Here is a 57,671-nt window from a genome sequence, read left to right on the forward strand (position 1 = left end):
CCCCCCTTTCCTCCACAGAGCGTATGCGGTATTAATCCGGCTTTCGCCGGGCTATCCCCCACTCCAGGACACGTTCCGATGTATTACTCACCCGTTCGCCACTCGCCACCAGGATTGCTCCCGTGCTGCCGTTCGACTTGCATGTGTAAGGCATGCCGCCAGCGTTCAATCTGAGCCAGGATCAAACTCTTCAGTTCAATTCCTGTTACTGTTTTCGGTCTCTTCCGAGACCGGTCGCTCACTCAACGTACTGACGATTGATTAACCTGTCCATAAGAACAGGAAAACCTTCCTTTCATTACTGTGTGAGACTTGATACTTTCGCTTGTACGCCAGACCCCGAAGGACCCGGCTCGCGTCGCCATCAAGCGCCCACACTTATCGGCTGTTAATTTTTAAAGATCTTTCGCTCAGAAGCTCTGCTTTCTTCGCGTCCGTCATCAAACGGGAGGCGAATTATGCGATGCCCCCAGGGGGACGTCAAGCGTATTTGTGAAATTATTTTTTGCGGCGCTTTAGCCACTGTTTAGGTCGTCTCGACGGGCACTTGTCAAGAGCTTAAGCAGAAATTTTCTTAAGTCAAGAAAATCAATTTGCAGTCCTACTAATAAATTCTTCAGGCGGATACGAATCTTTGCCATACCGCACAAGCAAAAACGGCCGATCTTGCGATCGGCCGTCTTCTTTCAACGCTAGACCTCTAAGACCGGACCTCCAAGGTCAAGCAAGGTCGTAGCGATCGAGGTTCATCACCTTGCTCCATGCCGCCACAAAGTCATGGACAAACTTCTTCTGCGCATCCGAGCTCCCATAGACCTCCGAGAAAGCTCGCAGCTGCGAGTGCGAGCCGAAGATCAGGTCGACACGCGTACCGGTCCACTTGACTTGACCGGTTGCACGATCGCGGCCCTCAAACACGTCATTGGCATCCGAGACCGGTTTCCACTCCGTGTCCATATCGAGCAGATTGACGAAGAAATCGTTGGTCAGCGCTTCCGGACGCTTGGTAAACACACCGTGCTGAGCCTGTCCGACGTTGGCGTTCAGGACACGCAGGCCGCCCACCAGCGCCGTCATCTCCGGCGCGGTCAGATTCAGCAATTGCGCCTTATCCACCAGCAACGATTCGGCCGATACCGTGTACTTGCCCTTAAGGTAGTTGCGGAAGCCGTCTGCGATCGGTTCGAGCACCGCGAATGCTTCCACATCGGTTTGCGCCTGTGAAGCATCCATACGACCCGGCGCGAACGGCACCGTCACCTCATGACCGGCATTCTTCGCCGCTTTCTCGACACCCGCATCACCCGCCAGTACGATCAGGTCGGCGAGCGAGACCTGCTTGCCGCCGGACTGCGCACCGTTGAACTCACGCTGGATTCCTTCGAGCGTCTCCAGCACCTTCGCCAGTTGAGCCGGTTGATTCGCTTCCCAATCCTTCTGCGGCGCGAGGCGAATGCGAGCACCGTTTGCTCCGCCACGCTTGTCGGAGCCGCGGAACGTGGACGCCGAAGCCCACGCGGTCGAAACCAGTTGCGATACCGACAAACCGGAAGCCAGGATCTTGGCTTTGAGTGCGGCAATGTCCTGCTGATCGATCAATTTATGATTGACCGCCGGAATCGGATCTTGCCAAAGCAGTTCTTCGGCCGGAACTTCCGGGCCGAGATAGCGGGCGCGCGGCCCCATGTCGCGGTGCGTCAGCTTGTACCAGGCCCGAGCAAACGCGTCCGCGAGCTGATCCGGATTTTCGTAGAAACGCCGCGAAATCTTTTCATAGGCAGGATCGAAGCGCAGCGAGAGGTCCGTGGTCAGCATGGAGGGCGCGCGGGACTTTGACCCGTCCTCCGGATCGGGCACCGTGCCCGCACCCGCGTCGCCCTTCGGCTTCCATTGATGCGCACCGGCCGGGCTCTTGGTCAATTCCCATTCGTAGCTGAACAGGTGTTTGAAGAAGTCGTTGCTCCACTTCGTCGGCGTGGTGGTCCAGGTCACTTCCAGACCGCTCGAGATGGCGTCACGGCCTTTGCCGCTGCCATAGCCGCTCTTCCAGCCAAGGCCTTGCTGCTCGATCGGTGCGCCTTCCGGCTCGGCGCCAACCAGAGTTGCATCGCCCGCACCGTGAGTCTTGCCAAACGAGTGGCCGCCGGCGATCAGCGCAACCGTCTCTTCGTCGTTCATTGCCATGCGGGCAAACGTCTCGCGAATATCCCGGGCCGCCTTGAGCGGATCCGGATTACCGTTCGGCCCTTCCGGATTGACGTAAATCAGGCCCATCTGCACGGCACCCAGCGGATTTTCGAGGTTCCGGTCACCGGCGTAGCGCTTGTCGTCGAGCCACTTGGTCTCGGCCCCCCAGTAGACGTCTTCGTCCGGCTCCCAGGAATCCTCACGGCCACCAGCGAAGCCGAAGGTCTTGAACCCCATCGACTCCAGAGCGACGTTGCCGGTCAGGATGATGAGGTCGGCCCAGGAAATCTTGTTGCCGTATTTCTGCTTGACAGGCCAGATCAACCTGCGTGCCTTGTCGAGGCTAACATTGTCGGGCCAACTATTCAGCGGCGCGAAGCGCTGCTGACCGGACCCGGCGCCGCCGCGGCCATCGCCCGTACGGTACGTGCCGGCGCTGTGCCATGCCATGCGAATAAAGAAAGGACCGTAGTGGCCGAAGTCCGCCGGCCACCAGTCCTTTGAGTCGGTCATTACCGCCAGGAGATCCTTCTTTACGGCCGCGAGGTCGAGACTCTTGAATGCTTCAGCGTAGTTGAAGCCCTTGTCCATGGGGTCGGACAAGGACGAATGCTGATGCAGGATTTTCAGGCTTAGTTGATTCGGCCACCAGTCTCGGTTCGACGTGCCGCCACCCGCGGTATGGTTGAACGGGCACTTCGTTTCAGTCGACATGCGTTCTCTCCTTGAGATCGTTTTCACTCAACTACTTGGCTGAGCTTCAACTACTCAAATAAGTTTAGCGTCCGCGAAGCGTCCTTGAGCATTAATTCTTCTAAACGAACTGATAGCAAAGACAGGTGGCAATTCAAGGTGCAGTGCAACAAAAAATACAAGGCCAGCGTGCTGCCGGCCCGTCCGTTCATGAGCCCGCCGGCTTGTAGCCGTCGGTCAGCGTATTCAGGAACGCAACCACATCCTTGATTTCAGCCTCGTCGAGCGCTGGCTTGTCGCCGGGCTTACGATCGAAAGGCGGATCGGTATTCAGGTTGCTCCAGTAACGCTGCGGCAAATCATCGAACTTCTGCACCTTTCCTTTCACGACCGGGTAGAACTTCTCCGGATTCGTATCACGCTCGGCATAAAAGCGCAGCACCTCATCAAGCGAGTGATAGATGCCATTGTGGAAGAAGCTCTTCTTCAACGCGACGTTGCGCAGTGTCGGCGTGCGGAAGATGCCGCAGAATTCGTCGCGTCCTTTCAGATCGGTACGCTCGGGCCCGCAAGCGCCGAGGTCGTAAAAGTGCGGATCGCGATTCACCGGCAGCGCACGGTTGCGCGGCACGCCAATCGCAATCAGGCCGAAATCGCTGAATTGCGGCGGTGCACCGCTCATCGTGCGCTGGCTGATGTGGCAGCTTGCGCAATTGCCCTTCTTTTCGTCATTGAAGACCTGCAGGCCGTGAAGTTCGGCTGCGCTCAGTTGCGCCTTACCCGCCAGATACGCATCGTACTTACTGGTGTACGGATAGAAGATTTCAGGCGTCTGCTCGAAAGTCTCGAGCGCTTGCAGCACGGCCTTGAAGGTGGCGTCGTCACTATCGAAAATGTGCGCACCGAAAGCCGCGCGGAACGCATCAGCGTATGGCGCGGCCTTCACTGCCGCCGTGATCTTCGCCGGCGTGCTGCCCATTTCAAACGACGACAGAAGCGGAATGCGCGCCTGGTCCGAGCCACGGTCGACCCGCCCGTCCCACGTCAAACCGCCGGTCGGCCCGGCATCAATGCTTTCGTCGCCGTCGTCATCCGACTCGTGATAGTGCTCGCTAAACGCCGGCACCGATTGCAGATACTTGAGCGTCGGCGCAGCACGGTGGCCACTGCGGCGCATGTCGCTGCCACCCAACTGCACAGAGAGCGAATTAGCGGGCGAAAACCCGTGCTCCGGACTGTGACACGACACACAGGCCAGCTTGCCCGAACCGGACAGCGACGCATCGAAGAACATCTGCTTGCCGAGCGCGCCCATCTGACGAACCGACTCGTAAACCTGCGCGCGAGTCTGTCCGCCGTCATGTGCAGCCGTCTGCACGACGAAGCCCTCTGTAGGTGCCGCCGCGACCGGCGGCACTGCGGCAGACGAAGCGCCCACGGCGCTGGATACTGCCGGCGCCCCGGCATCGCAAGCCGCCAACGTCATTGCCGCGGCGATTGCCAGTGCCGCTTGAAGCCCGCCTGCCCGGACGCAAAGCCGCACCGCCGGCCAAACCAAGGCTCTTTGAATCCACGTAAGACGAGGCCGCATAGAAATGGTGTGAGGTAGCCATGTTGAAGCCCGCGATAGTATTTCTTATGCGTTACTTATATATGACAATTTCCATACGCGTAGATCTTCGTAGAATGTAATTTGTAATAAATTACATTTTCCTGTCAAATTTGCTCCCCAGAATCTCGCACGCGGCCATTCGAGCAGGTACTGCGCACGGCCCGTCCCCAACGCGAGAGAGAGTGAACACACACAATGGATAAAAGAATGATCTGCGCGATACCTATCGCGATCGCCACGCTAGCGAGCCTTTACGCGTGCGGAGGCAGCGGCGTGACCCAACCGGACATCACGGCCATCAAAACGGTGGTGGTGATTTACGCGGAGAACCGCAGCTTCGACAATCTGTACGGCAACTTTCCTGGCGCCAACGGCCTTTCGAACGTCACGGCCGCCAGCGCGAAACAGGTGGACCGCGACGGCTCCACCCTCGCGACGCTGCCAACCATATGGAACGGTCTGACGCAAACCGGCGTCACGCCCGTCGTAACGCAGGCAATGACCGCCAACTTGCCGAATAGCCCGTTCGCCATCGACGACCCAAACGGTTTCAACACACCGATCAGCGCCACGACGCGCGACCTGTATCACCGGTTCTACGAGAATCAGATGCAAATCGACGGCGGCAAGAACGACAAGTTTGCAGCGTGGGCCGACTCGGGCGGTCTCGTCATGGGCCACTACACGCTCAACGCCAACAAGCTGCCGCTGTGGAAGATCGCCCAGCAATACACGCTGGCCGACAACTTCTTCATGGGTGCGTTTGGCGGCTCGTTCCTGAACCACCAGTGGCTGATCTGTGCGTGCACGCCGACTTACCCGAACGCGAACACGAGTCCGGCATCGGGCTTGATCTCGGCAGTAGAGAGCGACGGCGTGACGCTCAAGGTCGCCACCAATTCGCCGGCCTCCGCGCTGAGTGGACCGCCTAAATATGTCCTCTCAGGCAATCTGACGCCGGATTTCTACGCGATCAACACGATGCAGCCGCCGTATCAGCCGAGCGGCAACAAGGCGGCGACCGGCGGCGACGCGAACCTGGCCGATCCTGGCGCAGCCACCACGCTGCCGCCGCAAACCCAGCAACACATTGGCGATCTGCTGAACAACGCTAATGTTTCCTGGGCGTGGTACGGCGGGGCCTGGGGCGCGGCGGTGTCCGCCGCGCAAAGCGGCACATCGGGTGTGATCTACGGAGCAAACCTGACGGCTCCGAATTTCCAGCCGCACCACCAGCCGTTCAACTACTTCGCCGATCTCGCGCCGGGCACCGCAAACCGGACGCAACACCTGCTCGACGGCGGTCTGGCCGGTTCGGAGTTCATCAAGGCAATCGATGCCGGGACGCTGCCGCAAGTATCGTTCTATAAGCCGCAGGGCAATCTAAATGAGCATGCGGGTTACACCGATGTCGCCTCGGGCGACCAGCATATTGCGGATCTGATCTCGCATCTGCAGAAGAGCCCGCAGTGGAACAACATGCTTGTGGTTGTCACATACGATGAAAATGGCGGCTTCTGGGATCACGTCGCGCCTCCAAAGGGTGACCGTTGGGGCCCCGGCACGCGAATCCCGGCGCTGATCATTTCGCCGTATGCGAAGAAAGGTTACGTCGATCACACGCAGTACGACACGACGTCGATCCTGCGCTTCATCACGCACCGCTTCTCTCTGCCGACGCTGCCGGGTCTCGCGGCACGTGACGCTGCGCTGGCGAGCAATGGCGCTGCGCCGATGGGCGATCTGACGGCTGCGCTGGAGATCAGGCAGTAAGCGGTTCCTGATAGGAACCCAAAAACAGCGGGGGACGCGATGGCTGAAAAGCCATCGCGATCGCTCGACGCAACACCGCTGACTCCTGGGCCCCCTTCCGTCTCAGGATTGCGACGTATTTTTCGGCGCTATACGTCTTACTGATTGTCACTTCCCCGTGCCGGGGATTTTCGCAACCTCCCGCCTAACCCTTGCGCGTCGCACGTGCCGTGACGTTATGGCGTCACTCGGGTCTTCGATCAACACGTATTTTCAGCCAGACCAGGCTTCCGGCGTGTATCGATTGCGAAACGTTGGCGGCAACCCGGCACTCGTCGATCCAACCGCGCATCGAGCATCCTCGCAAATCAAGCGCTCTCACGCACATGGCACGGCCATTGCAATATGGTCCGCACGATCTCACTTTACGCGGCCGCGTGAAGATCTGTGCAAGCCATAGCAGCAGAACCAAAGTTCGCACGCGTGATCACGACAAGGAAATATGTGTGAGAACAGAGGGACACGAAATCTTTCTCTCGACGAACTCTCACATATTTCGCATTCCATATTAATTGCCGAATTTAAGGGAGAGTAACTCTCCATGGCCTTCCTATTCTTCGTCCGCCCGGACAATCTGCTGCGTCATACGGGCATTGCCTGCCTGGTGTTCGTGGCAAGTCATCTGCTTTCGATGCCAGCACATGCAACGTTAGGGCAAAACATCAACACCACCGCCGGCGATCCGTTATGGACGCATGCCGTTACGCACACCGTCAGCCAGCGAGCAGGCTACGTCATGCACCTCATTACGTTCCCGTCAGGCACGGTGGTACGTGAGTATGTGTCACTCAGCGGCATGGTGTTCGGCGTGGCGTGGGAAGGGCCCACCCTCCCGGATTTGAGGACGGCTCTTGGCGCTGCTTTCGATCAATACATTGCGGCCACTGCCACGCGCCGTGCCACGCCACTCGCGGTATCCCAAAGCGATCTGGTGATTGTCTCGACTGGCCATTTACGCGCGTTCGCCGGCCATGCTTATCTTCCTCTGGCTGCGCCCGCCGGCATCGATATCAGCGTTGTCCAATAGCGAGGCGATCATGTGTGACGAACGTTCGTTTCTCACGACCGTGCTTGGGATCTTCGTCGCCCTGCTCCTAACGGCATGCGGCGGCGGGAACAGCTCAGGCGAGGGTTCGTCCAGCGCTTCGACCCCGGCACAGTCGGCCACGAGCAGTTCTCCCTCGCCGTCGCTGTTAGCCTCTAATGCCACAGCGGTCGCGGTCGATTTCGGCGTGGTCGGCGTGCCGAATATGCCTTTCGTTAGTGTCACCGTCTGTGCGCCGGGTACGGCACAGTGCCAAACCATCGATCACGTGCTGGTCGATACCGGCTCGTGGGGGTTGCGCGTGTTCGCGTCGCAACTGCCGTCTTCAGTGACGCTTCCGCAGGAGCAGGATGCCTCGGCTAATCCACTCGCCGAGTGCATGCAGTTCTTCGATGGTTATACGTGGGGTTCGGTGCGGCTCGCGGACGTGCAGATCGGCGACGAAAAAGCGGCCTCGCTGCCGGTCCAGGTGATCGATCCGAACTACAGCGCCGTGCCGTCGGATTGCAGCAGCGTGGGCGCGTCGCGCAATACTCCCGCCGCGCTGGCTGCCAACGGCGTGCTCGGCATTGGCGTGTTCAAGCACGACTGCGGACCAGCCTGCGCGCAGCAGGCGGTGCCGGCAACGTACTACGGTTGTGCAGGAACGACCTGCACGTCGCTCGCGTTGGCCGAGGATCTGCAGGTTGCAAATCCGATCCCCTACTTCGCCACCGATAACAACGGCTCGGTCCTCATGCTGCCGGCGGTAACGGCGAGCGGTGAGCCTTCGCTGACGGGGCAACTGGTATTCGGCATCGGCACGCAGAGCAATAACGGCCTGGGGAGCGCCCAGGTGATCGGCGTCAATTCGACCAACGGGACTTTCTCGACGGTGCAAAACGGCGCAACCTATACAAAAAGCATCATGGACAGCGGCTCGACTGGCCTGTTCTTCCAGACCAGTACACTGCCAACCTGTGCGAGTCCGAACAACGCTTACTACTGTCCGGCATCGCCTGAGCAGTTAAGCGCGTTAATTGAAGGGGTGAACGGCGCCAACGTTGTGGTGTCGTTCGACGTGGGCAATGCGACGACGCTGTCGCAGACCTATGGCGGTGACTCCGTGATGCCGTTGCTCGCCGGACCGGCGTACGTCACCTCGGCCATCTTCGACTGGGGCTTGCCGTTCTTCTACGGCCGCAATATCTACACGGCCGTCGAACAGTGTCCCACACCCGGTGGTACGGGTCCCTATGTCGCGTACTGACACTGTGCTCATCAGCGAAACAAGGCGGCAAAAAGCAAAATGGCGCCGGCCGGAAGCACAATGACAGCCCCCCAACCCATTAGCTTCGCCGCACCTTCCAAGGCAACACCGAGTGTGCTGCTCGCATGTCGGGGGGTGTACTCCGGACCAAACATCCTGTTGAAATGTTCGGTCACGGTCCACACCGCGCAGACGAACTTCAAGAAGACGTAGACAGCAACCCACGCAATACAAAAGGTAAAAAGCGTTGAAGAAGCGATAGTCATACCGGCCCCATGCCGTTCCATTGCTCGTCAGATTCAACCGAGTCGGCGCATTGCCCTGTCGGCACCTGGAATCGATTGCGCCCAGCGCGGAATATCTCATGTTTCATCTTTGGGCGTTTGCCAAAACCGTGAAAGATTCCGCCATCGCGTGAAGAGAGAAACCAGAAAAGAATCCCCTCCCGGCGAACTGTAGTCGCCAACTTCAGGTCGCATTCCGACACTCGATGGCGGAATACTTAATCGTTCTATAGGATCGATTTCATCGACTAGAAGTCCTCAATAAGAACCCGCATATTGCAACAGCCTATCGAGGTAGTGCGGCATCAAAAGATAGTAAAGCAGCGACGAGTGACACGCGCCGCCTGAGCCCTTTCTATAGGAAGTGCCGGGTACCCGACGCGCGGCAGGCATGGGATGCACCGGCCCAATCAGTGAGGCGCAGCGTTTCAACTTCCGGACCGCGTAGCCGCCGGACGAGCGGGAACCGTCGTGGCCGCTCCCTCTTCCATAGCGTCAATCAGGTCATCGCGACAACGCTCACATGCGTCCCGTTGAGGTGCGGCAAAGCGCATTCAACGGAGCGCTGGAACGAACCAGCTCATCACCAAAAGGGATCCAGCACATTGGACGTCAATCGACCGCGATTCGCCCCACAAGCGCTGACACTGGGCGCTGCATTGGCATTTTCCACTTCGGCGCATGCAGTGGATCCCGCGCTAAACTCGCTGGGTCAGGCAGGCGGGTTGGTTATTCCTTATGCATTCGCACTACCCGAGGGAGTGGGCGAAGCCCAATACAACAACTACATCGACCCGCGATACGGTAATCAGGCGACAGGCTCCCAGATCTACTGGGGGGCGTTCGGGCTCTTGCCGTACGTGGAGCTATCCGGCGGGCTGGCAAACTATCCGGGCAACGTACCGGCGCCATACGCGGGCGCGGACCACACCATTCTTCGTCACTTGATGGCCGACGTTAAGGTGGAGGTACCGCAGTTCTTCAAATATCAGCCGGCCATTGCATTCGGCATGACCGATATCGGCGGCCAGACACATTTCTTTCGCTCGAAATACGGTGAGGTGTCACAGCCCGTCGGGCCACTCAACCTGACAATCGGCTATGGCCAGGGCGATCGGCTTGACGGCGTGTTTGGCGGGGTTCAGCTATCCCTTTGGCATACGGGACTATCGCTCCTGGCAGAAGACGACTCGAAGACGCCCTATGCAGGTCTGCGTTATCAGTCACCCCGCATTAGCTGGTTAGCCGACGCCAACATAATCGGCACCGTGACGCGCGCGCTTAAATCCACAGACGGTGTATCGCCGCGTACATCGATCTCGGTGGGAATCCAGATACCGTTCGGCAAGCGGTTTAGCCCACAACGCTGCGCTGGTGGCCTGTGCGACAACGCCAACGTTCAGGCGCAACCGACTTCAACCGGCACAGGCACGGTTGAAACGATCCCACTGCGTAGCCTGCCGCCACTACACCCGGCGGTAACGGCAGCGCAACCGGGTGACATGGCCGAACAACGGGTTTCATTCGTGTCGCCGCTGCAATCTGATGCGTCAATCGTCGTAGCTGATGATGCATCCGCGGTACCCGTTGAGCGTGCGCCGGCCGCCTCCGGCTCGCTGGATGCAGCGGCACTCGATCTGATCGCCGCGCAACTGTTTGCAGCAGGCCTCGAACGTGTACGCGTCGGTGTCACCGGACACGACCTGGTGGTCGAATACGAGAACCACCGGTACAACCAGAACGAAGCTGACGCACTTGGCATCGTACTGGGCGTGGCGAGCGTCAATGCGCCGCATGGCATCGAGCGAATCCATGCGGTCATGAAGAAGAACAATCAGGCGCTTGCCGATATTGCTGTCGATCGCACAGCGTATGCGCAATTCCTCACTGGAGGATCACCCGCAGCGGCAAGCGCATCGATGACGATGCGAACGCAACCGCGCTATGACGCGAACTCGATTGCATGGCACGGCAACGAGGGGTACCACGGTCTCGTGCGCCTCCAGATCTCTCCGATTACCAACTATCTATACGGCACGGAGTACGGCAACTTCGACATTTCTGTAGGCGCGATCGTAGCGGGATTCGTTCCGCTATGGCGCGGCGCCGAACTATACGCAAGCTATATTGCGCCGCTGTACAACACGAAAAACATGGACGAAGGCCAGGTGTTCAGTCAGTACCGTCTGCGCGGCGGGCTGTACGCCGCGGCCCTGACGCAAAGTTTCTGGGTCATGCCGCAGGTCCTGAACGTGGCAGCGGTGGGCAAATTCGAATACGACTACGTTGGCATCGAAAACGAAACCACCGTATTCGTCCCCGGCCGTCCCGACATGGTTCGCCTGCGTCTCGCGTATCTGCATCATGAGCCGGGGCAGGATGCGTTGCCGCACGAAACCAACGCGATGCTCACTTACAGATGGGTACAGCCGGCGTGGAAGCTGTGGATAGAGGCCGGCGTGGCCCGTTATGTCGGCGGCGACAAGGGGCCGCTCATCACCTTTACGCGCTGGTTCGACGATGTATCGATCAGCGTGTCGGGCGAGCATAGCGGCCGGGGCAGCTTTGCGGGCGCCGCCATCAGCTTCCCGCTCACACCGCGTCAAGGCATGAAGCCAGGTATCGCTCAGGTTTACGGGGCCGAACAGTTTGCGTTGGACTTCCGTACGCGCGTGGGTTCGATCAACTACCTGACGCCTGGTGCAGCCCAAAACCTCACCTTCCCGTACAGCACCGACCAGGATCTCCTGAACCAGGGACGCTTCAGCGCCGCCTATTTTTCGACGCAGCTATACCGGATGCGCGACGCGTACGACCGCTATGCCAAGCCTGGCGGCGACCCGTCGAAGCCGGATCTTCATGCCGGGCCGCCCGATCCTGCTGCCGCAATCGGCGTGGTCCCATCAGCTATCTACAAAGCCAGTTTGCTGGACCTGAAAAAAACGCAGGCACAACCGCTTGCCAATTGTGAGTGACTTTCTTTCGGAGAGAACTATGAAGCTACTTGACACGCGCGTGTGGCGCACGCTGCAATTTGGATCGATCGCACTTGCAAGCGGCGCGTTGGTCGCATGCGGGGGAGGCGGCAGTTCCCCCAATGGGACCATCCAGGGGACAGTGGCAATCGGCGCCGCAGTAGCGAATGCGACCATCCAGATGAGCTGCAAGAACGGCTCCGGCAGCGCGACTACCAATTCAAACGGAGCCTATTCGGATTCGTTCAAATTCGACGGGCCGTGCCTCCTGACTGCAACCAGCGGCTCGACCGTGCTCAATTCGTTTGCCTCCGGTCCCGGAACCTACAACATCACGTCCCTCACGCAGTTGCTGTTGAGCTACCTCGCCGGACAGCTCGGCACGACACTAAGTGGTTTGCTGGCCGGCATCACGACCAACACGACCTACCAGAATGCGCTGACGAATAGCACGGTGATCGCCAACGCGGAAAACGCAGTCGCACAGCTAATAAAGAGTACGTACGGTGTGACGCTGTCTACCAACGCGTTCTTGACCGTGTCGTTCACACCGGGTCAGCCAGGCGCCGATGCGGATCTCGACGCCCTGCTTGCCGCAGGAGCCATTACGAGTGATGGCCAGCCCGCCGCATCGCTGGCAAGCGCAGCCGTCACCGCGGGAGCCGCAGCGCCGATTTCAGCTGGCGGCTCAGGGACCTCGACCGGCGGAACAGGCGGAAGCGGGACCTAGCCCCACCTCTCGGATGTCTGCCTGCCGTCCCAGGGACGCGCAGGCGGGCATCCGATGCGGCCTCGATGCGCAGCGGTGAACCCATCGGTCAGACGGGCTGCCGCACGGCAAGGTGCTCTTCGAGGTAGGTCCGGAAACCAGCGCTAACTTCCGGGTGACGCAGCGCAAACTCCACGGTCGCTTTCAGGTAACCGAGCTTGCTGCCGCAGTCGAAACGCGTGCCGTGATACTTGTACGCCAGCACCTGCTCGTCGGCGAGCAGCGACTGGATTGCGTCGGTCAACTGCAGTTCGCCGCCGGCGCCCGGCTTCAGCGCGCGCAGATGTTCGAAAATGCGCGGCTTGAGCACATAGCGGCCCACCACGCCCAGGTTCGACGGCGCCACTTCCGGCGCAGGCTTCTCGACGATGCCCGACAATTTGACGATCGACTCTTCCCATTCCCTGCCGTCGACGATGCCGTAGGACTTCGTTTCCGACGGTGGGATCTCTTCGACGCCGATCACCGAGCTGTGATAGTGGTCGAACACCTCGACCATCTGTGCCAGCACGGGCGGCGTGCCGTACAGCAGGTCGTCCGCGAGGATCACGGCAAACGGGTTGTCGCCCACCAGCTTTTCGGCGCACATCACCGCGTGACCGAGGCCGAGCGCCTCGGGCTGGCGCACGTAGAAACAATCCACATGGCTCGGCTTGATGCTGCGCACGAGTTCCAGCAGCTTGTCCTTGCCGCGCGCTTCGAGCTCAGCCTCGATCTCGTACGACTTGTCGAAGTGATCCTCGATGGCGCGCTTGCTGCGGCCCGTGACGAAGATCATTTCGGTGATGCCGGCCGCCATCGCCTCTTCCACCGCGTACTGGATCAGCGGCTTGTCCACGACAGGCAGCATTTCCTTCGGGCTCGCCTTGGTGGCGGGGAGGAACCGGGTGCCAAGACCTGCTACCGGAAAAACTGCCTTGGTGACTTTTAGCATGAGAGCTCTCAGGGGTTGATGAATTCAGTGCGGACGTCCAGTGCCGAGCTAACGTCGCCGGGCGCTTAGGGCTCGTCCGTCTCGATCACAGCCATGCCCTGGCACAGGGGCATTAAAAAAAATGCCCGCTCTCCCGAAGGGGAACAGGCTCAAATTCCGAGGTACTTCTTCTGCTCGCCGTTCGGACCACGAACATTTGCCAATCCGTCAGACGACCAGTCAACAGGATAAGACAGCCCAAAGCACCCCAAAAGCGAGTGGCGGAAACGTTCGCTATTTTGGCAGTGCCGCGGACTGCAGGATTGCATCCGCCTCACTATTGTTGAAATTTCCTGCCTTCTTTCCGATATACACGCATGCCGGCATGTTCGAATTTCACGATTTTTTGAAGCCGCAATCGTTTGCGCATCGCGATCCATGCAGCATTTATTTGCTTCATTAATTTAAAATTTAACGGCGCACCACGAAAATATTGTCGCACCCTATATATGACAATCTTATTTTTTAATCATGTTTAAAGAAAAGGCAGGACACCTTGCGCAAGAAGATGATGGACTCGAATAGAGCTCATTTCATTTACAGCGGATTTACAATTCCCGGTCTTGGGATGACCGAATTTCACCATTGACGGAGCAATCCGTTATGACGGTGCATGTGCAAGGCGTTTGCTGGCGCGGTACTCAGTCGGCGTTGTCGAAAGATGTTTACGGAAGAGCTTCGACAGCCAGCCACCTCCGCCGAGGCCGCAACGGCGCGCGATCTTGTCGACCGGCAGATCGGTCTCTACGAGCAGGCGGCAGCACATGTCAAGCCGCACATAAGACAGATACTCGGAGGGCGTGACGCCCATTTCAATCTTGAAGCGGCGCAGGAAGTTTCGCTCACTCATGGCCGCAACCTGCGCGGCCTCATCAATGGCAATCGACCGGTCCCCGTTTGCCTCCAGCCAGCGGGCCGATGCCTGGATCTTTTCGCTCACGTAAGCGGACGCGTTCTCACGAATCGTCGCGGTAAATCGCGCCCGTTGAGGCCGGGGCAAAACGTACTCCGCGATCTGGCGGGCAATTTCGGGGCCGAGATCCTCCTCCACCAGCGCCAATGCGCTTTGCAACGGACTCGGGAAAGCCGTGGAGACGCCCATATCGGGGGCACAGTATTGGTGAATTTCCGCAGCGCGACCGCCTGGGCGCTGGGTAGTCCCGGCACGCCCGAATCCGGCGGCTTCCAGCAGCAGACGCCCTTCGCCGATCGGCACCAGCAACTCGCTGCGCGGACATTCACGACGCAGCCAGGTCGTCAGGCGCTCGTCGCGCACCGCACTGCGCACCCCACCGCCGCCGCTGATAAATAGTGCATGGAAGCCGCTCAGATGGCGCCGCTCCTCGACTCCATCGGTCCAGACAAACACAGAGGACGAACTGTCGACCCGTCCGCCGGCCGCAAACAGGAGACAAACCTTGTAACGTGCCTGACCACCCAGAGACGGGTCTACGCTAGTAAGCGCATTTGCCGATTGGAAAATTTCCAGGACTGCGGCTGCTTCTGGCAACGCAAAGCCGCTGAACAAAACTATTCCAATGTTTTTCACGGTCCGCGCGGCTTGCAAAACACCCAGCAGCTCCGCGCCTTTCCTCTGAACCGCCTCAAAGCACCCCATCATTTGAATCCCCGGAAATTTAGTTGGCCCTCCAGCCTCTTTAGAGCCAGATTTATTGATGAAGTCATCGTACAAAACAATCCTTCTCACCATTATCTGGTGGCGGAATCCGCCAACATGTTGGCGGATTCTATCAACGCCACAAGCTTAAGAAACTGAACATACTGCTCAATCCGTATTTCTGAAATTTTTACAACGTTGGAATAATTTGAAAGTTACACAGGGGAATTACAACCGGATTGAACGGCCAATGTGGGCGAACGAGCGCCTGTCGTATGCAGAAGTTACCTTGTCGGGATTCGCCATACTTGCCCCAGATCGATTCTTTTCCGCGAAGATGCACTATCTCTGCCCCCAGCCACAGTCACACCCAGCGGGACTCCACCCCAGGTCACCATGCTTCCGATCGAACAATTCCTGCAAGCCATCGACGCAACCCCTTTGGTCGCTATCGACCTGATCGTTCCAGACGAGAGTGGTAAATATCTGCTTGGACACCGCGTCAACAAACCCGCACAGGGATTCTGGTTCGTGCCGGGTGGCCGCATCCGCAAGAACGAACGCCTCGACGACGCGTTTCGCCGGATCGCACGCGATGAGCTCGGCCATGTGGACATCGAACGAGCCGACGCCGATCTCGTCGGCGTATACGAACACATGTATGAAGACAACGTTAGCGGGCGACCCGGCATCTCCACTCACTATGTGGTGCTGGGCTACCGGCTGAATCGTCCAGTCAAGCTGGAAAATTTACCCGACTCCCAGCACGCCGCCTACCGCTGGGCAACCGGGGTGGAGATTCTCGCTGACCCGGCCGTACACCTGAATACAAGGGTCTACTTTTCCGGGCCCTTACCCCGCTAACCTTCGACCTCGCACGCAGCCGCAGTTGTGATCGCAAGACGGGTCTCCTCGTACACAGCGTAGAGGCGTGCCATGTCCCGCTGGCTGACCGGCAATGCCTCGCAGGCGCTTTTGACGAGTGCGGCATAAAGCTGCGCCTGACCTGCCGCGACCTTCCCGTCGATCACGTCATTCCGATGCGCCCATAGCAGTTCCACGGTTGCATCGACCAGATGGGTTACGCGATCATCCACGCGGGAGCGATTGTCTGACATCAATCGCCCCGCTTAGCCCTGCGCGACGCGCAAGGCCCGCGCCGCATGCTCGACGCCCGGAACATAAGGACGGCCCACGCTGTAGTACTCAATCCCTAACTCCGCCATGGCCTCAGGCTCATAAAGGTTGCGCCCGTCAAAAATCAGCGGCTCGATCAGCGCTTGAGTTAACTCACTAAAGTCAGGGCTCTTGAATACCTTCCACTCGGTCACGATCACGAGGGCGTCGGCACCGTCCACACTCTCCGTCTGCGTCTTCGCAAACGACAGCCGCGAGTGCGCCTCCGGAGTATCGCGCAAGTCGTGTGCAAAAACACGCCGTGCTTCGTTAATTGCCACGGGATCGTAGGCGCAAACGGTTGCGCCCCGTTCCAGCAGCCCGGTTACCAGCTTGCGGCTCGGCGCCTCCCGCATGTCGTCGGTGTTGGGCTTGAATGCCAGCCCCCATACCGCAAAGCGGCGCCCAGTCAGGTCAGCACCGAGCCGGGCAGTGATCTTGTTGATCAGCACGTCCTTTTGTTGCTGGTTCACCGCCTCGACTGCCTCCAGAATGCGTAAGGCCTGACCATGCTCGGCTGCTGTCTGCACGAGCGCGCGCACGTCCTTGGGAAAGCATGAGCCGCCGTAACCTGCACCTGCGTATAGAAAGTCGTAACCAATCCGCGGATCCGAGCCGACGCCACGCCGCACCGCTTCGATATCGGCCCCGACGAGATCGGCGAGATTCGCGAGCTCGTTCATAAAGGAGATGCGGGTAGCCAGCATTGCGTTCGCAGCGTATTTGGTGAACTCGGCAGAGCGAACATCCATGTGGCGGGTGCGCTCATGGTTGCGGTTAAACGGCGCGTAGAGCCGCTTCATCTGCTCGCGGGCGCGTTCGCCGAGTTCGTCTGCATCGCTGCCAATCACGATGCGATCCGGTCGCATGAAATCGTCTACCGCTGCGCCTTCCTTAAGAAATTCCGGATTCGACACAACCGAAAACTCATGGCGCACGCCGCGGCGCCGCAGTTCGCCTTCAATGGCGGCACGCACGTGCCGTGCGGTTCCGACCGGCACCGTCGACTTGTCGACTACCACCTTGAAGCCGTCCATATGAGAGCCGATGTTGCGCGCCGCAGCCAGCACATATTGCAGGTCGGCTGATCCGTCTTCATCAGGCGGCGTGCCGACAGCAATGAACTGCACATCGCCATGCGCGACACTTGCTGCGACATCGGTAGAGAACTGCAGGCGCCGGCTCGCGCGGTTACGGTCGATCAGTTCCTTTAAGCCGGGTTCGTGAATCGGCACGCCTCCGCCATTCAGAATGTCGATCTTGTGTTGATCAACGTCAAGACAAAAGACGTCGTTACCGATTTCCGCAAGGCATGCGCCAGTGACCAGACCAACGTAGCCGGTGCCGATAATGGTGATCTTCATGTTGTCCTTTGTAATGAGAAAGCGCTTGCGAATCCGGGAGTCCGATTGCTGGGTCGTGGGTGCTTAAGAGTTCGAAGTCCCAGCGCGCAGTGCGCACAATTTCGCCTCGAACTCGCCAAGGACGGCCTCACGCGACAGCACTGCCTGAGCGAATTCACGACCTGCCCGTCCCAGACGCGCCCGCTCGAACGCGTTGCCGGCGAGCATTTCGATGGCCGAGACCAGCAAACCTGCCTCTCCCGGCGGCACTACCACGCCACGAGGGGATACCGCTTCGTATAACTCAGTGCCGGGGTTGGCCATCGCTATCACTGCCCGGCCGCTAGCCAGCATGCCAGTCAGCTTTGACGGCATCACCAGATCCGCGGCGTCGGCACGCTGGGGCAGCACGTGAATATCGGCAAGATTTAACAGTTCGTTCAGCCGCTCGAGCGGCTGCAGGTCGATGAAACGGCAGTTGCGCAGATTGCCGCAGATCGCTGTGATGGCCTCACGTGCTGGGCCGTTCCCGCAAAACACGAAGACTACGTCGTCGCGGTGAGCGAACCCATTTGCGGCCGCTGCGAGCACTTCGAGACCCTGCTTTGCGCCCATGTTCCCTGAGTAGAGCACCACCGTTGCAGCGTCAGGGATGCTCAGTTCGTCTCTTAGCCGACTACGCCGCCCGAGCGGATAGATGGCTTCGGTATCGGCCCAGTTCGAGAAGCGGGCCACCTTGCTTTGCTCGACCCCTTTGCGCAACGCATGTTCAACCATCTTTCCAGAGATCGTCGATACTGTATCGAAGCGTCTGAGCAGCATTCGCTCCAACGCAAGCGCTAAACGCTTAAGCAAGGAGCCTTTCAGCATACCCAGGCTGAATGCAGCGTCTACCTCGTAATCCTGAATATGCAGCCACGCATATGCACCGGTCAATCGGGCCACCAGCCAGCCGGTGGGCGCATTCATCAGGCTAGGCGCTATACAGACGACCACATCCGGCCGCCAGAATGCATGACGCAGCAGCAGCGGGAAGCTCGACAACGCAAAACTCGCCAGGTGAGCGATGCGCCCGGCGCCCTTCGGCTGTGCGGGTACCCACAGCGGCGCACGCCAGATGCGCACACCATTGCGCGTCTCATTCGCGTAGCGGGATGAGGAGAAGCCTTTCGCGACACGCCACTCCGGGTAGTAAGGTGGAGCACAAACGACGCGTACATCGTGGCTGCCCGCGGCAAGCACCTCCGCCATCTCGGCGGTGTATTTGCCGATACCGGTTAACTCCGGCGCATAGTTGATGCCATATAGGAGAATCTTCATTGGTCTCCAGCGCGATAACGCTGTAAATGCTGCAGCGCATAATGACTGGTTCCTGGGCGATGCGCATCTCAATGGACCGCCATCATATTGGCGAGGTCCGCCAAACTCGCGGTCGTCCTGGTGTGGACAGCATGCGGGCCCTGTGCACGCCGCAGCCAATGACATTCGAGTGCCGGTCTGATGCGGTGTTTGGCGTGCGCTGTGCCGGTCATTCCCTGTCTAAAAACGCTATTAGTTTGTCGCGATACGCCACTGCATCATGAATCTAGCTCTATTCGGCAATGATGCAGTATGTTCAGACTATCATTCCGGCGGTGTCGTATATCGGGTGTTCGCGCGTCCGCCCATGCCCCTCGGCTTCCGTTGGTTGGGGTTCAGCGCTGGCTGACGTCAGTCTGACTGACCAATCGACCCGTATAGGCATGAGTTTCGTACGACAATGAAAATCTTCTCGATGGTGCTGATGCCGGCGGTGATCGGCATGGCTTGTACGACCGCCGGCGCGCAAGTGAATTCCGATTCGGTGCAGGACCACACTTTTTCTGGTGGTCAGCGAAACAACCCACAGCCGACGCCGGCGTCGCCGCTAAACCCTCTGCTGGGAGCACCGCAGGACGACGCAGAAAACGATCTGCCGGACAAACGCACCTCAGGTCAGACGCAAGGGCACAGTTCGACACAGGGCAGCCGCACACGCAATCAGCAGACCTCTACGGATGCACCTCCTAGTCCGTTGCTGGGTGCTCCGACGAGCTATGAGGATAGCTACATTTCCAGCCTCGACTACGGGCCGGAAAAGCAGACTGCCACGCGTGAGGCGTCCAACTATAAGCTCACGCCAGTAGAACTGTTGCTGGCTCCTGAAATTGCAGAACGCGCGGCCGCGGGCGCGCCATCGCACCACCATGAAGTTGGCACCGTTGTTGCAGACGAACACCAGCAATCCCAGGAATCAGCACCGTCTACTAGCGCCCCCCCGGTCCAGGCTTCGGCCTCGCGACACGTTTCACTGAGTGGGACTGCCGGTTCCGACGCAGCAAGCGCGATCTACCGGTCGCCCTGGTAAGGCAAATCCATCAAACCCGATCAGAGAAAACAGGTCACGTGCGCATGCCAACACAATCCACCGGCGCGCTTCCAGCGCTGACCAGCATTCGATTCTTTGCGGCGTTGGTCGTCGCCCTTTCGCATTTCACCCAACTCGGGTTACTTGCTCTACCCGCTACGTTTCTCGCATTCGTCGATGGCGGACGTCCGGCCGTATCTCTCTTCTTCGTTCTTTCCGGCTTCATGCTGACCTACACGTACCACGGCACGATTGACGCCATAGGCTCAACGCGGTTCTACGTCGCGAGATTCGCCAGGATCTATCCAGTGATGTTGTTGTCTCTGCTTATCGCGGCATCTGTCACGATCTATCTGCTGCGCTCTGACAACGGCACCCTGCTGTTGAGCTGGTATTCGATCAATACCCATGTGTATCTGTCGCTTGTGGTGAGCCTTGCTGCGCAACTCCTGCTGCTGACCGGCTGGTTCCCGTTCGCTTCGATCAATCAACCCTGGATTGGTCCGGCGTGGAGCATCTCTTGTGAGGCACTTTTCTATGCTCTGTTTCCCTGGCTCCTGCGCAAGCTGCGACTGAAGGACGGGTTCACACTTGCGCTGATCTGCGCCGCACTCTGGGCAGCGCAGGGGATCTGGATTTTCTGTATCAACCGTTATGTGCCTTTAGGCAGAAAGGGATTTCTGATTTCGCAATTTCCGCTAACGCATTTGACGGAATTCGTCATGGGCATTGGCGCCTCCGCCTATTTCGTCAAGGTGCGGCTAAGCGTACAGGCATCGCAGCGCCTGGGGATAACACTCATTTGCGGCGCCTTGATCGCGATTGCGCTGCTCGCCGCATGGCAACCTATAAGACCGGCCTACTACCTTGAATCGCCTTTCTTCACTGCGCTCATCCTCGGCCTCGCCCTGCTCAAACGGCCGGTACTCGGCCTGCTGAACCGCCGGCCGCTCATTCTCCTTGGTGAAGCCAGCTATTCGTTGTATCTGATTCATATTCCACTGGCACATTGGGCGCACATAGCGGGCCTTCATCGCAACAACGGGTGGATAGCATTGCTGCTTGCCATGTGCCTGAGCATCGCGATATACCTCTATTTCGAAGAACCCATGCGCAGGCTGATACGCTATGGAAACGAGTCAAGGCTTCAGAGGCTCGCGACAAGATGAAATTGACGCGCCGCAAGGCACTGGCCCAACTGGGCCAGATTGGGCTTGGGTTGGCCCTGAATCGTACATCGCTCGCAAGCACTGCGGATGTGAGCCTCGCCCTGCCTCGTGCGCGTATCGAAACACTCGAGGAGGAGAATTACAGCGCACGTGGACGCGGCGGCGCTCTGGGTGACGACAAAACCGACGACACCGCGGCGCTCCAGGCATGGATCAATTACCTGGTTACCCACCATAAGCGCGGCACACTTGGTGCAGGGACCTATCGCGTGAGCGCTCCTCTCATCATTCCGGCCGGGTATGAATGGGCGATAGACGGTGACGTCGCCGGCGGAACACGGATCATGCAAACAGCGGACAACATGCCAATCTTCGATATTGGCCCGACAGGCTCAAAGCCGCTGATGCATACATGGCGAATTTCGAACATCGAGTTCGATTATGCGAACGATCAGCCGGCATCGCACGAAAACGCTAACCCGATACTGTTCTCGCAAATGGTGTGCGAATTCTCGCTAACGGGTTTGCGCTTCGCACGCGGTTCCTACGCGATCAAGGTAAAACCTGGCATTGGCGGCCCGTGGGGAGGGCTATGGGATGAACTTGTGTTCGAAGCCAATCTCAGCGCAGGCGCAATGCAATGGACGGGTTGCGTCAACGGCGTCCCCAACAACAAATGGGGACGCTTTTTTGTCGACTGCCATAACATGGTCGGTCCTGTCTTCAATGATGTTCGCGGGTACAACTGGGTCGTCGATACGATCGAGTTCATTGCGGCGCAGCGCGGCGCGCAACTCTTTTCAATTTCGGGTGGCAGCGAGTGCACGATCGGAGCGATCAAACTGGAGAACGGCGTGTATCGCAACGCGGTCGACCTGATCGGCATTGGTCCCGGTGCGCACGTCAAGATCGGTCAGTTCTTCATTGGCGGTAATGCCATGGTCTTGCACCCGGCAAGAGGTGCGATAACCCTGTTTGCGACCGGGGTGGGTGGTCCGACCGGAACCTTTGACCTCGATACGCTGGTTGCGAACGCAACCGAGTTCGGTGGCGACATATACGTCATCAGCGGTGCAAAGGGTAACTTGCGAATCAGGGATATGTCGTTCGACGCCAACCCCTGGCAAATATGCAACAACGGTTCGACAACGACCGGCGACACGCTCACGCTCGACCAGTACAAGAACGATCGTCTTTCAGACAATCTCGGCGATGCAAGCTACGCGGTTACGCTCGGCGATCCAAACATTCTCTCTTTTGAAACGCCCTTCACTTCGCCTCGCACGCTAGACCTGCCGGACGTTGCGAACAGACTGTTCAACGGTCTCTACTACGAAGTTCGCCTGTATGGCGCCGTGAACGGCAGCAACACGCTCACCATTCAGTGCGGGGGCAAGAAGAAATTTGTTGCACACAGCGACAAGGTGCTGATGCGCTTCTCGTGGCGCCGGAACGCCACCGCCGCCGCGGGCTGGATGATGACGCAATACGAGCCACTACCGTAAGAAGTCTGGCGGTAAAGCGCCGCTCGTTGTGAATTCCATGCAGTCAATCATTTAAATCAGGGAAGTAAAGATGCGCGGAAAGGGTATCCCGCTGTTGGCAATCCTGTTTCTCTTGCCGTTGGCGTTCGACTACAAGACTGCCGACGACAGCCAAAGTCATTTGCTCCAGTACCTGCTTGTTGCCCCGCCCCTGATATGCGGTGTTCTTCTCGCCTTGATGGGGCCCAGATTCCGGAGCAGGTCGCAACTGCGATCGCTGGTGTCCATGGCGGTAACCATAACCGTTGCCGGTAGCGTCGTTCCGCAGTTCCTTCAGGGCAACGAGGTCGGAAACTATTTGAGGGTAATACTCACCTTCGTTCTATTCCTGGTGGGCTATCACGCCGGATGCCACCCGTGGAGCGACGCAAGGGCGAGGATTCTCGACCAATGTCTCTTTGCCGCGATGGCGGTATCGATGATTGCCAGCCTGCTTTATGGCCTTTCGACCGGTGGCTCTATCGATGACGTTCGATACCGGATCCTGTCTCCTGTGCTTCTTGGATTCCAGGGGCTGCTTCTCCATGAGATCGTCGTTCGCCGAGCAACAAACAAGGTCGCGCTGATGTTCTTTGTCGCTACCCTGGTTGTCGAGCTCTTGAGCGTGACGCGAAGCTTTCTTGTGGGCACGGTCCTGTTGTTCTGCCTTGCGAGTTTTCTCGCGGCTCCGACAATCAGCCACCTCACCAAGTCGCTGCTGCGCACGCTTCTGGTCGCGGCCGCACTGGGTGGCGTAGTGGCAGCAGGCGCCGCGTGGATCTTCCCGTCTGTACTCGATCACTGGTCTCAGCGGATCTTTTTCGCCGAGGGCACGCAGAGCGGGAAAGACCCGACAACGTTGAGCCGCCTCGCCGAAATGGAAAATCAGTATGACCAGGTCACATCAACCGGCACGTCTTTGCTGACCGGAATGGGCTATGGACACCATTTTGGCTACGCTGAGGATTACATCGTTGAAATGCTGGAGTTCTCCAAGCGGGGGGATCTGGAGGCAATTGACTCCTGGTCGGCAGGTCACAATTTTTGGGTATACCAGTTGTTCGCCGGCGGCATCCTGTTCGGAATCGCGTTGCCGTTCGCGTTGCTGTACGCCCTGTACCGATGCACGATCAGTTATCGGCGTTGGCGTCGTGCAACACCCACCGCCGACTACTTGCAAAGCATGGGGCGCTATCTTCTGGTTTCCGGGGGGATGGTTGCAACCACGGTCGGGGGAAATCCGCTAGGACCACGCTTTTCCGGATTGGTTTATGGACTGGCTCTGGGCCTTCTCGTAGCCGCCTATTCGAAAGGAATGGCCGCCAGGCGATACTCGTCTTACTTCCCGTCGCAGTTGCCCCTAAGGGCGGCAACTGCGGTATCGACTGTCAATGCAGAGAGTCTTGGCAGCGACGGGCGTTGAAGCGCCCGTCGGGGTTCCGGGTGGAGACATCACCCGGAGTCGCCCGCGTTCCGCTCTATCTGGCGTTCACACGGAGGCTCCGGTCGCAGAGCCTTTTATTTAGCCTCTGGGCAACTTCATACGCTCGCGCACCTTCAATACGATGAAGTATTCGTATATGGACTGGAGTGTCGCGTAGACGAACCCCGGGCCGCCATCCAGGAACCCCCCTCGAACCCCGTAGAGCAGGAAGAATTTGACCAGAGGACGAAACGGCAGCTTATAAAACATCCCCTTCTGATGATAGCGCCGGACCTGGAAGTCCTTGGCCAGCAACGCTTTCGATATCTTGAACTTCTCGTCACGGTTGGCGTTGATCATGAACTGATCGGCCTCGAGCGAACTATACGAATTGTGCCGGGCAAGCCAGTGCGATATGCCTTTGCTGAATGGATGATGATCGAGGAACCCCGCCACTCTGCCTGTCTGTCCATTGACGATCGTTACCGGGTTCACCATCCGTTCATAACTGATGTACGCAGGTTTGAAGAGGCGCACATAGTAGGGCGACGCTTGAACATGCTTTAACCAACGTTCGCTCAAGAAATCGCGGCGTTGAACTTCAAAGGCAACGCAACCGCCAGGTGTTGAAACGGCTTCGTGTATTGAGCGAGCCAGTTCGCCGGTGACGCGTTCATCTGCATCGATGTACAACACCCAGTCGTTCTTGAACTTGATGTTTGCCAATCCCCAGTTTTGATGGGAAGCCCAGTTATCGAACTGCCTCAGCGTAACCTGCGCACCGAACCGTTTAGCAATCTCGACCGTTCGGTCCGTACTGAGCGAGTCATACACATGGATGTCATCGCACCACGCAACCACGCTCTCCAGGCAACCAGGAAGGTCCCGTTCTTCGTCTTTTGTCAGAATAAGGACTGAAATACCGTTCATCACTGCTCTCCAGATCTGCGTCGAATAGCTATTTTGCGTGCGGGCATACCTGCATAGACGGTCCAGGCATCGCGCAGACTGCGCGTCACCACTGAACGTGCGCCGATCACCGCTCCGTCGGGGACTTCAGCGCCTGGACAAATAAAAGCTTCGGCGCAAATCCACGCGTCACGCCCAATGGTTATGGGTTGTGTTATCAACTGAAACAGCGGGTCATTGAAGTCATGGCTACCCGCACACAGGTGCGCTCCCTGCGAAATCACAGATCGCTCTCCAATGGTGATTTTCCCCATCGAATACAGTGTGACGCCATTGGCAACTCCGGCTAGCGCGCCGATGGAGAGATTCCACGGCGCCCATATCTTTACTCGCGGATAGACGTGAGCGCCTACTCCAACCTGTGCACCGAACGCCCGCAGAACAACCCGGCGCCATCCGTGACACACTCGCGGTGTGGGAAGGAAAAGCAACGCATACACGATTCCCCACAGTACCCGCGCCAACCTGTTCCCCAGCGAGAACGAAGGAGCAACTTTTGAATCCACTCCTTGCAAAATCATCGTTCAAACCTCTTGATAACTGGCAACGGGACGGCAATACTCGCCAGACGACAGCGGCGCGGCCAGCATTTCGCTGTGAGCCACCTCGTCGCTCAGGGTTGCGAAGCGGCGTCGGATCAGTCGCGCTGGAACGCCCCCAACCACCACGAACGAGTCGACATCCTTAGTGACGACCGCTCCCGCTGCGACGACTGCGCCGTCGCCGATCCTCACGCCGCAAAGAACCGTTGCGCCCGCACCAATCCATACATCTTTTCCGATGAGCGTCTGGCGGAAAGCCGGCCGGCCACTAAAGATGACCGGCACACCGGGACGATCAAAGAGGTGATCGTTACCGATGATCTGCACGTCGGGTCCAAGCATCGAATAGCGGCCGACGCATACGCCCGGGTTGATTCGACAACCCGGGCCGATATAGACGTACTCGTCAGCGCGAAAATCCCGGCTGATGTCTCCATAGCCGCCAAATAGTGCGGTTGCGTGCACGCCATTGAGTCTGAGAAGCTTGCGCCACCAAAGTCTTCGCGCACTGCGCAACACCTTCCTAAGCGCCGCGAGCATCTTGATCTCCGTAGGAAGCCAGCATGTCATTACCCTGCCGAGCGGGCCTTCCGTGGATCGCATCCGCAAGGACCTCACACTGCTTGCGGGGGTTGTATACGTCATCAATGATCCTGAAACAGTTGTCCCGTGTGCGCCAGCGATCATGAAATACCTGGGGAAACTCCATGAGGCACCTCGTCAGATCGAGCAGGTTTCCGTATTGGAATAGCATCCCCGAGAAACCCTCTACCACCGCCTCCACTTCGGGCATTTGGCGATCCATGTCGGAATGGGTAATGACGGGTGTGCCGAACATCAGCGAATGCATCGCGGTCAACCCGACCTTCCCCGGCGACACAACGACGTCCGAATCGAAGATATACGTTGCAACAGCTTTCTCGTCGTATAGTTCGCCGACAAAGTCGACCTTCAACTTCAACTCCGTTGCGAGATCCTTGAGCTTTTGTTCAGCAGGTCCACCCCCGATAAGGGTTAGCTTGAACTGGCAGCCAGATGTCTCCTGCGCCAACGACGCCGCGCGCAGCAACAGGTCATATTCACATTTATCCGTTAGCCGTGAGACACCAAGAATGCACAGCTCCGCAGCTTGCTCGCGCTGCGCGCTCTGGCCCAGCAGGTCAAGCCGCGTGTTCAACTGAGACTGGTAGTCCAGGCTATTGAAACCAACATAAAGATTTCGGGCTCGAAACCCGAACTTCTCGGCAATACATTTCGCACGATATCCGTACAGATATTGCGCATGCCCAAGTGAAAAGAAAACGCGTCTTACGAAGTTTTTGACATTTCGCTTTTCTGACAGAAAGCCGTGACCCCAAAATATGACGCGCTTCCCCGACATGCACCCTATCAACGCCGCCAGCCACGTCGTAAAGAAATTTGGGTTGGCCAGCAGTATCAATACGTCGAACTCGCTCGATAATGACGCCAGCACGGCAGCCCATTGGAAGGAAATCTTGCCGACAGTCCTGACTGGAGCCGCCCTGAAATCGTCTTTGTTTGCGAAACTAAACGAAGGAATGCCTTGATACCGTTCTACTGGATCGCCAAAGAAGGTCGAATCGAAGTCCTGCGCAACAATCGCGTCAAGCACGCCCTTTCGATAGTGCGGGAAGAAGTGATACACGATGGCGACCTTGGGCGCTTTCTTTTGCCCCACGACTCGGCCTGATTGGCGGGCATCCTGTGTCGGAGCGGACACACGATTTCTCGAGCGGCGCATGAAGTTATTGGTCATCATGCTTCCCCGCGCCATGGACTACGGCAATCGCGTCTATCACATTACTTCCAAAGGAATTGGGACTATGCTCGCTGGCAAACCTGGCCAGTTGAGGCGAGTTCCTGATCGAGTGCATGGCCGATTGCAGCTTTGCCCAGTCGAAGCGTGGCTTCGGTGCCGATGCGCTCAAAAAATCGTCCCACCGCAGACCCAGCAATCTTTTCCCCCGATAGTTGTCGATCAGGCCGTAATTCGAAGTAATCACCGGCACGCCGGCCTGGGCTGCCTGGATCAGTACGCCACTCATTCCGCTAAAGTTCTCGTAACACAGCCACATCGAGTCGGCCGCCGCAAATACCTGCCCTTCTTCCAGTTCGGAACAGAACCTGTTGAGAACGATCACCTGCGACGCACGCTCCCCGGCCGTCAGCATGAAAGATTGAATCATCTGGGCCGCCTCCTTATCCTGTACGCCTGCAAGCACCAGCCGAAAATACTTCGGAAGGTCCGCGGCGGAGAACAATGTGAGCAATCGCGCAAGACCCTTTCTTGGACTAAGCGCCCCATAGGCCGCGACAACAAAGTGTCCCTCTTCCAGGCCCAAAGCTCGCCGAGCTTCATGGCGATCCGCTGGCTGGCCGATGAACGACGTGTCTGGGACATATCTGATCTTCCCTGCGACATTTGGCATCTTTCGCATGACATACTGCGGCAATGGCTCATCTATCGTCGTAGCGAGCGCTAGCTTGCTCAGGCCGAGCAATCGCCGAAACAGGACGTTATTGACGACGTCCTGCATTCCCGTAGGTCCGGCAATACCGCAGGCGTGGTGATGAAACCTGGCGGCAAGGATCATGCCGCCGAAAGGTGTGTCGCCAAAAGGCGAGCCATAGAATCCGGCTACCTTGTCAAAGTAGTTGAGGTATGGAACGTAGACGAAGTCCGCAATGCGAGTTTTACGGTAATCAATGTAACCCTGTTCGACGGCACGCAGGTAAGCTCGCTGACCCAACAGGAGTTGAAGCCTTCCATAGTGAGTTCCACGGGGAATCTCCGGCATCATCGCGACGTCCAGGTCGCGTCCCAATGCCGATACCGTCATGCGGCCTGCCGGATGTGCAAGCGCCGATGCCGTCGTCATCAGCGTAACTTTCCATCCCCTGCGCAAGGCATTTTCGGCGATAAGGCGCACGTACAGCACCATCCGATGCCCGGTCGCCTCCGGCTCCACTATCAGAAGCGTCGTCATATCATCCGCCCCTTACCTTGTGGATGCAAAGGCGCCGCAGAAGTTACGTCACGAAACAGCCCCGTATACCGCTCGGCGACATGCGCGATTGAATACGCGGTCACATCGCGTTGGTGACGCGCGGGTCCTTCAGAGAGCCCCTTTTCAATCGCTGTTGCATAGCTTCGATGATTTGCCGGGTCAACAGTAACGACACCCGCAAAGCGTGAGGCAAAGTCGAAGACGGGGAGATTCGCTGCCACAATCGGCACGCCACTCGCCAGTGCCTCAATCATGGCTATGCTGTGCGCCTCCCGCGCGGAGGGCATCACGTAAACGTCGGCAGCGGCAAGCAAAGCCGGAATGTCGCTGCGGCTACCGAGAATCCGTACCTTTTTCTGCAAACCATGTTGCTTGATCAATGCATGGAGCGCGTCGCCGTATGCCATGTCTTCAGTCAGTCCAGCGAGCCAGAGTTCTGCCGGTCGGCCGACGCGAATCATTTCGTGTACCGCCAGAATGCTGGCAGCCTGGTTCTTCACCGCGGTGAGCCGCCCAACCTGAAGCACCACCGGAACGTTGTCCGCTACGCCAAAATCAGCGCGAACCCGCCGCCTGGCCGCCTGATCGAACACGAACTGATCAACCGCGGTGCCGTTCGGGATCGTCAGAAGTCGCCGGGGCGTGCCACACCGCAGGCGATAGTTGTTTGCCGCAGCTTCCGTGACCGTCACCACTGCCGCGGTGCCTGACTGGAGCATCCGCTCACTGAGCCTTAGAAGCCTGCCCGCGTAGTCATCATTGGTGGCTGCATGGAGTACCGTCACGACGGGTGCCGCGGACCCCGTCAATTTCAATGCGAGGCGTGCATACGCGGCCGGAATCACCGAATGCGCCACAATCACATCCGGCTTGAAGTCGCGCAAAGTGGCAAGGATGAGCCGAAGTCTGCCCAGGCGCCCTAGCAGGCGAGGCGGCGACGTGCACCAGACACCGTTGTTCTTCAGGGCCGTCCAGACAGGCTCAAAAGCATCCTCACACGGATTGATGCCGAGGATGCCGGTCACAACCTGATGACCCTCGGCATGCACCTGAGCCAAGGTGGCCGCAAGTATTTCCGCCCCGGAGTGCCGCGGTGTCAAAACCATTTGCAAGATTCGCATTGTCCTCTCTCACCCGGTCGTCAAAGAGAAGCCTGCCCTTAACCTCTGCAGGGGCAACACCAGAGCGATGGCACTCACGAAACCCAATCCGACCTCGTGATACGGGACCGACGATAACAATTGACTCAGGATCGCGATCAGCCCCGCGACCGGCACGCCGACAGTGGCGAGCGGCAACAACTGCCGCGCCTGGTCGGGCGCGCTCGAGAGCACATCCCAAAGCATCAAAACGGCGCAGGTCAACACTGAAACCGCTGCGGCCAGGGCGACTCCGATAGCACCCAGCCACGGTGCAAGAAGCGCCGACGCGGCAACCAGCACGGCCAGCTGAACAACAGTTGCGCGTGTCACCCGGCTGGGCTTTCCCGTTCCGCGCAGATATGCCGTGAGCAGTCCGACCAGCACGCCCGCTGCCATCAGGTAGACAAAGACGCGAAAGAACGGAACGGCGCCACCCCATTGGTCACCCAGCGCCAACTGGATCACTTCGCGGGCGACCACACATAGAAACGTCGCAAGCACCAATGCAATCGTTCCAAGATGGTTGAATAGCGTCATCGCACATCGCACGGCGCGACTGTTGTCGTGGCGCGCGAGCTCGGCGAAATTCGGAAACAGGTACTGACTGAGCGCAATGCCAAAGTCGGCTACACCGAATTGCGCCAGGCGGCTTGCTGTCTGGTACAAACCCAGCGTCTGCACTCCAAACGTCTTGACTGTAATGATCCGGTCCAACTGATTGACGATGACGGTCAGCAAACTGCTTGCCCAAACCCAGCGGCCGAATTGCATGACCTCACCAAGCGGTTTCGTATTGAAGTTCAGTCGAGGCCGTGTTGAAAACACAATATGCGACGCGACAGCCTTCATAAATTCCGAGAGTGGCAGAGCAGCAAGCACCCAGATGACTTCCCGATAGCTGAAGGCCGCGATAGCGGACATGACAAAATCCGCCGTGACAAACGTTGTGGTGAGCAACGCAACGGTGCGAAAGCGCCGCTGCCGTTGTGCAATCACGACCCGTACGCTGGCAAGGCACCTCGCGAGCGGAACCAGCGCGACCATTTGCAGGACACCTGTGCCCTCCGGAATGTTCATCAACCGTGCAATAGGACCGGAAGCGGCAAATAACACAACGGTCAGAAACAGGCCGCGCACGGCGGTGGCGGTCCACAATGCGTCGAGGCTCGCCTGGTCCAGCAGTTCGCGCCGCTGAATCAGTGCATGGCTCATACCCATCTCGGTCAGCGACTCGGCGATTGACAGGGCCATGAGGCAAGCTGCAATGAGGCCAATCGAGTGTGGTCCCAGCAGACGTGCCAGCAGGAAGAACTTGAATGCCACCAGCAAGCGGGAAACGCCCTGTTGAGCGAAAACCCATGTCGCGCTGCTTTCGTCGAATCGAATCATGTCGGTTCTCTGCCGGTATGCGGCTACGCCCGCTCTAGCGCTTGCGACTCGTGGTGCAGCAAGTAGTCCTGGTACGTCGCGGCCAAACCGGCCTCGAGACTGATCTTCGCGCGCCATCCAAGGTCCGCAAGCTTGCTGACGTCGAGCAGCTTTTGCGGTGTACCGTCCGGTTTGCCGGCATCAAATTCGATGCGGCCGTCGAACCCGACCGTATGCATTGCTGCGCGCGCCAGCTCTGCGATCGTGACATCTTCGCCGCAACCGACGTTGTACAAACCCACTCCGATACCGCGCTCAAGGAGAAACAGCGCCGCATCAGCCATATCGTCGATATGGAGGAACTCGCGGCGTGCCCGCCCGGTACCCCAGACCAGCAGGCTCTCCGCACCGGCCGATTTCGCTTCATGAGCTTTGCGTAGCAGCGCCGGCAACACATGACTTGTCTTCAGGTCATAGTTGTCGTTCGGCCCATAGAGGTTGGTCGGCATCAGCGACACGTATTGCGTGCCATACTGGCGATTGAAGGCCTCGCATAGCTTGATACCGGCGATCTTTGCTATGGCATAGGGTTCGTTGGTTTTCTCCAGGGGCCCCGTCAGCAGATAATCTTCCTTGATCGGCTGCGGGCAATCACGCGGATAAATGCACGACGAGCCTAGAAACAACAAGCGCTGAACACCCGCCCGATAGGCCGCGTGAATCACATTGGCCTCGATGATCAGATTCTGATACAGGAAGTCCGCCGGGTAAGTGTCATTAGCCAGAATGCCGCCGACCTTGGCGGCAGCCAGCACGACCACCTCAATCTGCTCGTCGCGGAAGAACGACTCCACGCGAGCCTGGTTGTTCAGGTCAAGTTCGGAACGGCTGCGCGTCACCAGGTTGCAATAGCCGCGAGCGGTAAGGCCGCGGACCAGAGCGGAGCCAGCCATTCCGCGATGCCCCGCGACAAAGATTCGAGCGCTCTTGTTCATGATGATTACTCGTTGTACTCGAATACCTTGAAGCCGGCCAGCGTCACCAGAGCATCGCGCCTGGCAACCTGATAATCGGCCCGCACCATCTCCTTGACCAGAGAGGCGAACGAAGTGGCCGGCTTCCATCCGAGCCTTTCGTGTGCCTTTGTCGGATCGCCGAGGAGAGTTTCGACTTCGGTAGGACGGAAGTAGCGCGGATCGACACGCACGATTACGCTGCCGGGGCTCACCTTCGCCTCCGTGCCTTCGACCTTTTCGACGATACCGACCTCGCCGGCGCCACTGCCCTCAAAGCGTATGGTGATGCCCAATTCGGCAGCCGCATATTGAACGAACTGGCGCACGCTGTACTGCACCCCCGTCGCAATCACAAAGTCTTCGGGCTGTTCCTGCTGCAGCATCAGCCATTGCATTTCGACGTAATCCCGGGCGTGTCCCCAGTCCCGCAGCGCGGACAGGTTACCCAGATGCAGGCAGTCCTGCAGACCTGCCGCGATGCGTGCAATCGCCCGCGTGATTTTGCGCGTCACAAAGGTTTCGCCACGGACAGGCGATTCATGGTTGAACAGAATCCCGTTGCACGCGTAGATGCCATATGCCTCGCGGTAATTGACTGTGATCCAGTACGCGTACAGCTTGGCCACTGCATACGGGCTTCGCGGGTAGAACGGGGTGCTCTCCTTCTGCGGGATCTCCTGCACCAATCCGTAGAGCTCCGATGTCGAGGCCTGATAGAAGCGGGTCTTTTTCTCAAGGCCGAGAATCCGGATCGCTTCAAGGATGCGCAAGGCGCCAATCCCGTCTGCGTTAGCGGTGTACTCCGGTTCCTCGAACGAAACCGCGACGTGGCTTTGCGCTGCGAGGTTATAGATCTCGTCGGGCCGTACGCGCTGAATAATGCGCGTAAGGCTCGTCGAGTCCGTCAGGTCGCCGTGGTGCAGTATGAAGCGGCGGTCTTCGGCGTGCGGGTCCTGGTACAAGTGGTCGATCCGGTCTGTATTGAACAGCGAAGCGCGCCGCTTGATGCCATGCACTTCGTAGTCCTTCTCCAGCAGTAGCTCCGCAAGGTACGAGCCATCCTGGCCTGTCACACCGGTAATCAAGGCAACTTTTCGATTCATGATTTGATGCTCCTCAGTATCGTTGCGCCGCGTGCGTCCGCGCGCCATTCCGTGGTGTTGTCATACTTACTCTGGAGTGCTCTCGTACCCGTAATAGCCGGAGTAATAGGTCCCATAGCCGACGCGCCGCTGGGGCACATCGGTGAACAGCACGCCTTTCAGCGTTACGCCGCCATTGCGCAAACGGTTCGCGGATTCCAGAATTTCCGCCATCGGATGGCGGCCGTGACGAACCACCAGCAGGGTTGCGCCCGCGTGCCTGCCGATCAGTGCCGCGTCTGTGACGGCCAGTACCGGCGGGGTATCGACAATGACGATGTCGTATTGGCTCGAGAAGTGATCGAGCATGGTCCTGAACCGCTCGCTCATCAGCAATTCAGCCGGGTTCGGCGGCAATGAGCCCTTCGGCAGCACGTCCAGACCAGGGAGGACATTGCGCAAAACCGCACTTTCGGCCTCGCGCCCCGCAATGACATCCGACAGCCCGGGTTGTCTCGCCACGCCGAAGTAGCCGTGGAGATCGCCGCGCCGCATGTCGGCGTCAATCAGCATCACACGCTTGCCGCCGCTCGCCAGCACCGCGGCCAGATTGACCGACATGAACGACTTGCCGACTTCAGGGCGCGGGCCAGTTATCACGAGCACATTGTTGGAGACATCGAGCAATCCGAACTGCAGCGCGGTACGCAAGCTGCGTATCCCCTCGATCGCCACATCGTGCGATGCAGATGAGGCCAGCACGTGCTGTCCGCCGCTGCCGCGACGAATGCCATGATTCAGACGAACCTGCGCTTCGCTGTGCGGTACCGTTGCGTACACCGGCAGCCCGAGCGCCTGTTCGATTTCTTCACTGTGCTCTATCCCGCCGAATAGCGCCCGCTTGACGAATGCCGCTGCCGTTCCTGCGATCAGCCCCAGCGCGGCCGCCAGCGCAACTACGACGACACGCTTGGGCTTGACCGGCGAATCCTCGGCGACGGCGTAGTCCACTACCCGGACGTTACCCACCTGACCGGCCTTAACGATGCGCAACTGCTGGGCGCTGTCCAGCAGGTTCGTATACAACTCCGTATCAACTCGGACATCACGCAACAAGCGCAAGGCGGACTGCTCGGTGTCCGGCAAGGTCATGACGTGCTTGTTGAACTGCTCCTGCTGCGCCTGCAGCGATGCAATTTGCGAGCTTAGCGCGACCACTGCCGGATGCGACTCGGAAAAGCGTTGCGTCATCTCGATACGCTGTTGCTGCAGATCGACGAGCTTGGTCTTGTTATCGACAATCTGTTGCAGCAGCAAACGGCTTTCCTCAGTCAGGTCGACAGTGCCCTTGCGGTTGCGGAACTCGTTGTAGCGATCCTCTGCCTCGTCAAGCTGCTTGCGCAGTTGCGGCAATTGTTGATCGAGGAAAGCGAGCGTGTGTTCGGCTTCGGCGGATTTCCGGTCGATGTTCTGCTGAACGTAGGCGGCGGCAATGGTGTTGATGATCTCCGCGATGCGCTTGCTGTCCGCACCGTCGAGCGTAACGCCGATCACTCCGGATTGCTTGGTCTTCTCCGCAATGACGAGCGCATTCTGTAGCTGATCGATGGTGCCGAGCGTTGACGCGCGCCTCAAAATGAACTGCGTGCCGGGCCGGGCCACGAGTCGTGCCACTTGCAATTCCACCTTGCCTTTCGGTTCTTCGCCCTGGATTTTCCGACCAACCTGACCATGCAGAACGATTTCGCCATCGGGGTCCAGCAAATCGAACTGGTCGCCGCCACGCGCCACAAGCCTGTACTCAGCGTCGTACCGGTCTCCCGGCACGTCGAAATCCGAAATGTCGATTTTCTCGCCGCCCCACGCGAAACGGCTCATGCCGAACCAAGGCGAGGCCGGCTTACCTTCGCTTGCGTGACGCGCCACAATCGAACCAAGCAACGGGAAATAGCGTGGCGCCGCGCTGATATCGAGGTGCAGCGTGCGGACTGTCTGGCCGACCACGAGACGCGAGCGGATCAGCTCGATTTCGGCATCGGCGGTCTGCTTGGTGTCGAATATCGACGCCAGATCACCCAGCGCATCCTTCGCTGAATCGGCGCTATCCTCCACCTGGATCATCGCGTCGGCACGATAAACCGGTGTCGCGAGAAACGCGTAGAGCATACCCAGCAGCAGCACGGCCGCCGCAGTCGCGAGGATCAGCTTCCAGCTCTCCGCGATCACCGCAAGGTAGTCGGAAAGATGAATTTCGTCGCCGTTTGGCGCTTCGATGATTCGGTTCTGAATTAAGGATGCCATGTAATTAGTTAGTCAATCGAATCATTGCGTCAATCCACCATTCCAGACCCTGCTCGATCTGCGCCAATGTTTTTTCGAACACCGCGCGTTCCTTTCGATAGGGGTCCACTACATCAATCCCCGCGCGCTCGGCAATGCGATATACCTTTCCCTTAGAAAACGGATAGGCCGCTTCGATTTGCCTGCGCTGCGCGGCTGTCATGGCCAGAACGAGGCTGGCACAACGCATGTGTTGCAGGTTTAGACCCACCGCGGTGTGGCCGGCGATGTCGATCTTCCGCTCGCTCATCAACTCGATTGCCAAGGGGTCCGGGCCACGTCCGACGAGCGCACCCAACCCGGCAGAAATGACGCTGACGCCAGGCAGCCGCTTGGCGAGCAGGCCCTCGGCCATCGGACTGCGGCAGATATTGCCCTCACAGACAAAAAGAACGCTGTCGATCATTTCGCCACGATCGCCCCGGTCAAGCCCGCATTGATCGCCGGCAATAACAGGCTGAGTACCCGGCTGATGCGCACCAGACCGTTGCCGTCCACATACACCACATCTTTGGGCTGCAACTCGAACTGATTGGCGAGCACCATCGAAACCGGTGAGCGTGCATCGAGATGGAAAACCTGGGGGGCCACCCCCGCCGAACCGCGCACAACATAAAGCTGGGCGGCATCCGCGGTGCTGCTGTTCAGACTCCCTGCCTGCGACAGTGCGTCGCTCAGTGTCAGCTTTCCGTTCTTCAGCGGGATGGCCGTCACCGGCTTATTGACCTCACCCATGACATACGCACCGTTGTCATCACGTGAGACGACTTTCAGCATGTCGCCGTCCCTTAGCACAATGTTCGCTGGATTCTGATCGCGCTCTAGCATGCGCGAGAGGTTCAACCTGTATGACACGCCGTCACGCACGAGAATCATCCGGCTTTGATCCGCCGTGGAGGCGAAGCCACCTGCGCCGCCAATCGCTTCGTACAGCGTCATGGGCGTGTCGCTAATCGGTACGCCGCCGGGCGTGTGCACTTCACCATCCACGTAAACCTGCTTGGCACGGAACGACGCAATCCGCACCGTCACCTGCGGTTTGACGAACGCCTTGACCAAGGACGCATACACCGCCTGTTGTGCCTGATCGATGCGCAGCCCTGCGAGATGAACGCTGCCGGCGTACGGAACCTGCACGTTGCCGTTGTTGTCGATCACAAAGCCCGCGGCGGGATCATAGGGGTGCCCATTCGTTTGGGTCTGCGCCCCTTGGGCCGCAGTCAACTCGGGGTGATCCCAGATTGTTATCTGTAGAACGTCGCCCACGCCGAGCGTGTACGGCCCCGATTTGCCGAACAATTGCCGAACCTGATCCGCGCTTGCCTGAGTCTCGGCCTCATGCATTTTCTCGATCAGGGCGACGTTGATGTCAGCGATTGGGATCTGCAGTTCGGCCGACGGCACATTTTCACTACCGGCAGCAACGGGTAATGTCGCCGGCGTATTCATACGCATACCAGGCGCAACACCGCATGCCGACAGGGCCATGCCAACGGTCACGCCGGTTAGCAGGCGAACACACCGGCGACAAAGCGGCTCCGCTTCAACTTCAAACCATTTACACAAGAATTGCATCAAGTCTTCCTCAACTTACTGTGCGTGTCCGTCGTTGCACATACGTCAGTACGCGTTGCTGCCAATCAATCCCTTTGCCACGGTCGCCAGGACAATCCGCATATCCAGCGCGAACGACCAGTTGAGGAGGTAGTACAGGTCATGCTCGACCCGCTTCTGCATCTTTTCAACGCGGTCGGTTTCACCGCGGAATCCGTTGACCTGCGCCCATCCCGTGATGCCTGGTTTGATCCGATACCGGTGGATATAGCCGCTAACGATCTTCCGGTAGAGCTCGTCATGTTCGATCGCGTGGGGGCGCGGTCCGACTACCGACATCTCCCCTCGCAGCACGTTGAAAAACTGCGGCAGTTCGTCGAGACTCGTGCGCCGCAAAAGGCCACCCACAGGCGTAATCCGGGAATCACCCTTGGTGGCCTGCGTAACCACGCCCGCACGTTCGACGTGAGGCCGCATCGTGCGGAACTTGTAGATCTTGAACACACAACCGTCGGCGCCCTTGCGATACTGGGTAAAAAACACCGGGCCCCTTGACGAAAGCTTCACGGCGACGGCAATGACCAACAACAATGGCGCGAGAGCGAGTAATGCAATCGCTGCGAAGATGCGATCGAATATGTCCTTTTGAACCAGTGCGTGCGCCGGCAGCGGCGACGCCATCAGGTTGATTGCAGGTGCTCCAATCAGATCGATCATGGCGCCATCGAAAATCGCCATGCTTTGCATGTCCGGAATGAAACGGATGTTCACGAGATCGTTCTGAAATTCGTTGACGAAGCGCTGGATCGTGGCGCCTTCCGAAAGGGGCAGCGCCAGCCAGATTTCCTGCACCCCTTTGCCTCTGACGTATTCCGTGAATTCATGGAAGTCGCCGATTACCGGCACGCCGGCCAGATGAGCATCTTTCTCCTGATGCCCATCTGGCATCGCGAACATCGCCGATGCCCGAAAGCCGCTCGCCGGTGACACCTCCATCTTGCGAACGATCCGCTGGCAATGCGCGCCATAGCCCACCACCGCCACGTCGCGCAAATTCATTCCTGCACGTCGCACCCTGCGCAGAACCCCATACGTCAACAACCGGGCCGCGATTAGCGATCCACCTGTCATCGCTGTCCAGTAAGCAAACCACAAGCGGGAGATAACGTCCGTCCGATGCAGTGAAAACATCAACACGAGACCGCAAGCCTGCACCAGAATCCAGGCCAGTGAGGCGAGGCCCATGAGCCGCAATATCGAACGTCCGCGCCACGACTCGTACAAGCCAAACGCAGGAAACGAGACCAGCGCAAACGCCACGGAAAACGTAATGAACGCGTCGTCGAGCCGGCTTTGCGCCATGTCTTCAAAGCGAATGTGCGACGCCAGCACCGCGCAGGCGACTATAAGAAACACGTCGACCAGTCGCGCCAGTAATCCCTGTATCCCAAGCATTTTGCGACTCCCAACCAAAAGGTCCGATTGCGCTACCCGTCAAGGCTTCAGGTGCGACCGTACGTATCGTCAAACCGTACGATGTCGTCTTCTCCCAGATACGATCCGGATTGCACCTCGATGAGTTCAAGCGGCAACTTGCCCGGGTTTTCGAGGCGATGCGTGACACCCAACGGAATGAAGGTCGATTCGTTTTCGCTGAGCATGAATTGCTCGTCGCCTCGAGTCACCATCGCCGTGCCGCTGACCACAATCCAGTGTTCCGCGCGGTGGTGATGCAGTTGCAAAGAAAGGCGGCCGCCGGGATGGACAACAATGCGCTTGACCTGAAACCGGTCGCCATGATCGATCGAGTCGTAGTAACCCCAAGGGCGGCGCACCTTCCGATGCGCATCCGCCTCGGGCGCCTGTTGCGCCCTGATCCGGCTGACCAGCCCCTTGACGTCCTGCACGCGCGACCGGTCCGCTACCAGGACTGCGTCATCGGTCTCGACAACGACGACATTGGTTACGCCCACGCACGCGACCAGTCTTCCTTCGGAATGAGCCAGACTCGACGTGGCCCCTTCGAAGACGACCCGCCCCCGCGCGACGTTGCCGTCAACGTCCTTGTCTAGCGCATCCCACACCGCGTCCCATGAACCAAGATCGGACCAGCCCGCTTCGAGCGGGACGACTACACCCGACGGCAGATTTTCGTCCGATCCGAGCCGTTCCATGACCGCATAGTCGATCGAGTCGGACGGCGACTGTTTGAAGGCGCCGGAGCCCGGCCGAAGGAACTGACCTTCGGTGATCCCCTCTGCGAGCGCGAGAACGCACGCCTCACGCATGGCAGGCTGCAACTGTCCAATGGTTTCGAGCCATACGCTTGCTCGCACCACAAAGATGCCGCTGTTCCACCAGTACTGCCCGGATGCGAGGTACTGCGCGGCCAGCTCAGCGGCTGGCTTTTCCACGAAGCGCTCAATCCGCTGAGCGCCGGCGCCGATCTCCGCCCCTAGCTTGATATAACCGAAGCCGGTATCGGGCCGCGTCGGCGGTACGCCAAGGGTGACGATCGCACCCGCCTGTGCGTATTCCGCTGCAAGCGCGATCGCGCGCTGGAATGCCTCCACATTGGCAATCGCGTGATCTGCCGGCATTGCAACCACGATCGCATCTTCTCCGTCCGCGCATGCCACCGCGGCGGCGAGCGTCAGCGCCGGCGCGGTGTCGCGCCGCGCGGGCTCGACTACGATGCGTGCATCGATGTTGCTCGTCCGAAGTTGTTCTGCTGTCACGAACCGGTGCTCATCCCCGCAAACGATGATCGGTGCGCACGCAACTCCCGTGGCGGAAGCGAAGCCTCTCATGCGGCCAACGGTTTCCTGCAGCAACGAGTCCGGGCCAAGGACGCCAATCAGCTGTTTCGGATATTGCTCGCGCGACATCGGCCACAACCGCGAACCTGCACCGCCCGCCAACACCACTGGCACGAGCCGCGCGGACGCCTTGAGTCTGACGCCTCCGTCTGTCTCGCTATCGATCGGGTCGGTAGCACGACTGTCTTGGCTTACCTCATCTGTCAACGACGACATCATAAGTACTCCTATTGCTGCGCGCCGGAGATTCGAACAATGCGCGCTTAACAGATTCAAATTGCGTGGCTGAATCCCGTCCGGCTATGTGGGATCGCCTGGCACCAAACCACGGACACGCACGCGATATTCCGAAGGCGTGAGGCCCATGCGCTTACGAAAAATCTTGGCAAGGCGGTCACCGTTGATCCAGCCGCAGTGCTTTGCAATTCTGTCGATCGGGTAATCGGTCTCTGCAAGCAACCGTGACGTCATCTCCAGACGGGTACGCAGCAAAAACTCAGACGGTGTCACGCCAATCTCCTGCTTGAAGCAGCGCAAGAAATTCCGCTCACTCATCGCCGCGACGCGGACCGCTTCGGCGACGGAAATCGGCCGCCCGCAATTTTCCTTTAACCACTGCGCCGATGCCCGCACCTTCTCGGCTCGCGTCGGTGTACTCGATTCGGACAGTACCGACGCGACTATCGGCGAACCGTTTAATGAAAGACGTCCAACCGCTTCCCTCGCAACATCAACGCCAAGATCGCGCTTGACCAACATCAGGGCGGTCTTGGCCGGCTCATAACGATCGGCCTCATCAGACAGATCGTTTCCTCTGGTCCCGGCCAACTTCTGCGGCCAGCCAGCCGAGTGGCGCGACTGTCCCGAGCCATTGACGGCCGCCGCCTCCAGCAGCATCCATCCTTCGCCGATCGGCTTCACCACCTCGCTCAGCGGCAAGACTTCGCGGAGCCAGCTCACCACACGCTCGTCACGCGCCGCGTCTTGTGCGCCCTCTCCACCCACAATAAACAAAGCGTCAAAGCCGATCGCATTTCGAGCGTCGCAAGCGTATGTCCAGACGTTGATCGATGAAGAGCACGCCACATTGCCCCCTTCAGCCGAGTAAAAGCGCACGTCATACAGCACATCACTTCTCGATCGTGCAACGCAGATTTCGTTTGCCACCTGGAATACCTCTGGAATGACTCCAGCGGTGAGCAACGAGAAACCCTCGAACAGTACAACGCCAATGTCTCGAACCATGCGTCTTCGCCGCTTCCCAGAGGCAGACGCCGCTCCGCTATCCGGATTGTCGAGACCTGCATACACCATAGAGCTCCCTCAGCGTTAAGCGGTTTAGCGTCGTCTCTTGCACAACGAGAACTCTTGTGAGTTGCAGTGCATCATACATAGGCCGCCAAATGGCGAAGCATGGCTGACGGAAAGCGCCAACATGTTGTCGGATTAGCCCACATGCGCGGGCGATGGATGCGGATCGCATGACGTCGCTATGAATAGCTGTCCGAAGGTTCAGTTGCGGGTCGAGGAGGCTGCCTCTCCAATACGCAAACCGGCGCCTCAAGCGCGCATGGCATGTGCCGCACAGGAAGAAAACTGCTAGTGCTGGGCCGCCAGGATTATCACGCGAATGAAAATAAATGCGGCATTGCAATAGGCGCAACGCCGTGCCGCGTAAATGGCGTTCTACTTCATTGATTTGGCGGAAGTGGATCAAGCCTAAGCTGTAAGCTCAGGAGTCGTATGCGGCGTTCTTCATGCCCTTCCCGTTTTCAGCCCAATCGCCGTCCATGACAATAAAGGTTCAACACACCCCCATTCGCGACGTCAAGCTGATCGAGCCATACATCTCGGGCGACGCCGGTGGCGCTTACTTCGAAAGCTTCGATCAGAACGAGTTCGACGAAAAGGTGGCTCGCGGTTATACCTTCTCCCAGGAATACCACACCGTCTCGCCGAACAATGTGCTCTGGGGCCTCCACTACCAGATCCAGCGTCCACAGGGCAAACTTGTGCGGGTCGTCGCGGGTGAGGTGTTCGACGTGGCGGTTGACCTGCGACGTTGGTCGACCACTTTCGGCCGGTGGGTGGGCGTGCGCTTGTCCGCGTCCAATTGTCACCAGCTATGGATACCGCCCGGCTTTGCGCACGGCTTTCTGGTGTTGTCGGAAGTCGCGGAGGTGTTGTGCAAGGCTACTGAGCGCCGCACTCCCGAGCAGGAGCGAACGTTGCGGTGGGATGATCCGGACATCAACATCACCTGGAATCTCAGTCGCGCCCCGGTTACCGCTTCGGGAAGTGCAAAGAGCGTGAATTTCAGCTCGGCCGAAGTCTACTAACCGCAACGAACCACTCCACTTCGCCAGCGCATGGCGTGACCGCTCGGCGTGGTTTGGCAGGACACCGCGAAAACCATCCGCCCCCGCCAACATATTCGACTATTCGGCCACGCCCAGATGCCGTCGGGATTCCGTGTGTACGATGGGCCGCGAATGACAACCGGTTCGAACGCCGGAGGAGGCCGTTATCTTCGGGGAAAGCTTAAATGGCAGGTTTTCCGGATCACGAGTGGCGGCACGCCGCGCGATCTCAGGGTTCGCCGGCCGGTTGCGCAGTGAAGCGCATCGGCATTGCCCTGTTCAACGGCTTTTCCTTGCCCGACGCGGCCGCAGTCGCGGAGATCTTCCATTCAGCCAACACGCAAGCCGACACTAACAGAGGTTGCGTCGTCCGATACGACGTCTGCCTGTTGTCCGCCAGCGGTGGCAGGATCTCGAGTTCATCTTCCGCCTTACTCTGGACCGAGACGATTGGTACAGGTCATGACAGCGGCAAATTCCACGCGCTGTTCATTGCAGGCGGTGCGGGCGTGAATACCGCACTGCGTGATGGACGTCTGGTCGACTGGCTACGGCATATTGCGCCTTATACAAAAGCGATATTTCCGATCGCCGAAGGGCGCCTGTTGCTCGATGCGGCCGAACTGGAATCCGCTGCGGCCGGCGCGCTGCACGGCGGACCGCACACCCAGGTACTGCGCGATGTGTTGAAGTCCAGGCTGCCGCCGGAGGCCACCCATCCGCTCCGTGCTGCACTGGCGGTAGTCGAAAACGACCTCGGTGCAGGAATCGCACACAAGATCGCCAGTGGTATTGAGCCGCTGCTGGAAACGCCGTTCGCCGCGCTCGTCAGCAAGAACGCGTCCGTCGGCGTCAGCGAAAAAATACGCAGCTCGGCGCTCTGGCTCGAGATGAACGGCGAACGCGCCATCAAGATCGACGACGTGGCCAAAATAGCCGCTATGAGTTCACGCAATTTCCTCCGGCGCTTCAAGATCGAAATGGGTGTAACGCCATCCGACTATCTCTTGTTCGTCCGGCTGGACATGTGCTGCCGCCTGCTTGCCGAAAGCGATCTGCCGGTAGACAAGGTGGCGCGCCGCTGCGGCATCAGCAGCGGTGGGCGTCTCTCGAAACTGTTTCGCAGGTATCTTGGCACGACTCCCACAGAATATCGTTTGATTAAGCGACGCTTGACTGCCTCAGTCTAGCGTTGCGGCGACAATGGCATAGGAGCGACGAGGGATTTGCCGCTATTCGAAGCCGAGCCGATGACTGAGGATGGGCGCACAGAAAAGCGCGATCGCACACCCAATGGCTTTTCCTTCGAACTCCGCGGCGGCAACGCGAGCCCTATATAGCTGGGTCGCGAGGTCAAACAATTGAGGAAAGCAGTACAGCGCCGCAATCGCCATGAAGCACCGCTCAAGAGTCACGACGCGCCACCCTCTGGATACACCTACGGCTGCGGCGATAATACGTAGCACACCAAACGTTACAAGCGCTCCCACCGCTGCCTGCTCGCGAATCAGATACGCGGGAATGAATTCATCCATTTTTTGCACCTTCAAGACGCTGTCAGTAGCGAAAGCGGACTAGCCGATCGCTGCGACCCGATGCTATCCGGCTCTTGCGATGCCGGTTATCAAATGGCTGAATCCACCATCATCTTGGCGGAATCGGCGATGCCTGCCCTGACGCGCGCTGCGTTGAAAGCGCCGAGTGATTGGAGTGTTCGCCGGTGGTGGCCCGGCCGCGGAAGCTCACCAGTTGGATCAGGAAGTCGCGCAACTGGCGCACGAACTGCGCTGAGGTTCGAGGGCGCGAATATGCGCCAGAGACTCGCTGGTGCTGAGCGGCTTGTCGAGACATATCTTCGCGCCGCCCTGCAATCCTGAAGCGATTACATTTTCCGACGTCCGCGGTGTCACGCTCAGGATGATTGGAGTTGCGGACCTATATTTCGAGAGATAGCGCAAAGTGTCATATCGGACCAGGTCCGGCACCACCCAATCGAGTATCACCAGGTCAATGGAGACCTGTCCGAGAAGTTCGTGTAACGACTGGTCGCTTACTACGCCAAAGCAAATGTGCCCAGCAGAGGACAATGTTTCGAGTGCGCTATCGAGTGCTCTAAGATCGGATTCTAGTATCGCGATTTGCATATGATCATGGGCAACCGCCGAGCGCGACGGCGAGGACAATTCGGGCACACGCGTCCACGAACTTCCCTTGCCGTATCATGCAGAGCGGAAGGGTATTTTGACGATCGGAGTCTACGCGAAAATGTGCGGAGGGATGCCGAATTTTGAAAAATCCGCGAAGATTTGACAACTCCACGTTCAATCTCCCCCTCGAACAACCATCCCGCATTCGAGCTTTCCTCAACCTTTCGACATCTGCACACCTCGACAAATGCAAATGGCATAAACCGATAGCCGACACCTCGGCACTCGCCCGGCACACAGTGGAATCTCTACGATATGGCCAGACCCACAACCGTTGCTACGATACCCAGCGGCAATGCAACAACGGCGAGCAATGCCATTCGCCGCAGCAGTCTTGCCCTTGTGGCCTCTTTCTTACCACGCGCACGATGGGGTTGAAGCTCGAGGATGACAAGTCCGCTACTGTGTCTTGCCCCCGCCCATAGGGCCGATTGCAGGCTGAATGCGAGGTAAACGAGAACCCATGCAAAGCAAAGCTTGGAGAGAATCGAAAGAGTAATATCCATGTAATTTTGCGCCGTGTAATCCGCTCAAAGAACGAGCTCAGGCTGAGCAGATTGTTTAGCGTACGCTGCGACGCAGCACGTTGGATACGACAACGTTTGGGCCTTATCCGCCGGTTTTCTTTCGATTTAATCCGGGGAACAACCTGGCCTTATCCTCTCTCGCCAGAGGCTGCCTCGGCCTTTCTCTCCAACTCACACCGCATGCGTGCTTCGTGCCCGGCAATGAAGGACGCCAGCACACGCGCATAGAGCGAATCCTTGTCATCGATCGCCGCGTACTCATTCATGAGATCAACGAGTTCGTCCATATTTTCCTACGTCTGTTGTGCCCGTCACGCTTCCTCAGCATTGGAATCATCCTAAGACCGATGCTAATGACAAATCCATGTCGCCAGCATCATCACCGCAATTGCCAGACACACCAGATCAGAACTGTTCATAGACCGCCAGGCAGGCCGCTGCGTCGCGGACTCAAGTGAAGGAGCCCGCTTGCCCTTAGGGAGCAGCAAGTCAGAGCATCATTGGGTGTGGGGGGAGGCCCTATATAAACGAGGAGCGATCTTAGAACGACAGAAAGCTGGCGCGGTGCGCGTGGCGGCCAAGGCCATGGCATTGGCCGAGTTCGACGACAGATCTCGCCCCGTTCTTTGCATCGTGAAGGGCGTGATCACACAGAAACAGGAGGTCTGGATCTTCATAACCCAGGCACCTAACCTCCATTGTTGTCCTGTTCAGTCAATAGCATGGCCTCTTCCGCCGCACACGTCGTCATTCATTCTTTTCGTTCTATCCTCGTATGCGCGCTTTGAGGTTTGAGCAAGCTGACCGAGACACCCTTACGGTCTTAACCCACTGCCATCACCAACTCGGTGGCCTCCTTTATGAAGTTGATCTCGCACACGCTGGCCTGTTAAATAATTGATATGTAATTCTAATCAGATCAATTTCATGGCACTCTCGACATCCTATCCCAACATTGGTGCACAGGCCGAGTTTCTGACCTATCTCGTGATGTCGCAACTGGTCAAGCATCATCTCACCGGCCGCTGGCTCACGGTCGAGCATCTGGTCGAATCGACGCACCTCTGGATGCAGGTCAACGATCACGTCATTGACGTGCTGCAGCGCGTATCTCTCGCCAGTTTCGCCAGAGAGATGGCAGCTCATGTGTTGAGCGTAAGCGAAGACATGTTTGACGCAAAAACGTTAGGCGGTGCGTTCCTGGATCACCTGAATCTCAACTACGAGTGCCAGGCCGTGGCCAAAATCTATAGCAGTTGTGTGGCGTTTCTTGTCCACGAGCGATTTTCTATCGAGCAACGTTCGCAGCCTGATGGGCAATAGGAATTTTTTGCGTTTCGCTTCTGCTGTGTGACCGGATAGCGTTGCAGCTTCGGTTTTATATCGCAGGCTGCCAAATGCGTGGTCTTGTCCGCCACGCTCACCACGTCCGATCCCCGCCGATCTATGATCGTGCCTGGTCATCTCAGCGGCTACCCCCGTAGCGCCCGCTGGGCCTTTGCCTGCCGCCTCCCAGGGGCGAGCAGGCTCTTTTTAATGTGCGGCCTTGCGAGTGCCTTTTAACGCATGCGGTCGCTACGCTTGCTCATACCGCCGGTTGTAATCAAAGGCCGACTGGCTGCTGCAATGCGAGAAGACCGCGCAGCAACTGGTTCACCAGTTCAGGCTTTTCCAGCATGATCTGGTGTCCACAGTCTTTCAGCTCGATAAACGCCGCCTGCGGCAGCTTGTCCGCGAGAGCTTTACCGCCGAGGGCCGGAGTAAGTCCGTCACGGTCTCCCGACACCACGGTTACTGGCAAGCGCAATTCGTCAAGCCGTTCGGGTTCAAGCACCGAAACATTGCGTATCACCGCCTGCATCACGGTCGTCGAATTTCCGCTGGATACCCGGCTTTCGTAATCGACCAGTACAGGATCGCTGTCCGGATGCCACGCAAGGCGTCGAAATCGCCTCGCCAGAAGCGGTTTTAACAGACCAAACAACGACGGCGGCAGATCCAGCACGCCGCCGAGAGAAGGTCCTGCGAGTTGCGTGCCGAGCAGAAGCACTGCGTGCACCTCCGTCAAGCGCTGCTGGGCGGCCAGCTTTTGCAGCACACCAAGCGTGCTTCGCGTGCCAAGCGAATGCCCAGCCAGCACGTTATGCGCACGCTTGTAGCGCTCGAAAATGGCGAGGTAATCGAGCAGCGTCTGTTCGCCTTGATACGCCTGCGCAGATCTGGGAGATGGACGCGGGCTCGAACCATGCCCGAGGAAGTCCCATGCAATGACGTTGTAGCCGGCCTCGACAAGGTATTTCCATTGATAACGCCACTGATTTTTATTGCCGCCTCCGCCGTGTGCAAGGAACACCGTACTGCTCGCATGCGGCGAGCCGGACGGCGCCGCGTGGTGGGCGACATTGAGCACACGCCCCGGGCGGATTTCTGTATCCGTGCCGGTTACCACGCTAGCGGTGCGTAGATTCTGGTCTGAAGTATTGCTCATCGTGTTCTTTGTCCATCATCAGTCGCACTGAGGCAAGCTCGCTTTAGTGCGGGATTTACGCTCACGTCCCGTTGCAACTGCCGTCCCGGTATGGCTTCGATCAGTTGCCGGGTATACGGGTGCTGGGGTGATTCGAGAACCTGTTTGACGTCGCCTGCCTCGACTATCTGCCCGGCGCGCATAACCAGAATCCGGTTGCAAATCTGAGCCGCAACGCGCAGATCATGTGTGATAAAGACGAGTGCCATGCCCATCTTCTGCTGTATCGCTTGCAGAAGTTCCAGGACGTTGGCCTGGACCGATACGTCGAGCCCCGACACAGCCTCGTCTGCCACCAGGATCTTCGGTTCGAGCGCGAGGGCACGCGCAATGCTGATGCGTTGGCGCTGTCCACCGGAAAACTGATGCGGATAGCGTTCGGCGGCCTGTTCGGGAAGGCCGATCAGCGTCAACAGGTCACGCGCATAGCGATAGGCCTCGGCATGCGATACGCCATATGCAATCGGACCTGCGGCGATAATCTGCCCAACCGTCTGTTTGCTATTCAACGACGCAACGGGATCCTGAAAGACCATCTGGATGTGACGACGCAATGGGCGCAATGTTTTATTCGGCAACTGGGCAAAATCTTGCCCTTCGAACAGGATATGTCCGCTTTCCACACGGTCAAAGCGCAGCAAAGCGCGGGCCAAGGTTGACTTTCCAGACCCCGATTCGCCTACGATACCGAGCGTCTCACCGCGGCGTAGCGTAAAACTCACGTTGCCAAGTGCCGGTACCCTGACACGTTGCCGCCAGAGTGAAAAGGAAGGCGGCTGCCGTGCCGGATAACTCTTCTTCAGGCGCTGCACGTCGAGCAACACGGGCGTGTCGCTGGAGATAGCCGGCCCCTGGAAACGTCCATGCGGGATAGCGTCGATCAGCTGGCGCGTATAACGGTGCTGCGGGTGATTCAGGACCTGGCTTGCTTCACCGTACTCGACAAGCACACCACGTTCAAGCACGGCAACACGATCCGCAATGTCGGCAACCACGCCGAAATCGTGCGTGATGAACAGCACCCCCATCTGCCTGTTTCGCTGAACCTGCCTGATCAGTTCAAGAATTTTGGCCTGCGTCGTCACGTCGAGCGCGGTGGTCGGCTCATCGGCAATCAGCAGCGACGGTTCAAGTGCGAGCGCGATCGCAATCAGTACGCGCTGTCGCTGACCGCCGGACAGCGAAGACGGGTAGGCGTGACGCAGCAATTCCGGCTGAGGAAGTCCCACGAGTTCGAGTAGTTCCACGACGCGAGCGGCACGTGCATTTCTATCATGCCGTCTGGTCAACACGCCATGCACGCGCATTGTCTCTTCGATCTGGCTTCCAATCGTCTGCAACGGGTTCAGCGCCGACAACGGTTCCTGAAAGATCATGGAAATGTCGCGTCCGCGGACTTCGCGCATCGCCGACGCGTTACGTTGCGTCAGGTCTTCGCCGCGAAACACGATACGTCCGGCCTGCCGGCGCACGCCGTGCGGAAGAAGTCCCGTCACAGCGCCGGCCAGCATCGATTTACCCGATCCCGATTCGCCGACGACACACAGCACCTCGCCATGCGCGAGCGTCAGCGAAACGTCCTCGACTGCATAACTACGCTCGGCACCGGTCGGTAGCGCGAGCGTCAGGTGCTCGATCGAAAGTAGTGGTTCCCTGGTCGCGCGGTTCATCGGCCACCCCGCAATGCGGGCTGCGAAACTGCGAGCGCCTGGCGTAGCCCCTCGCCAACCAGATTGACCGCAAGAACCGTCACCACAATGGCAAGGCCTGGCCAAACGCTAAGCCACCAGTGCTCGCGAATCATGTTGCGTGCTGCGCCGATCATGAAGCCCCAGCTCATCAGACCCGGGTCACCAAGACCGAGGAACGACAAGGCCGATTCGGTCAATATCGCATTTCCGACCATCAGCGAACCCAGGACCGCGACGGGTGAAAGCGCATGTGGAAGAAGCTGCCTGAAGACGATAGCGAGCGGACGCTGCCCGATCATGTGTGCCGCCAGAATGAATTCACGCTGCTTCAGGCTGAGAAATTCTCCACGCACAACCCGAGCGACGACCGGCCAGGAGGCGATGGCAATCGCGGCAACGGTCGCATTCGGTGAAGCGCCGAGCACGGCCGCGACCACAACGGCAAGCGCGAACTGAGGGATCGTCTGAAAGAGTTCAGTGATCCGCATCAGGACATCGTCGATCCAGCCGCCGAACCAGCCTGCGAGCGCACCGATTACAACGCCGATCGCCAGCGTCGCCGCAGTCGCCGCGACGCCAACCGACAGTGAAGCGCGCGTACTCCACACGAGCCCGGTCAGCACGTCGCGGCCCAGCATGTCCGTGCCCAGCGGGTGAGCCAGTTGCGACAGCGGATCAATCAATGGCGCCGCCACCATATTCCACGGCGAGGCGCCGAAACACGGTGCAACCAGCGCAAGGATGACGAGCACGCCGAGCACGGCTATGCCGGCCCGGGTCTGGGCAGAACCGGAAAACCGGCGCCAGAAGTGGCCGCTCATGCTGTTACCCCGGCTGCAATGCGCGGATCGGCGAGACGGTAGAGCAGGTCCGTCAGCACGTTGAACGCGACTACCAGCGCGGAAACTACGGTCAGAATGCCCAGCAGCACCGGGTAATCACGTTGCAACAGTGAATCGAACATCAGGCTGCCCAGACCCGGCCACGCAAACACGGTTTCGGTAATCAAGGCACCACCTGCAAGCTGGCCAAGCTGAATACCGCCGAATGAGATGACGGACAGCAGTGCATTGCGCAGAACGTGCACGAACAGCACGCGGTGCTCAGGTACGCCCTTGGCGCGCGCCGTCTTGACGAAGTCGAGACCAATGACGTCAAGCACTGCGGCACGCGTCAGTTGAACATAGACCGTGCCGTAAATCATGCCGAGCGATAGCGCAGGCAACGTCAGATGTGCGGCGACATCGGCAAGGTGCCGCCAACCCGTATAGCCGGCGCTGACGGTCTCCATGCCAAAGGAAGGCAGCCAGCCAAGCACGACCGAAAACACGATCAGCAGCATCAGCGATAGCCAGAACAACGGCGTTGCGTAGACCAGCAGCGAACCCGCGCTGATCCCGCGCGAAATCCAGTGTTGCCACCTGCTTGCGCGGGTTTCGCCGTAGGCCGCGACTAGCCCCGCCGCTACGCCGCCAAGCAGCGAGACGACGAACGCGGCCGCCATCAATAGCAAGGTTGCCGGCAATCGCTCGAGCACCAGTGTCAGCACGGCTTCCTGGCTGCGGTAGGAGTAGCCGAAGTCCAGATGCAGCAGGTTGCGGAGGTACACAAAAAACTGCTCGGAGAGCGGCCGGCTCAATCCCAGGGAGTCGCGCAAATGGGCAACGTAGGCGGCGTCTCCTGAACCCGCGTCACCCGCCAGGACCATCGCCGGGTCGCCTGGCGCAAGCCGGATCAGGAAGAAGTTCACTACCACCACACTCAGCACCACAAGGAACGCCTTGCCAAGCCGCGACAGAACCGAAAACACGAAACCGCGCATGGTTAGCCGATCCACGTGGTTTCGAGGCTGTCGTTCAGGCTGGTCGCGGTGCGCAAAAGGTTATGCACGTTGCTGCGATACAGCGTCGGATTGACCATTTCGAAGATGTTGGCAATCGCCGCATCGTTGGCGAGTTGCGTCTGGATTTGCGCGTAGATCTGCTTGCGCCTGGACGTATCGGTCGTTTGCGCCGCCGCGTCCCACAGCGCATCGACCTTGGGATTGTCGTAGCCTTCGGCGTTATTGAACGGGGAACCCTTCGATATGCCGTCGGCCCGATACAGCGGTGCAACGCCGAACTCCGGGTCGGCATTCTGAAACAGGAAATTGTAGCTGAGATCGAAATCCCAGTTCGCCACGTGCGAGTACCAACTGGCTGCGTCAGTGGTTTCCACACGTATCTTGAAGCCGACCTGGCTAAGCGCCTGTTGCGTATATTCGGCTACGCGCTCCCATGCCCCGCCCTTCTCGCCGTTGATCAGCGTCAGCGTAGTCTTGCCCACGTCGACACCCGATTGCCTGATCAACGCCCGGGCCCGATCCGGGTCATAGGGGAACTGCGGCGTGTTCGGATCATAGAACGGCGTGGTCGAAATAAACGAACTCGTCGCAACCTTGCCGTAGCCGAAGAAAATGTTGTCGACAATAAACTGCCGGTTCAAGGCGTGAAGCACCGCCTGCCTTACCAATGCGTTGTCGAACGGCGGCTTGCGCTGGTTAAGTTCAAGGAAGGCCATTCCGGAGAACAATTCCCAACCGCTCGTCGTGTAGCTGACACCGGGCAGCTTTGAGAGACGCTTTACATCGGCGTAGTCGACGTCGCCCGCACGCAGCGCATGGACGGTGTTCTGTTCAAACGCAATCGCTCGTGAGGATGCATCCGGAAGAATGTTGAAGACAATGCCGTCGAGATAAGGCAGGTCTTTTTTCCAGTAGCTTGGGTTACGTTCGAGCCGGATATAGGCGCCGTGCTTCCACTCCTTGAAGACGAACGGCCCGGTGCCGATCGGATGCTGGTTAGCGGGATTGCTACGCGGGTCTTTGCCTGCATACAGGTGGCGCGGGAGGATCGGCAACAGACCGCTTCCCAGCAGATCAAACAAGCCACCGTACGGCTTTTTCAGGCGAATTTCCACTTGCCCGGCGCTATTTGCCGTGATCGACTCAAAGTATCTGTCGACCGTCAGCTTCATGCGCGGCAATGCCTGCGGCGCAATTTCGTTCAAGGTGAACACCACGTCCTGCGCATCGAACGGCTGGCCGTCATGCCAGCGCACGTCCTTCTGCAAGGTGAAGACGTAATGCAGACCATCGGGCGATGCGGTCCAGCTGCTGGCAAGAACGGGAACGGGCTTTAGGTTGGTATCGAACGTCAACAGTCCCTGGAAAATCTTCCCACCGACGTATTGCGATGCCACGTGAGGGGTCAGCGCGTTGATGAGCGACGGCGGTTCAGGCTGTGCGATCAGCAGCAAGGTTCCGCCGCGCCGGGGCGGCAAGGCTGCGGCATCCGGCGTCGGGTTCGCTGCCGCCATGATAGGCCTCGCGTACTCGAGAGCCAGTGCGGCAGCGGCCGCCGCGATAAAGCGGCGGCGCTGCGGGGAGTTGGGTTCTGCGTCGAGGGCGTCTGCGAACTCGCGCGGCAACGTATCGGCTGGCAAAGCAGTGCTCATGAAAATCCTGAAGGAGGAAACCGGATCCCCATGAGCAAAAGCTGAGCCAACTAAGAATTCCCATGCTTTTCCTGCGTTTAAACCAATGCTCGCGCAATCCGGGCGCTGCTTTCCAAGCGATTTGCTGAAAAGGCAGCACACAGGGTCCGGCATGGCTCATTTGTTGGAAACTCAGCAGATCGGTTGCGCCGATGATCGTGAATCCAGCATCCCCCTCGCTCGCAATTCGAAAAATCCCCATGCCATCGGCCTCTACCGAATTGGCATAGCAGTTGCGTACGTTGCCCCCGCCTTCCTGCATGAGCCCGACGACAACAAACGAATCCGTGTCGTAAGTCGACGCGCAAAGGGCGAGTCTGGCCACTTAAAGCATATTGTTCCTCGGGGATCTTGATGAAACAGAAATTGTTGAGCGCGTCGATCGGCGCGTCTGCACTCCTGACGCTTCCGCTAGCAGCGCACGCGCAAACAAGTGCGCCGCCAGCAGCACAGCCAGAAACCGCCAGTGCTGCAACGGCCTCCGGCGCCTCGGGTTCGGCTGCGGAGAAACCCGTTGCGACGCTAAGAAGCGTCACCGTCACGGCGGAGCGGCGCAAACAGTCCGCGCAGGACGTTGGCGCTTCAATTTCCGTGCTCACAGCCCGGGACCTGCAGGATCAGAACGTCAACAACATCAACGATATCCAGCACGCGACCGCCAGCGTCGAGGTTGAACCCGCGTTCGGCGGCGGCCAGCCCCAGTTCCGGATTCGCGGTGTCGGCTTTATCGACTACAGCTCGAACAACTCCTCGACGGTGGGCGTCAATATTGACGACGTGGCTTACGCCTTGCCGATCCAGACGCAAGGCCAGATCTTTGACATCGACCGGGTGGAAGTGCTGCGCGGGCCGCAGGGCACGCTATATGGCCGCAATACCACGGGTGGCACGATCAATTTCATCACCAACAAGCCGACTAACGATTTCGAGGCCGGCATCACGACCGAGTACGGCTCGCACAACCTGTTCAATAACGAGGGCTATATTTCAGGGCCAATCAGCGACACACTGCGTGGACGCCTTGCCTTCGCGACGTCGGACTTCGGCGCATGGCAAACCAATCGTGCAACAGGGCAATCGCTGGGCAACAACGACACGGCAGCCGTGCGCGGAGAACTCGACTGGGACGCCACGCACGATCTGAAATTCCATCTGGAAGCGCATACGGGCTTCGACAAGTCGGACGACGAAGGCTTGTCCCTGATTGCGCCATACACGTCGCTGTCCGGAGGGGCCGGTCAGGTATTGATTCCGGCGGATACCAATTACACGGCCACGGGCTGGGGGCTGAGTCCGGCATTTGCCCACCTGATTGGGCTATCGCCCAATGCAAAACCCGGGCGTGACAACGACAGCAACGGGGTTAGCCTGACGGCGACGTACAGCCTGGGTCTCGTCCAGTTGACCAGCATCACTGCCTACAACTTCCTGCATCGGCGCGAATACGCCGACTGGGATGCCACCAGCTACAGCGCCTCGGACGAATACTTCAACGACACGGTCAATGAGTTCACGCAGGAATTCCGCGTGTCCTCCAATAATCCTCAATCGCGGCTGCACTGGGTAGCGGGTGCTTTCTATTCGCACGACAGCCTCGACTCGAAGTTTTACTCGGACTTCACCGACCGGCTGGGAATCATGGCGTTGACCTCGTATGATCAGCAGGTCAACACACTAGGCGTCTACGGCCAGGCGACGTATGACATCACGCCCCGTCTACACGGCATCTTCGGCATACGGCAGGAACATGAAGCACGCGACCTGACCGATTTCGAGTCCGGCTCGGTGACGGCGTCGTCCTTTACGCCGTTTTATAGTCCGGCCGCGCCGAATCAGTCGCTCACGTCGAATGGGACATCGGGAAAGGTGGGAGTCGAATACAACCTGCTTCCCACAACGCTGCTCTACGCGACGATTAGCCGGGGCTACAAGTCCGGCGGCTTCACGGCGCACAATACAACGGACTCCGACGCGCTTGCGCCATTCAAGCCGGAAACGCTGACTGCCTATGAAGCCGGCTTCAAGAGCGATCTAAGCAGGAGCTTGCGCTTCAATACGTCGGTCTTCCATTACGACTATCGCGATCAGCAGGTTTTGTCGGCGGTTTACGACAGCAACTCGCAATCGCTGATTGGGACCTTCGTCAACGCGCCTAAATCGGAAATCAACGGTTTCGAAAGCGAGCTCGAATGGGACCCCATTGCAGGGCTGACCATCTCCCAGTACGTCGGCTACAAGGAAGGGAAATACACCGCACCGTTCGTCACTTACGACACTCAGGCCTCGGCAGCGGCCGGCCACAATGTCTTTACGAATTACCAGGGAACGGCGCTCAGCTTTCCGCGCTTGAGTTACGGTGGTCAAGTATCCTATAACTGGCGCGAGAACGGATACCGCTTCCGCGCGGAAACGAACTACAGCTTCCACGATACTTATTCGCAATTGCTGTTGCTGGGCCCGGGCTATACGGTCGAGTCATACTGGCTTGTCAACGCCAGTGTCTCGGTGGCGCCACCGGGCGGACATTGGGACTTTACGTTCTGGGTGCACAATCTGTTCAATCGCGAGTACGACCTGACGAAGAACTTCTTCTTGCCTGGAGACAGCGTGGCGGCAGTAGGAGAGCCGAGAACGATTGGCCTGCGTATTTCATACAAGTTCTGATCTAGTGCTTTTGACACACACTCCACCGCACCTCATTTTGCGCCTTGCTGCCGCGAGTGATGGAGCTACGCTCACGATATCCGACCGGATCGGGCTTGCGCGAGCCGCGCAAGCCGCGGGAATCGACACGGTGCTGTTGCCGACGGGACGCGCAGAGCCTGACCCATGGATGCTCGCGGCCGCCCTGGCCGCCGAGATTCCCGATATCAACCTGATGGTGGGGCTGCGGGTAGGCTCGATGTTGCCTGTAGTGGCCGCGCATCTTGCGCAAAGTATGCAGTCGCTAAGCGCAGGCCGTTTGATATTGCAGATGGAGCTCGACGAGCCGGTCGATACCGGGCGCGATTATCTGAATCGTGCGCAGCGGCTCGAACGCTGCGCCGAGTTTCTGGCAATCTTTCGGGCGCTACGCCAAGGTGCTCCCCTGGAATTTCGTGGCACGTATTTCCAGGCCGAGAATGCAAAGCTTCCCGATCTGGCTGCATCGCTCCCCGCGGTCTACTGGCTGCCAAAGGCAGCGGACGAGTATGCGATAGCCAGCCGTCATTGCGATGGCCTGCTATTTCGCTGTTTCCCGCCAGTCGCCGTGCGGCGTCAGATTGCCGATGCCTGGCAGCGGCTCGTGGGAGCATTGCCGGACGAGCGTGAGTGCTTTTACTCAGTATCGAGCGAGAGCGCCGAAGCAAGTCCTCGCCCGGTACCGAACGGCGCCATACGAGGTAAACCGTGACAGTCGAATTCAACTGGTTTCTGCCCACCAATGGCGATGGTCCTCATCTGGCCAACAGCGGCTTGCCCCGTCCAGCCAATTTCATGCAGGACTACCGCGCCGCCACGCCCGCCTACCTGCGGCAGGTGGCAGTCTCGGCAGAGGCGGCGGGCTTCGACGGGTTGCTGGTGCCGACGGCTGCCGGTTTCGAGGACCCGTGGCTCGTCTCCGCCCTGCTGGCAGGCGCAACCCGGCGGATCCGCTTTCTCGTGACATTTCGTCCTGGACTCGAGCAGCCTGTCCATGTCGCCCGCAAAGCGGCAACCCTGTGGCAGCTATGCGATGGTCGTCTGCAGTTGTTCGCGGTGACGGGATCGAGTGCTTACGAGCAACGCGCAGTCGGCGACTTTCTCGATCACGACGAGCGCTATCGCCGGACCGGAGAGTTCCTGCGCGTATTGAAGCGCCTCTGGCTTGGACCCGGTCAGAGCTTCGCCGGCGAGCACTATACGCTGAACCCCAATCACCCGGGTGTACCGCTCGATACACCGCCTTTGCTGCATGTGGGCGGGGCGTCGGCGTTGGCGGAGCAGGTGGCCTCAAGCCAGGCGGACTCGTATCTTCTATGGGGCGAGCCGCCTGACATGGTGCGGGAAAGAATCAACCGGATGCGCGCATTGGCGGCCGTACTCGGGCGCCAGATTCGCTTCGGCTTGCGGGTTCACGTGATTGCGCGGGAAACCGAATGCGAAGCCTGGGAGCGCGCCGATCAGTTGCTAGGCGAAGTCTCCGATCAAACGCTTGCCGACGCGCAGCGGCAACTGGCCTCGTATGAGTCGGTTGGACAACGCCGTCAAACCGAACTGAGCCAACGCATCGCGCCTACCGGGCGATCCATGCGCAGGCTGGAGGTTTATCCGAATGTTTGGGCCGGCGTGGGTCTTATCCGCGGAGGAGCGGCGACAGCCCTGGTCGGCAGTTACGATCAGGTCGCGACCCGTCTTGATGAATATCGCCAGCTTGGTATCAGTACATTCTTGCTGTCGTCGTACCCGAATCTCGAGGAATCGACCCGTGTCGGCGAGCATGTTTTGCCACGGGTCCGGAACCTGGCGCGCGGCGCGCGAGGCTAGAGACAGGCAACAAGACTCGCCACAAAGGAACGAAGCGTCTTAGTCGGTTTCGTCCAAAGCAGATTCGGCACGGTTCTCCTGAAGCAGGCCGTGTCGAACCAGCAACGTGCGCACGGTGTTGCGCGTGACGCCCAGCAGTTGAGCCGTTCGTACCTGACTGAAGCGGCAAAAAGCATACGCCTCGCAAACCACGAGTTCTTCAATGTCGCGCAGCAGGTTTT

The 57,671-nt window shown here is 58.8% G+C and carries 48 protein-coding genes and 1 rRNA gene (1 of these 49 running past the window's edge); 16 read left to right on the top strand and 33 right to left on the bottom strand.

Going from position 1 to position 57,671, the window contains the following annotated elements; genetic code table 11:
- From FFS45_RS15905 to FFS45_RS15915, 3 genes are all read right to left on the bottom strand, one after another.
- Positions 1-197 (bottom strand): 16S ribosomal RNA (locus FFS45_RS15905); the annotation flags it as partial.
- Positions 198-720: 523 nt separating this feature from the next.
- Positions 721-2,901, bottom strand: coding sequence for a catalase/peroxidase HPI (gene katG, locus FFS45_RS15910; protein WP_137955608.1), 2,181 nt, complete (start codon positions 2,899-2,901; stop codon positions 721-723).
- Between the two features lie 187 nt (positions 2,902-3,088).
- Positions 3,089-4,471 (bottom strand): cytochrome c peroxidase, encoded by a 1,383-nt coding sequence (locus FFS45_RS15915; RefSeq protein WP_137955609.1) that lies wholly within the window; start codon positions 4,469-4,471, stop codon positions 3,089-3,091.
- 216 nt (positions 4,472-4,687) lie between these two features.
- Between FFS45_RS15915 and FFS45_RS15920 the strand changes: the two genes are divergently transcribed.
- The 3 genes from FFS45_RS15920 to FFS45_RS15930 all read left to right on the top strand — a co-directional run bounded on the left by FFS45_RS15920 (position 4,688) and on the right by FFS45_RS15930 (position 8,598).
- A complete protein-coding gene (locus tag FFS45_RS15920; RefSeq protein WP_137955610.1) occupies positions 4,688-6,265 on the top strand; it encodes an acid phosphatase in 1,578 nt (525 codons plus the stop codon).
- A 670-nt stretch (positions 6,266-6,935) separates the two neighbouring features.
- Complete coding sequence (locus tag FFS45_RS15925) at positions 6,936-7,331, top strand: DUF2844 domain-containing protein (RefSeq protein WP_249362814.1); 396 nt, start codon at positions 6,936-6,938, stop codon at positions 7,329-7,331.
- 10 nt (positions 7,332-7,341) lie between these two features.
- Complete coding sequence (locus tag FFS45_RS15930; protein WP_137955612.1) at positions 7,342-8,598, top strand: DUF3443 domain-containing protein; 1,257 nt, start codon at positions 7,342-7,344, stop codon at positions 8,596-8,598.
- An 11-nt stretch (positions 8,599-8,609) separates the two neighbouring features.
- Here FFS45_RS15930 and FFS45_RS15935 read toward each other — a convergent pair whose 3' ends face one another.
- The gene (locus tag FFS45_RS15935; RefSeq protein WP_137955613.1) at positions 8,610-8,864 is read right to left on the bottom strand and encodes a hypothetical protein; all 255 of its coding nucleotides are present in this window, start codon (positions 8,862-8,864) and stop codon (positions 8,610-8,612) included.
- 704 nt (positions 8,865-9,568) lie between these two features.
- Here FFS45_RS15935 and FFS45_RS15940 point away from each other — a divergent pair.
- Complete coding sequence (locus FFS45_RS15940) at positions 9,569-11,857, top strand: YjbH domain-containing protein (protein ID WP_249362801.1); 2,289 nt, start codon at positions 9,569-9,571, stop codon at positions 11,855-11,857.
- Between the two features lie 19 nt (positions 11,858-11,876).
- Positions 11,877-12,587, top strand: coding sequence for a carboxypeptidase regulatory-like domain-containing protein (locus FFS45_RS15945; protein ID WP_137955614.1), 711 nt, complete (start codon positions 11,877-11,879; stop codon positions 12,585-12,587).
- A gap of 88 nt (positions 12,588-12,675) precedes the next feature.
- On the opposite strand, the gene galU is transcribed toward FFS45_RS15945, so the two are convergent.
- A complete protein-coding gene (gene galU, locus FFS45_RS15950; protein ID WP_137955615.1) occupies positions 12,676-13,560 on the bottom strand; it encodes a UTP--glucose-1-phosphate uridylyltransferase GalU in 885 nt (294 codons plus the stop codon).
- Positions 13,561-14,200: 640 nt separating this feature from the next.
- Positions 14,201-15,292 (bottom strand): helix-turn-helix domain-containing protein, encoded by a 1,092-nt coding sequence (locus FFS45_RS15955; RefSeq protein ID WP_249362802.1) that lies wholly within the window; start codon positions 15,290-15,292, stop codon positions 14,201-14,203.
- Between the two features lie 321 nt (positions 15,293-15,613).
- Between FFS45_RS15955 and FFS45_RS15960 the strand changes: the two genes are divergently transcribed.
- Positions 15,614-16,081: a GDP-mannose mannosyl hydrolase gene (locus FFS45_RS15960; RefSeq protein ID WP_137955616.1), complete on the top strand. Its 468-nt coding sequence runs from the start codon at positions 15,614-15,616 to the stop codon at positions 16,079-16,081.
- Here the strand turns inward: FFS45_RS15960 and FFS45_RS15965 are convergent.
- The 3 genes from FFS45_RS15965 to FFS45_RS15975 all read right to left on the bottom strand — a co-directional run bounded on the left by FFS45_RS15965 (position 16,078) and on the right by FFS45_RS15975 (position 19,056).
- Positions 16,078-16,314 carry a hypothetical protein gene (locus FFS45_RS15965; RefSeq protein WP_212745734.1) on the bottom strand — a complete coding sequence of 79 codons (237 nt, stop codon included), beginning with the start codon at positions 16,312-16,314 and terminating at the stop codon, positions 16,078-16,080. The two genes, FFS45_RS15960 and FFS45_RS15965, sit on opposite strands and share 4 nt — an antisense overlap.
- 33 nt (positions 16,315-16,347) lie before the next feature.
- On the bottom strand, positions 16,348-17,757 hold the full coding sequence (locus tag FFS45_RS15970; RefSeq protein WP_137955618.1) for a UDP-glucose/GDP-mannose dehydrogenase family protein: 1,410 nt from the start codon (positions 17,755-17,757) through the stop codon (positions 16,348-16,350).
- Between the two features lie 63 nt (positions 17,758-17,820).
- On the bottom strand, positions 17,821-19,056 hold the full coding sequence (locus FFS45_RS15975; RefSeq protein ID WP_137955619.1) for a glycosyltransferase WbuB: 1,236 nt from the start codon (positions 19,054-19,056) through the stop codon (positions 17,821-17,823).
- A gap of 439 nt (positions 19,057-19,495) precedes the next feature.
- Between FFS45_RS15975 and FFS45_RS15980 the strand changes: the two genes are divergently transcribed.
- The 4 genes from FFS45_RS15980 to FFS45_RS15995 all read left to right on the top strand — a co-directional run bounded on the left by FFS45_RS15980 (position 19,496) and on the right by FFS45_RS15995 (position 24,237).
- On the top strand, positions 19,496-20,122 hold the full coding sequence (locus FFS45_RS15980) for a hypothetical protein (RefSeq protein WP_137955620.1): 627 nt from the start codon (positions 19,496-19,498) through the stop codon (positions 20,120-20,122).
- A 44-nt stretch (positions 20,123-20,166) separates the two neighbouring features.
- On the top strand, positions 20,167-21,291 hold the full coding sequence (locus tag FFS45_RS15985) for an acyltransferase (RefSeq protein ID WP_137955621.1): 1,125 nt from the start codon (positions 20,167-20,169) through the stop codon (positions 21,289-21,291).
- Entirely contained in the window at positions 21,288-22,796 is a 1,509-nt protein-coding gene (locus FFS45_RS15990) for a hypothetical protein (RefSeq protein ID WP_137955622.1), read from the top strand. The genes FFS45_RS15985 and FFS45_RS15990 overlap by 4 nt, the downstream gene beginning before the upstream one ends.
- A gap of 70 nt (positions 22,797-22,866) precedes the next feature.
- Positions 22,867-24,237: a hypothetical protein gene (locus FFS45_RS15995; protein ID WP_137955623.1), complete on the top strand. Its 1,371-nt coding sequence runs from the start codon at positions 22,867-22,869 to the stop codon at positions 24,235-24,237.
- A 99-nt stretch (positions 24,238-24,336) separates the two neighbouring features.
- Here the strand turns inward: FFS45_RS15995 and FFS45_RS16000 are convergent, their stop codons facing one another.
- From FFS45_RS16000 to FFS45_RS16070, 15 genes are all read right to left on the bottom strand, one after another.
- On the bottom strand, positions 24,337-25,167 hold the full coding sequence (locus tag FFS45_RS16000) for a glycosyltransferase family 2 protein (protein ID WP_137955624.1): 831 nt from the start codon (positions 25,165-25,167) through the stop codon (positions 24,337-24,339).
- Positions 25,167-25,727 (bottom strand): putative colanic acid biosynthesis acetyltransferase, encoded by a 561-nt coding sequence (locus FFS45_RS16005; protein WP_137955625.1) that lies wholly within the window; start codon positions 25,725-25,727, stop codon positions 25,167-25,169. Before FFS45_RS16005 ends, FFS45_RS16000 begins: the two co-directional genes overlap by 1 nt.
- 3 nt (positions 25,728-25,730) lie before the next feature.
- Positions 25,731-26,288 (bottom strand): acyltransferase, encoded by a 558-nt coding sequence (locus tag FFS45_RS16010; RefSeq protein WP_249362803.1) that lies wholly within the window; start codon positions 26,286-26,288, stop codon positions 25,731-25,733.
- Positions 26,272-27,528, bottom strand: coding sequence for a glycosyltransferase (locus FFS45_RS42125; RefSeq protein WP_212745735.1), 1,257 nt, complete (start codon positions 27,526-27,528; stop codon positions 26,272-26,274). Before FFS45_RS42125 ends, FFS45_RS16010 begins: the two co-directional genes overlap by 17 nt.
- Complete coding sequence (locus tag FFS45_RS16020) at positions 27,515-28,756, bottom strand: glycosyltransferase (RefSeq protein ID WP_137955627.1); 1,242 nt, start codon at positions 28,754-28,756, stop codon at positions 27,515-27,517. Before FFS45_RS16020 ends, FFS45_RS42125 begins: the two co-directional genes overlap by 14 nt.
- The gene (locus FFS45_RS16025) at positions 28,753-29,898 is read right to left on the bottom strand and encodes a glycosyltransferase family 4 protein (RefSeq protein ID WP_137955628.1); all 1,146 of its coding nucleotides are present in this window, start codon (positions 29,896-29,898) and stop codon (positions 28,753-28,755) included. Before FFS45_RS16025 ends, FFS45_RS16020 begins: the two co-directional genes overlap by 4 nt.
- A gap of 9 nt (positions 29,899-29,907) precedes the next feature.
- The gene (locus FFS45_RS16030; RefSeq protein WP_137955724.1) at positions 29,908-31,308 is read right to left on the bottom strand and encodes an oligosaccharide flippase family protein; all 1,401 of its coding nucleotides are present in this window, start codon (positions 31,306-31,308) and stop codon (positions 29,908-29,910) included.
- Positions 31,309-31,331: 23 nt separating this feature from the next.
- Positions 31,332-32,282 (bottom strand): GDP-L-fucose synthase, encoded by a 951-nt coding sequence (locus FFS45_RS16035; protein WP_137955629.1) that lies wholly within the window; start codon positions 32,280-32,282, stop codon positions 31,332-31,334.
- 5 nt (positions 32,283-32,287) lie between these two features.
- Positions 32,288-33,406: a GDP-mannose 4,6-dehydratase gene (gene gmd / locus FFS45_RS16040; protein WP_137955630.1), complete on the bottom strand. Its 1,119-nt coding sequence runs from the start codon at positions 33,404-33,406 to the stop codon at positions 32,288-32,290.
- Positions 33,407-33,472: 66 nt separating this feature from the next.
- Positions 33,473-35,686: a polysaccharide biosynthesis tyrosine autokinase gene (locus FFS45_RS16045; RefSeq protein ID WP_137955631.1), complete on the bottom strand. Its 2,214-nt coding sequence runs from the start codon at positions 35,684-35,686 to the stop codon at positions 33,473-33,475.
- A gap of 4 nt (positions 35,687-35,690) precedes the next feature.
- Positions 35,691-36,131, bottom strand: coding sequence for a low molecular weight protein-tyrosine-phosphatase (locus FFS45_RS16050; RefSeq protein ID WP_137955632.1), 441 nt, complete (start codon positions 36,129-36,131; stop codon positions 35,691-35,693).
- Positions 36,128-37,174, bottom strand: a complete 1,047-nt coding sequence (locus FFS45_RS16055; RefSeq protein ID WP_137955633.1) for a polysaccharide biosynthesis/export family protein — start codon at positions 37,172-37,174, stop codon at positions 36,128-36,130. The genes FFS45_RS16050 and FFS45_RS16055 overlap by 4 nt, the downstream gene beginning before the upstream one ends.
- A 171-nt stretch (positions 37,175-37,345) precedes the next feature.
- Positions 37,346-38,734 (bottom strand): undecaprenyl-phosphate glucose phosphotransferase, encoded by a 1,389-nt coding sequence (locus tag FFS45_RS16060; protein ID WP_137955634.1) that lies wholly within the window; start codon positions 38,732-38,734, stop codon positions 37,346-37,348.
- Positions 38,735-38,781: 47 nt separating this feature from the next.
- Entirely contained in the window at positions 38,782-40,314 is a 1,533-nt protein-coding gene (locus tag FFS45_RS16065; protein ID WP_137955725.1) for a mannose-1-phosphate guanylyltransferase/mannose-6-phosphate isomerase, read from the bottom strand.
- A gap of 84 nt (positions 40,315-40,398) precedes the next feature.
- Entirely contained in the window at positions 40,399-41,343 is a 945-nt protein-coding gene (locus FFS45_RS16070; protein WP_249362804.1) for a helix-turn-helix domain-containing protein, read from the bottom strand.
- A gap of 545 nt (positions 41,344-41,888) precedes the next feature.
- Between FFS45_RS16070 and rfbC the strand changes: the two genes are divergently transcribed.
- Both rfbC and FFS45_RS16080 read left to right on the top strand, forming a co-directional pair.
- A complete protein-coding gene (rfbC, locus tag FFS45_RS16075) occupies positions 41,889-42,437 on the top strand; it encodes a dTDP-4-dehydrorhamnose 3,5-epimerase (protein ID WP_137955726.1) in 549 nt (182 codons plus the stop codon).
- A 206-nt stretch (positions 42,438-42,643) separates the two neighbouring features.
- Positions 42,644-43,648 carry a helix-turn-helix domain-containing protein gene (locus FFS45_RS16080; RefSeq protein ID WP_137955636.1) on the top strand — a complete coding sequence of 335 codons (1,005 nt, stop codon included), beginning with the start codon at positions 42,644-42,646 and terminating at the stop codon, positions 43,646-43,648.
- 42 nt (positions 43,649-43,690) lie between these two features.
- Here FFS45_RS16080 and FFS45_RS16085 read toward each other — a convergent pair whose 3' ends face one another.
- The 3 genes from FFS45_RS16085 to FFS45_RS41730 all read right to left on the bottom strand — a co-directional run bounded on the left by FFS45_RS16085 (position 43,691) and on the right by FFS45_RS41730 (position 45,479).
- Positions 43,691-43,993, bottom strand: a complete 303-nt coding sequence (locus tag FFS45_RS16085; RefSeq protein WP_137955637.1) for a hypothetical protein — start codon at positions 43,991-43,993, stop codon at positions 43,691-43,693.
- A gap of 920 nt (positions 43,994-44,913) precedes the next feature.
- A complete protein-coding gene (locus FFS45_RS16095) occupies positions 44,914-45,171 on the bottom strand; it encodes a hypothetical protein (protein WP_137955639.1) in 258 nt (85 codons plus the stop codon).
- A gap of 149 nt (positions 45,172-45,320) precedes the next feature.
- Positions 45,321-45,479: a hypothetical protein gene (locus tag FFS45_RS41730; protein WP_171029661.1), complete on the bottom strand. Its 159-nt coding sequence runs from the start codon at positions 45,477-45,479 to the stop codon at positions 45,321-45,323.
- A gap of 640 nt (positions 45,480-46,119) precedes the next feature.
- Between FFS45_RS41730 and FFS45_RS16100 the strand changes: the two genes are divergently transcribed.
- Complete coding sequence (locus FFS45_RS16100) at positions 46,120-46,515, top strand: hypothetical protein (RefSeq protein ID WP_137955640.1); 396 nt, start codon at positions 46,120-46,122, stop codon at positions 46,513-46,515.
- A gap of 280 nt (positions 46,516-46,795) precedes the next feature.
- Here FFS45_RS16100 and FFS45_RS16105 read toward each other — a convergent pair whose 3' ends face one another.
- From FFS45_RS16105 to FFS45_RS16125, 5 genes are read right to left on the bottom strand one after another with little or no spacing between them, the layout of a single operon-like run.
- On the bottom strand, positions 46,796-47,680 hold the full coding sequence (locus FFS45_RS16105) for an alpha/beta hydrolase (RefSeq protein ID WP_137955641.1): 885 nt from the start codon (positions 47,678-47,680) through the stop codon (positions 46,796-46,798).
- The gene (locus tag FFS45_RS16110; RefSeq protein ID WP_137955642.1) at positions 47,677-49,389 is read right to left on the bottom strand and encodes an ABC transporter ATP-binding protein; all 1,713 of its coding nucleotides are present in this window, start codon (positions 49,387-49,389) and stop codon (positions 47,677-47,679) included. Before FFS45_RS16110 ends, FFS45_RS16105 begins: the two co-directional genes overlap by 4 nt.
- On the bottom strand, positions 49,386-50,231 hold the full coding sequence (locus tag FFS45_RS16115; RefSeq protein WP_137955643.1) for an ABC transporter permease: 846 nt from the start codon (positions 50,229-50,231) through the stop codon (positions 49,386-49,388). The genes FFS45_RS16110 and FFS45_RS16115 overlap by 4 nt, the downstream gene beginning before the upstream one ends.
- Positions 50,228-51,232 carry an ABC transporter permease gene (locus FFS45_RS16120; protein WP_137955727.1) on the bottom strand — a complete coding sequence of 335 codons (1,005 nt, stop codon included), beginning with the start codon at positions 51,230-51,232 and terminating at the stop codon, positions 50,228-50,230. Before FFS45_RS16120 ends, FFS45_RS16115 begins: the two co-directional genes overlap by 4 nt.
- Before the next feature lie 2 nt (positions 51,233-51,234).
- Positions 51,235-52,905: an ABC transporter substrate-binding protein gene (locus tag FFS45_RS16125; RefSeq protein ID WP_249362805.1), complete on the bottom strand. Its 1,671-nt coding sequence runs from the start codon at positions 52,903-52,905 to the stop codon at positions 51,235-51,237.
- 393 nt (positions 52,906-53,298) lie between these two features.
- Here FFS45_RS16125 and FFS45_RS16130 point away from each other — a divergent pair, with 393 nt between their 5' ends.
- Genes FFS45_RS16130 through FFS45_RS16140 form a run of 3 tightly spaced genes read left to right on the top strand, consistent with a single transcriptional unit; the run spans position 53,299 to position 57,450 of the window.
- Entirely contained in the window at positions 53,299-55,608 is a 2,310-nt protein-coding gene (locus FFS45_RS16130; RefSeq protein ID WP_137955644.1) for a TonB-dependent receptor, read from the top strand.
- Between the two features lie 4 nt (positions 55,609-55,612).
- Complete coding sequence (locus FFS45_RS16135; protein WP_249362816.1) at positions 55,613-56,338, top strand: LLM class flavin-dependent oxidoreductase; 726 nt, start codon at positions 55,613-55,615, stop codon at positions 56,336-56,338.
- Positions 56,335-57,450, top strand: coding sequence for an LLM class flavin-dependent oxidoreductase (locus FFS45_RS16140; protein WP_137955646.1), 1,116 nt, complete (start codon positions 56,335-56,337; stop codon positions 57,448-57,450). Before FFS45_RS16135 ends, FFS45_RS16140 begins: the two co-directional genes overlap by 4 nt.
- Before the next feature lie 39 nt (positions 57,451-57,489).
- Here the strand turns inward: FFS45_RS16140 and FFS45_RS16145 are convergent, their stop codons facing one another.
- Positions 57,490-57,671 carry the final stretch of a sigma-54 dependent transcriptional regulator gene (locus FFS45_RS16145; protein ID WP_249362806.1) on the bottom strand. Its footprint extends 916 nt past the window's final position, so the window shows 182 of its 1,098 coding nt (coding positions 917-1,098); the start codon falls outside the window, past its right edge — the gene reads right to left on this strand; it ends in the stop codon at positions 57,490-57,492.

The sequence above is a fragment of the Burkholderia sp. 4M9327F10 genome, assembly GCF_005503145.1.
Taxonomy (GTDB): domain Bacteria; phylum Pseudomonadota; class Gammaproteobacteria; order Burkholderiales; family Burkholderiaceae; genus Paraburkholderia.

Coding starts and splice junctions, on each gene's coding strand:
- FFS45_RS15960 (WP_137955616.1), top strand. CDS start 15,614: ATGCTTCCGATCGAACAATTCCTGCAAGCCATCGACGCAACCCCTTTG.
- FFS45_RS15990 (WP_137955622.1), top strand. CDS start 21,288: ATGAAATTGACGCGCCGCAAGGCACTGGCCCAACTGGGCCAGATTGGG.
- FFS45_RS16025 (WP_137955628.1), bottom strand. CDS start 29,898: ATGCGAATCTTGCAAATGGTTTTGACACCGCGGCACTCCGGGGCGGAA.
- FFS45_RS15945 (WP_137955614.1), top strand. CDS start 11,877: ATGAAGCTACTTGACACGCGCGTGTGGCGCACGCTGCAATTTGGATCG.
- FFS45_RS15920 (WP_137955610.1), top strand. CDS start 4,688: ATGGATAAAAGAATGATCTGCGCGATACCTATCGCGATCGCCACGCTA.
- FFS45_RS15985 (WP_137955621.1), top strand. CDS start 20,167: ATGCCAACACAATCCACCGGCGCGCTTCCAGCGCTGACCAGCATTCGA.
- FFS45_RS15975 (WP_137955619.1), bottom strand. CDS start 19,056: ATGAAGATTCTCCTATATGGCATCAACTATGCGCCGGAGTTAACCGGT.
- FFS45_RS16125 (WP_249362805.1), bottom strand. CDS start 52,905: ATGAGCACTGCTTTGCCAGCCGATACGTTGCCGCGCGAGTTCGCAGAC.
- FFS45_RS15925 (WP_249362814.1), top strand. CDS start 6,936: ATGCCAGCACATGCAACGTTAGGGCAAAACATCAACACCACCGCCGGC.
- rfbC (WP_137955726.1), top strand. CDS start 41,889: ATGACAATAAAGGTTCAACACACCCCCATTCGCGACGTCAAGCTGATC.
- FFS45_RS16120 (WP_137955727.1), bottom strand. CDS start 51,232: ATGCGCGGTTTCGTGTTTTCGGTTCTGTCGCGGCTTGGCAAGGCGTTC.
- FFS45_RS15980 (WP_137955620.1), top strand. CDS start 19,496: ATGAAAATCTTCTCGATGGTGCTGATGCCGGCGGTGATCGGCATGGCT.
- FFS45_RS16130 (WP_137955644.1), top strand. CDS start 53,299: ATGAAACAGAAATTGTTGAGCGCGTCGATCGGCGCGTCTGCACTCCTG.
- FFS45_RS15995 (WP_137955623.1), top strand. CDS start 22,867: ATGCGCGGAAAGGGTATCCCGCTGTTGGCAATCCTGTTTCTCTTGCCG.
- FFS45_RS16065 (WP_137955725.1), bottom strand. CDS start 40,314: ATGTCGTCGTTGACAGATGAGGTAAGCCAAGACAGTCGTGCTACCGAC.
- FFS45_RS16020 (WP_137955627.1), bottom strand. CDS start 28,756: ATGACGACGCTTCTGATAGTGGAGCCGGAGGCGACCGGGCATCGGATG.
- FFS45_RS16005 (WP_137955625.1), bottom strand. CDS start 25,727: ATGATTTTGCAAGGAGTGGATTCAAAAGTTGCTCCTTCGTTCTCGCTG.
- FFS45_RS16000 (WP_137955624.1), bottom strand. CDS start 25,167: ATGAACGGTATTTCAGTCCTTATTCTGACAAAAGACGAAGAACGGGAC.
- FFS45_RS16110 (WP_137955642.1), bottom strand. CDS start 49,389: ATGAACCGCGCGACCAGGGAACCACTACTTTCGATCGAGCACCTGACG.
- FFS45_RS42125 (WP_212745735.1), bottom strand. CDS start 27,528: ATGATGACCAATAACTTCATGCGCCGCTCGAGAAATCGTGTGTCCGCT.
- FFS45_RS16070 (WP_249362804.1), bottom strand. CDS start 41,343: ATGGTTCGAGACATTGGCGTTGTACTGTTCGAGGGTTTCTCGTTGCTC.
- FFS45_RS15915 (WP_137955609.1), bottom strand. CDS start 4,471: ATGCGGCCTCGTCTTACGTGGATTCAAAGAGCCTTGGTTTGGCCGGCG.
- FFS45_RS15930 (WP_137955612.1), top strand. CDS start 7,342: ATGTGTGACGAACGTTCGTTTCTCACGACCGTGCTTGGGATCTTCGTC.
- FFS45_RS16085 (WP_137955637.1), bottom strand. CDS start 43,993: ATGGATGAATTCATTCCCGCGTATCTGATTCGCGAGCAGGCAGCGGTG.
- FFS45_RS16010 (WP_249362803.1), bottom strand. CDS start 26,288: ATGCTCGCGGCGCTTAGGAAGGTGTTGCGCAGTGCGCGAAGACTTTGG.
- FFS45_RS16060 (WP_137955634.1), bottom strand. CDS start 38,734: ATGCTTGGGATACAGGGATTACTGGCGCGACTGGTCGACGTGTTTCTT.
- FFS45_RS15935 (WP_137955613.1), bottom strand. CDS start 8,864: ATGACTATCGCTTCTTCAACGCTTTTTACCTTTTGTATTGCGTGGGTT.
- FFS45_RS16055 (WP_137955633.1), bottom strand. CDS start 37,174: ATGAATACGCCGGCGACATTACCCGTTGCTGCCGGTAGTGAAAATGTG.
- FFS45_RS16095 (WP_137955639.1), bottom strand. CDS start 45,171: ATGGATATTACTCTTTCGATTCTCTCCAAGCTTTGCTTTGCATGGGTT.
- FFS45_RS16115 (WP_137955643.1), bottom strand. CDS start 50,231: ATGAGCGGCCACTTCTGGCGCCGGTTTTCCGGTTCTGCCCAGACCCGG.
- FFS45_RS15970 (WP_137955618.1), bottom strand. CDS start 17,757: ATGAAGATCACCATTATCGGCACCGGCTACGTTGGTCTGGTCACTGGC.
- FFS45_RS16035 (WP_137955629.1), bottom strand. CDS start 32,282: ATGAACAAGAGCGCTCGAATCTTTGTCGCGGGGCATCGCGGAATGGCT.
- FFS45_RS41730 (WP_171029661.1), bottom strand. CDS start 45,479: ATGGACGAACTCGTTGATCTCATGAATGAGTACGCGGCGATCGATGAC.
- galU (WP_137955615.1), bottom strand. CDS start 13,560: ATGCTAAAAGTCACCAAGGCAGTTTTTCCGGTAGCAGGTCTTGGCACC.
- FFS45_RS16105 (WP_137955641.1), bottom strand. CDS start 47,680: ATGAGCAATACTTCAGACCAGAATCTACGCACCGCTAGCGTGGTAACC.
- FFS45_RS16100 (WP_137955640.1), top strand. CDS start 46,120: ATGGCACTCTCGACATCCTATCCCAACATTGGTGCACAGGCCGAGTTT.
- FFS45_RS16080 (WP_137955636.1), top strand. CDS start 42,644: ATGGCAGGTTTTCCGGATCACGAGTGGCGGCACGCCGCGCGATCTCAG.
- FFS45_RS16050 (WP_137955632.1), bottom strand. CDS start 36,131: ATGATCGACAGCGTTCTTTTTGTCTGTGAGGGCAATATCTGCCGCAGT.
- FFS45_RS16030 (WP_137955724.1), bottom strand. CDS start 31,308: ATGATTCGATTCGACGAAAGCAGCGCGACATGGGTTTTCGCTCAACAG.
- FFS45_RS16045 (WP_137955631.1), bottom strand. CDS start 35,686: ATGGCATCCTTAATTCAGAACCGAATCATCGAAGCGCCAAACGGCGAC.
- gmd (WP_137955630.1), bottom strand. CDS start 33,406: ATGAATCGAAAAGTTGCCTTGATTACCGGTGTGACAGGCCAGGATGGC.
- katG (WP_137955608.1), bottom strand. CDS start 2,901: ATGTCGACTGAAACGAAGTGCCCGTTCAACCATACCGCGGGTGGCGGC.